The sequence below is a fragment of the Hyphobacterium vulgare genome (assembly GCF_042643335.1).
GTDB classification, from domain to species: Bacteria; Pseudomonadota; Alphaproteobacteria; order Caulobacterales; family Maricaulaceae; genus Hyphobacterium; species Hyphobacterium vulgare.
This window is the reverse complement of sequence record NZ_JBHRSV010000016.1, coordinates 181,895-236,336: the sequence shown is the minus strand read 5'-3', so window position 1 is coordinate 236,336 and position 54,442 is coordinate 181,895. Positions and strand designations below refer to the sequence as shown.

55 protein-coding genes and 1 tRNA gene (2 of these 56 cut by a window edge) are annotated in these 54,442 nt (G+C 66.4%); 27 read left to right on the top strand and 29 right to left on the bottom strand.

The annotated features are described in order from the left end of the window. On the bottom strand, positions 1-251 hold the beginning of the coding sequence (locus tag ACFOOR_RS09330) for a DUF3108 domain-containing protein (RefSeq protein WP_343164620.1). It extends 559 nt beyond the left edge of the window; the window shows 251 of its 810 coding nt (coding positions 1-251); the start codon lies at positions 249-251; its stop codon lies beyond the left edge, outside the window. A gap of 12 nt (positions 252-263) precedes the next feature. Continuing rightward, positions 264-3,530: an amidohydrolase family protein gene (locus tag ACFOOR_RS09325; protein WP_343164619.1), complete on the bottom strand. Its 3,267-nt coding sequence runs from the start codon at positions 3,528-3,530 to the stop codon at positions 264-266. Between the two features lie 113 nt (positions 3,531-3,643). Here ACFOOR_RS09325 and ACFOOR_RS09320 point away from each other — a divergent pair, with 113 nt between their 5' ends. From ACFOOR_RS09320 to bfr, 4 genes are all read left to right on the top strand, one after another. Further along, positions 3,644-3,850 (top strand): hypothetical protein, encoded by a 207-nt coding sequence (locus ACFOOR_RS09320; RefSeq protein WP_343164618.1) that lies wholly within the window; start codon positions 3,644-3,646, stop codon positions 3,848-3,850. A gap of 80 nt (positions 3,851-3,930) precedes the next feature. Beyond that, positions 3,931-4,539, top strand: a complete 609-nt coding sequence (locus ACFOOR_RS09315; protein WP_343164617.1) for a DUF6445 family protein — start codon at positions 3,931-3,933, stop codon at positions 4,537-4,539. An 87-nt stretch (positions 4,540-4,626) separates the two neighbouring features. Further along, a complete protein-coding gene (locus ACFOOR_RS09310) occupies positions 4,627-4,821 on the top strand; it encodes a (2Fe-2S)-binding protein (protein WP_343164616.1) in 195 nt (64 codons plus the stop codon). Between the two features lie 96 nt (positions 4,822-4,917). Continuing rightward, the gene (gene bfr / locus ACFOOR_RS09305; protein WP_343164615.1) at positions 4,918-5,397 is read left to right on the top strand and encodes a bacterioferritin; all 480 of its coding nucleotides are present in this window, start codon (positions 4,918-4,920) and stop codon (positions 5,395-5,397) included. A gap of 21 nt (positions 5,398-5,418) precedes the next feature. Here bfr and ACFOOR_RS09300 read toward each other — a convergent pair whose 3' ends face one another. Further along, complete coding sequence (locus tag ACFOOR_RS09300) at positions 5,419-7,905, bottom strand: cytochrome-c peroxidase (RefSeq protein WP_343164614.1); 2,487 nt, start codon at positions 7,903-7,905, stop codon at positions 5,419-5,421. A gap of 224 nt (positions 7,906-8,129) precedes the next feature. Here ACFOOR_RS09300 and ACFOOR_RS09295 point away from each other — a divergent pair, with 224 nt between their 5' ends. Further along, positions 8,130-8,618 (top strand): DJ-1/PfpI family protein, encoded by a 489-nt coding sequence (locus ACFOOR_RS09295; protein WP_343164613.1) that lies wholly within the window; start codon positions 8,130-8,132, stop codon positions 8,616-8,618. An 82-nt stretch (positions 8,619-8,700) separates the two neighbouring features. Beyond that, positions 8,701-9,828, top strand: a complete 1,128-nt coding sequence (locus tag ACFOOR_RS09290; protein ID WP_343164612.1) for a DUF2891 domain-containing protein — start codon at positions 8,701-8,703, stop codon at positions 9,826-9,828. Here the strand turns inward: ACFOOR_RS09290 and ACFOOR_RS09285 are convergent. Beyond that, positions 9,798-10,694 carry a TolB family protein gene (locus tag ACFOOR_RS09285; protein WP_343164611.1) on the bottom strand — a complete coding sequence of 299 codons (897 nt, stop codon included), beginning with the start codon at positions 10,692-10,694 and terminating at the stop codon, positions 9,798-9,800. The genes ACFOOR_RS09290 and ACFOOR_RS09285 overlap by 31 nt on opposite strands. Positions 10,695-10,777: 83 nt before the next feature. Between ACFOOR_RS09285 and ACFOOR_RS09280 the strand changes: the two genes are divergently transcribed. Together ACFOOR_RS09280 and ACFOOR_RS09275 are read left to right on the top strand one after the other, a co-directional pair. Next, positions 10,778-11,653 carry an AraC family transcriptional regulator gene (locus ACFOOR_RS09280; RefSeq protein ID WP_343164610.1) on the top strand — a complete coding sequence of 292 codons (876 nt, stop codon included), beginning with the start codon at positions 10,778-10,780 and terminating at the stop codon, positions 11,651-11,653. A gap of 80 nt (positions 11,654-11,733) precedes the next feature. Next, positions 11,734-12,297 (top strand): DUF5655 domain-containing protein, encoded by a 564-nt coding sequence (locus ACFOOR_RS09275; RefSeq protein ID WP_343164609.1) that lies wholly within the window; start codon positions 11,734-11,736, stop codon positions 12,295-12,297. Between the two features lie 378 nt (positions 12,298-12,675). Here the strand turns inward: ACFOOR_RS09275 and ACFOOR_RS09270 are convergent, their stop codons facing one another. After that, complete coding sequence (locus ACFOOR_RS09270) at positions 12,676-13,362, bottom strand: SDR family oxidoreductase (protein WP_343164608.1); 687 nt, start codon at positions 13,360-13,362, stop codon at positions 12,676-12,678. A 145-nt stretch (positions 13,363-13,507) separates the two neighbouring features. Here ACFOOR_RS09270 and ACFOOR_RS09265 point away from each other — a divergent pair, with 145 nt between their 5' ends. Then, positions 13,508-18,397 (top strand): NAD-glutamate dehydrogenase, encoded by a 4,890-nt coding sequence (locus ACFOOR_RS09265; protein ID WP_343164607.1) that lies wholly within the window; start codon positions 13,508-13,510, stop codon positions 18,395-18,397. A gap of 4 nt (positions 18,398-18,401) precedes the next feature. Here the strand turns inward: ACFOOR_RS09265 and ACFOOR_RS09260 are convergent, their stop codons facing one another. From ACFOOR_RS09260 to ACFOOR_RS09235, 6 genes are all read right to left on the bottom strand, one after another. Continuing rightward, positions 18,402-19,253, bottom strand: a complete 852-nt coding sequence (locus ACFOOR_RS09260) for a dienelactone hydrolase family protein (RefSeq protein WP_343164606.1) — start codon at positions 19,251-19,253, stop codon at positions 18,402-18,404. After that, positions 19,250-20,107 carry a dienelactone hydrolase family protein gene (locus ACFOOR_RS09255; RefSeq protein ID WP_343164605.1) on the bottom strand — a complete coding sequence of 286 codons (858 nt, stop codon included), beginning with the start codon at positions 20,105-20,107 and terminating at the stop codon, positions 19,250-19,252. The genes ACFOOR_RS09260 and ACFOOR_RS09255 overlap by 4 nt, the downstream gene beginning before the upstream one ends. Before the next feature lie 5 nt (positions 20,108-20,112). Further along, on the bottom strand, positions 20,113-21,708 hold the full coding sequence (gene purH, locus ACFOOR_RS09250; protein ID WP_343164604.1) for a bifunctional phosphoribosylaminoimidazolecarboxamide formyltransferase/IMP cyclohydrolase: 1,596 nt from the start codon (positions 21,706-21,708) through the stop codon (positions 20,113-20,115). A 79-nt stretch (positions 21,709-21,787) separates the two neighbouring features. Continuing rightward, positions 21,788-23,542 (bottom strand): heparinase II/III family protein, encoded by a 1,755-nt coding sequence (locus ACFOOR_RS09245; protein WP_343164603.1) that lies wholly within the window; start codon positions 23,540-23,542, stop codon positions 21,788-21,790. Between the two features lie 6 nt (positions 23,543-23,548). Then, the gene (gene rpe / locus ACFOOR_RS09240; protein WP_343164602.1) at positions 23,549-24,211 is read right to left on the bottom strand and encodes a ribulose-phosphate 3-epimerase; all 663 of its coding nucleotides are present in this window, start codon (positions 24,209-24,211) and stop codon (positions 23,549-23,551) included. Between the two features lie 61 nt (positions 24,212-24,272). Continuing rightward, positions 24,273-25,574, bottom strand: a complete 1,302-nt coding sequence (locus ACFOOR_RS09235) for an RsmB/NOP family class I SAM-dependent RNA methyltransferase (RefSeq protein ID WP_343164601.1) — start codon at positions 25,572-25,574, stop codon at positions 24,273-24,275. A gap of 83 nt (positions 25,575-25,657) precedes the next feature. On the opposite strand from ACFOOR_RS09235, the gene ACFOOR_RS09230 reads away from it, so the two are divergent. Next, entirely contained in the window at positions 25,658-25,855 is a 198-nt protein-coding gene (locus ACFOOR_RS09230; RefSeq protein WP_343164600.1) for a DUF1674 domain-containing protein, read from the top strand. Between the two features lie 83 nt (positions 25,856-25,938). Then, positions 25,939-27,009 carry a hypothetical protein gene (locus ACFOOR_RS09225; protein WP_343164599.1) on the top strand — a complete coding sequence of 357 codons (1,071 nt, stop codon included), beginning with the start codon at positions 25,939-25,941 and terminating at the stop codon, positions 27,007-27,009. Positions 27,010-27,098: 89 nt separating this feature from the next. Here ACFOOR_RS09225 and pyrF read toward each other — a convergent pair whose 3' ends face one another. From pyrF to ACFOOR_RS09210, 3 genes are all read right to left on the bottom strand, one after another. Then, the gene (gene pyrF, locus ACFOOR_RS09220; RefSeq protein ID WP_343164598.1) at positions 27,099-27,794 is read right to left on the bottom strand and encodes an orotidine-5'-phosphate decarboxylase; all 696 of its coding nucleotides are present in this window, start codon (positions 27,792-27,794) and stop codon (positions 27,099-27,101) included. Positions 27,795-27,806: 12 nt separating this feature from the next. Continuing rightward, entirely contained in the window at positions 27,807-28,433 is a 627-nt protein-coding gene (locus ACFOOR_RS09215; RefSeq protein ID WP_343164597.1) for a LysE family translocator, read from the bottom strand. Positions 28,434-28,508: 75 nt separating this feature from the next. Continuing rightward, positions 28,509-29,198, bottom strand: a complete 690-nt coding sequence (locus tag ACFOOR_RS09210) for a YggS family pyridoxal phosphate-dependent enzyme (protein ID WP_343164596.1) — start codon at positions 29,196-29,198, stop codon at positions 28,509-28,511. Between ACFOOR_RS09210 and ACFOOR_RS09205 the strand changes: the two genes are divergently transcribed. Then, positions 29,197-29,808 (top strand): thiamine phosphate synthase, encoded by a 612-nt coding sequence (locus ACFOOR_RS09205; RefSeq protein ID WP_343164595.1) that lies wholly within the window; start codon positions 29,197-29,199, stop codon positions 29,806-29,808. The genes ACFOOR_RS09210 and ACFOOR_RS09205 overlap by 2 nt on opposite strands. 59 nt (positions 29,809-29,867) lie before the next feature. Here ACFOOR_RS09205 and ACFOOR_RS09200 read toward each other — a convergent pair whose 3' ends face one another. Both ACFOOR_RS09200 and ACFOOR_RS09195 read right to left on the bottom strand, forming a co-directional pair. Further along, positions 29,868-30,299 carry an NtrZ family periplasmic regulatory protein gene (locus ACFOOR_RS09200; RefSeq protein ID WP_343164594.1) on the bottom strand — a complete coding sequence of 144 codons (432 nt, stop codon included), beginning with the start codon at positions 30,297-30,299 and terminating at the stop codon, positions 29,868-29,870. Between the two features lie 123 nt (positions 30,300-30,422). Then, complete coding sequence (locus ACFOOR_RS09195) at positions 30,423-31,658, bottom strand: porin (protein WP_343164593.1); 1,236 nt, start codon at positions 31,656-31,658, stop codon at positions 30,423-30,425. A 269-nt stretch (positions 31,659-31,927) separates the two neighbouring features. Here ACFOOR_RS09195 and ACFOOR_RS09190 point away from each other — a divergent pair, with 269 nt between their 5' ends. The 4 genes from ACFOOR_RS09190 to holA are packed head-to-tail and all read left to right on the top strand — an operon-like array spanning position 31,928 to position 36,601. Further along, positions 31,928-32,419, top strand: a complete 492-nt coding sequence (locus ACFOOR_RS09190) for a DUF3576 domain-containing protein (RefSeq protein WP_343164592.1) — start codon at positions 31,928-31,930, stop codon at positions 32,417-32,419. 50 nt (positions 32,420-32,469) lie between these two features. After that, entirely contained in the window at positions 32,470-35,067 is a 2,598-nt protein-coding gene (leuS, locus tag ACFOOR_RS09185; protein WP_343164591.1) for a leucine--tRNA ligase, read from the top strand. 4 nt (positions 35,068-35,071) lie between these two features. Beyond that, a complete protein-coding gene (gene lptE / locus ACFOOR_RS09180) occupies positions 35,072-35,566 on the top strand; it encodes an LPS assembly lipoprotein LptE (RefSeq protein ID WP_343164590.1) in 495 nt (164 codons plus the stop codon). Beyond that, complete coding sequence (holA, locus tag ACFOOR_RS09175; RefSeq protein WP_343164589.1) at positions 35,567-36,601, top strand: DNA polymerase III subunit delta; 1,035 nt, start codon at positions 35,567-35,569, stop codon at positions 36,599-36,601. Here holA and ACFOOR_RS09170 read toward each other — a convergent pair. Beyond that, the gene (locus tag ACFOOR_RS09170; protein WP_343164588.1) at positions 36,598-37,377 is read right to left on the bottom strand and encodes an SDR family NAD(P)-dependent oxidoreductase; all 780 of its coding nucleotides are present in this window, start codon (positions 37,375-37,377) and stop codon (positions 36,598-36,600) included. The genes holA and ACFOOR_RS09170 overlap by 4 nt on opposite strands. Further along, complete coding sequence (locus tag ACFOOR_RS09165; protein ID WP_343164587.1) at positions 37,374-37,652, bottom strand: 4a-hydroxytetrahydrobiopterin dehydratase; 279 nt, start codon at positions 37,650-37,652, stop codon at positions 37,374-37,376. Before ACFOOR_RS09165 ends, ACFOOR_RS09170 begins: the two co-directional genes overlap by 4 nt. 128 nt (positions 37,653-37,780) lie before the next feature. Between ACFOOR_RS09165 and ACFOOR_RS09160 the strand changes: the two genes are divergently transcribed. Further along, a complete protein-coding gene (locus ACFOOR_RS09160) occupies positions 37,781-38,053 on the top strand; it encodes a histidine kinase (protein WP_343164586.1) in 273 nt (90 codons plus the stop codon). 7 nt (positions 38,054-38,060) lie between these two features. Here the strand turns inward: ACFOOR_RS09160 and bioB are convergent, their stop codons facing one another. Next, positions 38,061-39,038 carry a biotin synthase BioB gene (bioB, locus tag ACFOOR_RS09155; RefSeq protein WP_343164585.1) on the bottom strand — a complete coding sequence of 326 codons (978 nt, stop codon included), beginning with the start codon at positions 39,036-39,038 and terminating at the stop codon, positions 38,061-38,063. On the opposite strand from bioB, the gene ACFOOR_RS09150 reads away from it, so the two are divergent. Then, the gene (locus tag ACFOOR_RS09150) at positions 39,037-39,429 is read left to right on the top strand and encodes a teicoplanin resistance protein VanZ (protein ID WP_343164584.1); all 393 of its coding nucleotides are present in this window, start codon (positions 39,037-39,039) and stop codon (positions 39,427-39,429) included. The genes bioB and ACFOOR_RS09150 overlap by 2 nt on opposite strands. Then, positions 39,426-40,244: a heme-dependent oxidative N-demethylase subunit alpha family protein gene (locus tag ACFOOR_RS09145; RefSeq protein ID WP_343164583.1), complete on the top strand. Its 819-nt coding sequence runs from the start codon at positions 39,426-39,428 to the stop codon at positions 40,242-40,244. The genes ACFOOR_RS09150 and ACFOOR_RS09145 overlap by 4 nt, the downstream gene beginning before the upstream one ends. A 47-nt stretch (positions 40,245-40,291) precedes the next feature. Here the strand turns inward: ACFOOR_RS09145 and ACFOOR_RS09140 are convergent, their stop codons facing one another. After that, positions 40,292-41,827, bottom strand: a complete 1,536-nt coding sequence (locus tag ACFOOR_RS09140) for an alanine/glycine:cation symporter family protein (RefSeq protein WP_343164582.1) — start codon at positions 41,825-41,827, stop codon at positions 40,292-40,294. A gap of 164 nt (positions 41,828-41,991) precedes the next feature. On the opposite strand from ACFOOR_RS09140, the gene ACFOOR_RS09135 reads away from it, so the two are divergent. After that, positions 41,992-43,293, top strand: coding sequence for a S41 family peptidase (locus ACFOOR_RS09135; protein ID WP_343164581.1), 1,302 nt, complete (start codon positions 41,992-41,994; stop codon positions 43,291-43,293). A 2-nt stretch (positions 43,294-43,295) separates the two neighbouring features. On the opposite strand, the gene ACFOOR_RS09130 is transcribed toward ACFOOR_RS09135, so the two are convergent. Further along, a complete protein-coding gene (locus ACFOOR_RS09130) occupies positions 43,296-43,853 on the bottom strand; it encodes a hypothetical protein (protein ID WP_343164580.1) in 558 nt (185 codons plus the stop codon). Positions 43,854-43,970: 117 nt separating this feature from the next. Between ACFOOR_RS09130 and ACFOOR_RS09125 the strand changes: the two genes are divergently transcribed. Then, on the top strand, positions 43,971-44,195 hold the full coding sequence (locus ACFOOR_RS09125) for a hypothetical protein (protein WP_343164579.1): 225 nt from the start codon (positions 43,971-43,973) through the stop codon (positions 44,193-44,195). Between the two features lie 75 nt (positions 44,196-44,270). On the opposite strand, the gene ACFOOR_RS09120 is transcribed toward ACFOOR_RS09125, so the two are convergent. Beyond that, on the bottom strand, positions 44,271-44,462 hold the full coding sequence (locus ACFOOR_RS09120) for a hypothetical protein (RefSeq protein WP_343164578.1): 192 nt from the start codon (positions 44,460-44,462) through the stop codon (positions 44,271-44,273). A 119-nt stretch (positions 44,463-44,581) separates the two neighbouring features. Here ACFOOR_RS09120 and ACFOOR_RS09115 point away from each other — a divergent pair, with 119 nt between their 5' ends. Next, a complete protein-coding gene (locus ACFOOR_RS09115) occupies positions 44,582-45,148 on the top strand; it encodes a superoxide dismutase family protein (RefSeq protein ID WP_343164577.1) in 567 nt (188 codons plus the stop codon). A 1-nt stretch (position 45,149) separates the two neighbouring features. Here the strand turns inward: ACFOOR_RS09115 and rhuM are convergent, their stop codons facing one another. Together rhuM and ACFOOR_RS09105 are read right to left on the bottom strand one after the other, a co-directional pair. Continuing rightward, on the bottom strand, positions 45,150-46,187 hold the full coding sequence (gene rhuM, locus ACFOOR_RS09110) for a RhuM family protein (protein WP_343164576.1): 1,038 nt from the start codon (positions 46,185-46,187) through the stop codon (positions 45,150-45,152). Positions 46,188-46,244: 57 nt separating this feature from the next. Next, positions 46,245-46,321: transfer RNA gene (locus tag ACFOOR_RS09105), tRNA-Arg, on the bottom strand. Positions 46,322-46,407: 86 nt separating this feature from the next. Here ACFOOR_RS09105 and ACFOOR_RS09100 point away from each other — a divergent pair. Further along, positions 46,408-48,399: a potassium/proton antiporter gene (locus ACFOOR_RS09100; RefSeq protein WP_343164575.1), complete on the top strand. Its 1,992-nt coding sequence runs from the start codon at positions 46,408-46,410 to the stop codon at positions 48,397-48,399. A 62-nt stretch (positions 48,400-48,461) separates the two neighbouring features. On the opposite strand, the gene ACFOOR_RS09095 is transcribed toward ACFOOR_RS09100, so the two are convergent. The 4 genes from ACFOOR_RS09095 to ACFOOR_RS09080 form a co-directional block, all read right to left on the bottom strand. After that, positions 48,462-48,836, bottom strand: a complete 375-nt coding sequence (locus tag ACFOOR_RS09095) for a hypothetical protein (RefSeq protein ID WP_343164574.1) — start codon at positions 48,834-48,836, stop codon at positions 48,462-48,464. A gap of 64 nt (positions 48,837-48,900) precedes the next feature. Then, positions 48,901-49,416: a hypothetical protein gene (locus ACFOOR_RS09090; RefSeq protein ID WP_343164573.1), complete on the bottom strand. Its 516-nt coding sequence runs from the start codon at positions 49,414-49,416 to the stop codon at positions 48,901-48,903. Then, positions 49,416-49,652, bottom strand: a complete 237-nt coding sequence (locus tag ACFOOR_RS09085) for a helix-turn-helix transcriptional regulator (RefSeq protein WP_343164572.1) — start codon at positions 49,650-49,652, stop codon at positions 49,416-49,418. Before ACFOOR_RS09085 ends, ACFOOR_RS09090 begins: the two co-directional genes overlap by 1 nt. Before the next feature lie 84 nt (positions 49,653-49,736). After that, the gene (locus ACFOOR_RS09080; protein ID WP_343164571.1) at positions 49,737-50,693 is read right to left on the bottom strand and encodes an ABC transporter ATP-binding protein; all 957 of its coding nucleotides are present in this window, start codon (positions 50,691-50,693) and stop codon (positions 49,737-49,739) included. A gap of 85 nt (positions 50,694-50,778) precedes the next feature. Between ACFOOR_RS09080 and ACFOOR_RS09075 the strand changes: the two genes are divergently transcribed. From ACFOOR_RS09075 to ACFOOR_RS09065, 3 genes are read left to right on the top strand one after another with little or no spacing between them, the layout of a single operon-like run. Then, positions 50,779-50,985, top strand: coding sequence for a zinc-finger domain-containing protein (locus ACFOOR_RS09075; RefSeq protein WP_343164570.1), 207 nt, complete (start codon positions 50,779-50,781; stop codon positions 50,983-50,985). A 15-nt stretch (positions 50,986-51,000) separates the two neighbouring features. After that, on the top strand, positions 51,001-52,539 hold the full coding sequence (locus ACFOOR_RS09070) for an SLC13 family permease (RefSeq protein WP_343164569.1): 1,539 nt from the start codon (positions 51,001-51,003) through the stop codon (positions 52,537-52,539). 4 nt (positions 52,540-52,543) lie between these two features. Beyond that, the gene (locus ACFOOR_RS09065) at positions 52,544-52,933 is read left to right on the top strand and encodes a hypothetical protein (protein WP_343164568.1); all 390 of its coding nucleotides are present in this window, start codon (positions 52,544-52,546) and stop codon (positions 52,931-52,933) included. Here ACFOOR_RS09065 and ACFOOR_RS09060 read toward each other — a convergent pair. Further along, positions 52,880-54,070: a hypothetical protein gene (locus ACFOOR_RS09060; protein ID WP_343164567.1), complete on the bottom strand. Its 1,191-nt coding sequence runs from the start codon at positions 54,068-54,070 to the stop codon at positions 52,880-52,882. The two genes, ACFOOR_RS09065 and ACFOOR_RS09060, sit on opposite strands and share 54 nt — an antisense overlap. Positions 54,071-54,230: 160 nt before the next feature. Here ACFOOR_RS09060 and polA point away from each other — a divergent pair, with 160 nt between their 5' ends. After that, positions 54,231-54,442: the beginning of a DNA polymerase I gene (gene polA / locus ACFOOR_RS09055; RefSeq protein ID WP_343164566.1), read on the top strand. The gene runs 2,575 nt beyond the window's last position; the window shows 212 of its 2,787 coding nt (coding positions 1-212); the start codon lies at positions 54,231-54,233; the stop codon falls past the right edge of the window.

Sequence of the window (54,442 nt, the reverse complement as noted above, 5' to 3'; positions counted from 1 at the left end):
ATCTCGAAATCGGTGAAGAGCGCGGCGAGGCCGGCCGCCTCGACATGGGCATCGGCGGCGTAGCGGCCGCCCGCGACCTCGGCGGTCACGTCGATCCTCCCGACCTGGAAGACCAGCACCGAGGTCGAATAGGTCGCGGTGAGGCGCAGGGTTTCGCCGTGCGGAACCGGGGCGCCGTCGCCGCCCGCGCCCGGCGTCCAGCACAGCGCGGTGAGCGCGGCGATCGGGACGAGGGCGGGGCGGACAATCATGACGGCGTCAGACTACTCCCAGAAATAGGGCGAACGTTCGGCATCGCCCGTGACGACTTCATCCATCGTGACGGGATCATACATCCGGCCATTGAGCATGATGTATTCGATGTCGTCGGTGTTCTGGATGTCGTCGAGCGGATTGGCGGTCAGCACGACGAGGTCGGCCAGCATGCCCGGTTCCAGGCGACCGATATCGGTGAAGCCGAGGAATTCCGCCGGCGTCACGGTCGCGGCCTGCAGCGCCTCGAGCGGTGTCCAGCCGCCCCGGACGAAGGACCACATCTCCCAGTGCGCGGCGAGGCCTTCGCGCTGGCCATGCGCCCCGATCGACACCATCACGCCGGCATCGGCGAGCTGACGCGCGACGGCGGCGGCATCGTCATCGACGAAATCCTCCTCCGGTGCAGTGGTGCGGCGCACGGTCGCCGATTGCAGGACGCGCGGCGGCACGTGCTGCGACAGGATGGGGTGACGCCAGACATCGGTCGCCTGAGTCCAGTAGGGATCGGCCGCGAGGCCGCCATAGGTCACCACGAGCGTCGGCGTGCTGGCCACATGGGTCTGCGACCACATCTGGATGACGTCGTCATAGATGCGGGCGGTCGGGATGTTGTGCTCGATCGACGTATTGCCGTCGGCCACCATCGCCATGTCCATGTGGTAGTTCGACCCGCCTTCCGCGACGACGGCGAGCCCCGCCTCGATCGCGGCAGCGACGACCTGCTGGCGCTGGTCACGGCGCGGCTGGTTGTAGTTCTTGATCGAGTGCGCGCCCTGCGCCTGCAGGCGGAAGACGTGTTCGCGGGCATCGTCGATGTCGTCGATCTGGGCATAGACCGAAGCGGCGCGGGCGCCGTAGACGATCTCGCCGGTCGAATAGAGGCGCGGGGCGAGATAGAGGCCGGCACGCTGAAGCTCGCTCGCCGCGAAGATCTGGCTCGCCGCGTTCGACGGGTCGTGGATCGTGGTCACGCCGAAGGCGAGATGGGCGATCGCCGACCAGTTCTGTTGCGGGATCAGATCATCCGTGCCCTGCGGGCCGTGAGCGTGGGCGTCGATATAGCCCGGCACGATGGTACGTCCGGCGACATCGACGGTCTGCGCGCCGGCCGGGATTTCGACCGCGTCCGCGGCGCCGACGGCGGCGATGCGGTTGTTCTCGATCACGATCGTGCCGTTCTCGATCACGCCGCCATCGTCATCCGACATGGTGATGATGCGCGCGCCGGTCAGGGCGACGACGCCCGAGGGAATGTCCGCATTCACCGTCATCGACAGCGACACGCCGGTCTCCGGCGGGGTGAATTCGAACGCGTCCTCGCCTTCGCGGCGGGGCCGGGTGGGGAACATGTCGCGCGTATTGGCGGAATAGAGCACCGGCCCCATCGTCCAGTTCAGGCGCGAGCCGTCCTGCGACCAGTGATAATAGGTCGCGCCATTGCCGCTGACCTCGGTGACCGGTACGGCATTGCCGCCCGGAGCCGCCGAGAGGTTCTGCGGACCCGGCGCCATCGGCATGACATAGACGTCGTAGTTCTGGCGGAAGGCCATGTGGCGGCCGTCGGGTGCCACTTCGAACCGTGTCGCCATCTCGCCGCTGGCATGGGTGCGTTCCTCGCCGCCGTCGAGATTGACGCTGACGAGGCTTTGCGAGCCGCCGCCGCCGCGGGTCACGAAGATGCGGTCGTTGGACGCGCCGAAATGCGGCGAGGAGCCGTCGTCGGTCACATGGTGCATCTCGCCGCCGCCAACCGGGATGGTGAAGATGCCATGGGATTGCGACCAGTCCGGGCTGGTCAGATAGCCGCCTTCGCCCTTTTCGAAGACCAGCGTGCGGCCATCGGGCGAGAAGCGCGGACGGGCATAGTGACCCGGCTCCGAGGTCACGGCCCGCTCGTTGCGGCCATTGGCCGAGATCGTGCGGATCGAGCCGAGGCCTTCATCCGTCCAAGCGACGAAGGCAAGCGTGCGGCCATCCGGCGACCAGGAGGGGAAGAGCTCGCGGCGATCGTCATTCGAGCGCGTCAGGCGCTGCGGCGTGCCGCCCGCGGCATTCATCGTGTAGAGGCGGCCGAGCGACTCGAAGACCACCTGCGACCCGTCCGGAGACACGACGGCGAAACGCGGCATGCGGGTCTCGAACGTCGCGGGAGCGACTTCGACCTGCGGCCGGGGCGGGTCGATCACGGTGCGGGTGTCGCTGACTTCGAACGCGATGGTCTGAACCTCGCCGCTGGTGACGTTCACGCGGTGAATCTCGCCGGCCGACCAGAAGACGATGGCGGAGGAATCCGGCATCCAGTCCATGTTCGGATACATGCCGGTCACGCCCCAGGTCTCCATATTGTCGGGGTCGAGGCCGGAATAAATGCGGCGCTCCTGACCGGAGTTCAGATCGCGGATCCAGAGCCCGCCCTGAAGGCGGTCGCCCTCGCCGTCGGCCACGCGTTCGCGGCGCACGAAGGCGATATGGCGGCCGTCCGGCGACGGGGCCGGGCGGATCGCGCCGCCCGCCCCGGACACGACCGTGTCGGTCTCGCCGGTTTCAAGGTCGTAGCGCAGGATGTTGAACAGGTCGGTGTTGGAATCCTGGGCGTAGATGAAGGTGTTACCCGGGGTCACATTCATCGTGTAGTAGACGTAGCGGCCGTCCGGGGAGAAGACCGGTTCGCCGAGTTCCTTCTGGAATTGTTCACTCGGCCGTTCGACCAGGCGCACGCCCGATCCGCCCGAGACGTGATACATCCAGATCTCGCCGGTACCGGCTGACCGCGAGGTCGTGAAGTGCTTGCGGGCCGCGATGTATTGCCCGTCGGGAGACCAGGCCGGGTTGTTCAGGAGGCGGAAATTCTCGTTGGACACCTGCAGCCGGTCCGACCCGTCGACATTCATCGTCCAGATATTGTCGCCGCCGCCGCGGTCGGAAATGAAGGCGATGCGCGAACCGTCCGGTGAAAAGCGCGGCTGGATTTCCCACGGCAGGCCGGAGGAGATCGCGGTCGCGCGGCCGCCCATGATCGGCATGGTGTAGATGTCGCCCAGCATGTCGAAGGCAATCGTCTGCCCGTCGGGGCTGACATCGAGGCTCATCCATGTCCCTTGCGTGACATTGATCGTCACTTCGCGGGTCGGCAAGGGCGGGTTGGCCACGTCCCAGCCGGTATCAGCCGCCTCGGCTTCCGCCTCCGGTGCGGCGGCTTCGGTGTCGGCGTCCTGCGCCCATGCGGCGGCGTGAACCAGCGCCGCCAGCGAGACGGCGGTCAGATAGCGTTTCATGGAAATCCTCCCCGGAATTCGGCTTTTCGGGCGCGAGGCTAGGGCGCGGCCTTGACTGAATCACATGAACATCCTGTAATGAGTCCAGTCGGAACCGCTGGGGAGGGGTAACGATGAAGGTGATTTTGGGCGGCCTGGCCGTCATCGCGATTGCGGCAGATGCCGGACTCTGTCCTGACCATGTCCGCGACAGGGCCGCGAATTCCATCGAGATTTCGGATCAGACCCGCGCCGAGTTCGCGCGACAGATGGACCTGTTCCTTGAATCGATGCGGCCCGAGACGGCCGACTATGGCCGAAACGAACCGGCGCGCAGATAACAAAGATGTAAACTGACCCGAGGGGTCTCTCCGGTTTAGCTTCGCCCGCCTTGCCGCGGCTGCGAAGGTTTCCGGATTTCATGTTCCAGTCCCTGATCGTTCTCGATGACGTGCTGCCGAATGCCCGGCAGCTGCGCGAAACGGCACTCGGGATGGACTATCCCGAGCCCGGACCGGACGAACATTATCCGGGCCGGAACTCTGCCCGGCCGCTGCGGCTTCCCGAGCTGGAATCCCGCATCGAGTTGCTGGTCGGAGAACGGCTTGCGCCCGCCACGCCCGATCACGGCAAGTTCCGCATCACGCTGGGCTCGGACTCCTCGGACACCGACATCCATGTCGATGAATGCCACTGGTCAGGCATCTATTACCTGTCGCGCCCGGAGGACTGCCAGGGCGGTACCGACTTCTTCCGGCACAAGGGGACGGGATCCGATCACGCGCCCTACAGCCAGAAACACCTTTCGGACTGGGGGTTCGCCTCCTACCGGGAATTCGTCGAGCGCGTCTCGAAGCCGCATTCGAGGGACCGCAGCCAGTGGGAACACCTGATGCGGGTGCCGATGAAGTTCAACCGGCTTATCCTGTTCCGGCCCTGGCTGTGGCACACGGCCGGCCCCGCCTTCGGCGACCGGCCCGAGAATGCACGGCTGATCTATCTCATGTTCCTCAACAGCGCCGCGCGCTGACCGGACCCGCGGTCCTGCGAACGTGTTTGACAATCATTCGCATATGTGGCCCAATCCGCTGGTGATCGGAAGGGGTCAAGCACGCCCATGTATGTGTGCATCTGCAACGCTCTGAAACACGGCCAACTGTCCGCCGCGGCGGCAGATCCTTCGGTCGAATCGGTGCCGCACCTGTTCAAGTCGTGTGGCGCGCGCCCGAAATGCGGCCGTTGCATTGATGACATGGCCGATCTGATGAGCGCTGTTCGCCAGCCCGAATCCGCCGCACTCGCCGCCGAATAATTTCCGCACCTGCGACGCATTTGCCCGCTTACCGGTTGGCCCCACCCCGGAACGCGCTAGTTTGCGCGTCAACGAAAACCGCGACAGGAGACCGGCATGAAGGGCGATGCGACCGTCATCGAACATCTCAACAAGGCGCTGAAACTCGAACTGGCGACGGTGAACCAGTATTTCCTGCACGCCCGCATGTTCAAGGACTGGGGCTTCGCGCGGCTGGCCAAGATCGAATACGAGGAATCGATCGACGAGATGAAACATGCCGATGCGCTGATCGAGCGGATCCTGTTTCTCGAGGGCCTGCCCAACGTACAGGATCTTGGCCGCATCTATATCGGCGAGACGGTCAAGGAATGTCTCGAATGCGATCTTCGCGCCGAGCGCAATGCCCACCCGACCTATATCGCCGCGATCGAGTATTGCGAGAGCGCGAAGGACTATGTCTCGCGCCAGCTGCTCGACGGGATCCTGAAGTCCGAGGAAGAACATATCGATTTCCTCGAGACCCAGCTCGGCCTGATCGAACGCCTCGGAGAAGAGCGCTACATGCAGCTGCAGGTGCACGGGGACGACGACTAGCCGCCCCCGGCCACCCTGCGTTCAGTTCGCGAACGGGTCGGAGAAACGCGGATCGGTCAGGAAATCCTGATCGGTCAGCGTGTGCAGGAAAGCTTCGAGCGCCGCCTTCTCCTCATCGGTCAGGTTGAGCCGCTGCGGGTTCGGCCCCTGGCGCATCCGGTTGTCGAGTCCGGGAGTGTTCTGAACCCCCGAATTGTAGAACTCGACCACCTCCGCCAGCGTCGTGAAGCGGCCGTCATGCATGAATTCGGTCCGAACCCCGACATTGCGCAGTGACGGTGCCTTGAACGCGCCATTGCCGGCCCCGGCATCGGCATCATTCGTCGCGTCGAGGCCGATATTGTGGATGTCATCGCTGATATGGGCGAGCGTCGTATGGCACGCGCCGCAATTCAGTGCCTGGATGTCCGACCCCGGCACCGGCATGAAGAGCTGCAGGCCGAGATATTCCTGCTCCGTCAGCTGTGCCTGAAAGGCCGCCGACCCGACCGGACCGGCATCAAGTGCCTGATCGAAGCGGGAATTGTGGCTGGTCATCGAGCGGACGAATTGCGCCATCGCCAGCGCCATGCGTTCGCTCGTCACACCCGCATCGCCGAACGCATCGGTGAAAAGGCCGGCATAGAAGTCTTCCGCCGCGACCCGCGCCACCGCCTGATCGAGCGGCAGGCCCATTTCCACCTCGTTCGGGATCGGGACCAGCACCTGGTCTTCCAGCGTGTCGGCGCGCTCGTCCCAGAAGAAGTGCCCGCGGTCGTAATAGCGGGCATTGGTCAGGCCCGGCGAATGCCGGCCGGTCAGTCCGCCTTCGAAGCCGGTCGAGAACTGGCCGTCATCGGAAAATCCCAGCGCCTGGACATGGCAGGACGCACAGGACACGGCGTTGTTGAGCGACAGCCGCCGGTCGTAAAAGAGCACCCGGCCGAGCGTCGCGCCGGCATTGGTGATGCGGTTGCCGATCGGCGTGTTGTCCGCCGCTGCGACCGGGCCGTTGCGGTAGTAGTTCGGAAGGTTCACGTCTGCATCGGCATAGAGGAAGGACACCTCCGGCAGGATCGGTTCGGTCAGCAGCGTGCGGATCGCGACCGTGGTCGAGCCGCGCACCGCGCCGCCCTCACTGAACAATACCCGGATCCGGTTGGTGGCCGGAGCGAAAGAGATTGGCGTGTCGCCTGCTGCAAAGACCGCGAAGCTGGGCGTTGCGCCGGCGATGATGTCGAGCGTCAGGTCCGGTGCCGGAGCGGCCAGACAGGCCCCGGTTCCGGGATCGGTCTGGCAGATGCGGACGGTGACGGGGATGTCCGATGTCGGGGCTGCGGACACGGTGATCGTGCCGGCTGCGCCGACATTCGCAGTCGCCACCGCGAAGGGGCCGCTGCGCTGGCGATCGTGGATGTCGACCACGCCGGGCAGGGAATTCAGCCCGACTGACGCGCCGGTCTCCGCAATCGCGATGATGTCCGGCACGGCATTCGCCGAGGCCGAGAACCACAGCGTGTTCACGCCCGAATTCACGACGGCGGAGGCCCGGTTCGTACAGGTGAATTCCAGCGGCAGGTCGCCACCGGGTTCGAACGTCGCCGAAGGGGTGAAGGAGAAGATGTAGGACTGCGCGCCATTCGCCGGGATGTTGACCGGCGTGTCTGGCGTCCCGGCAGGCTGATTGAGCGCGTCGGTAATCTGATAACTGAAACTGCCCGCGGGCGATGCGCCGGTGAGTGCCAGTCCGCAGGACGTGGCCTCGCCCGCTCCGGCATTGATGACGGTCGCGAACGCGGTCGCCGGATCGCCGACCCGCACCGCGCGGCTCGACGGCAGGACGGCTGCGACGATCACGTCCGCGGCGATCGTGTCGAGGCCTGCGAAGGCGATGCCGGGCGTCGAGGAGGCGCCAGTGCCAGCGCCGCGCAACGCGACAAGCTCGACCGACACAGGCCTGCCTTCGCTGGCCAGGGTCGCATTGACGGCCTCGGCGAGGTCTTGCGCGCGTAGCCGGGACGCGAGACCGTGGCGGCGCACGAAGCTGTCACCCAGCCGGGCCTGAACGGCGATCATGCCGCGGGCGTCCGGCGGCAGGGCGGCGAGGGTGCGTGACACGACCAGGCGTTCCTCTTCGGCCAGGTCGGCGGCAGCGAGGCTGCCGGGCGGCAGGAACTGGCCCTGGCCGCTTCCGTCAGGCCGCCAGCGTTCCATACCCGCCGCCGTGAAGTAGCCGGCCCCGCCGAGCGTCAGGCGGACTTGTTCGCCGGTACCATCGACCGTGCCGGTGATGGCGATGTCGCCCAGCGGCCGCGCCGCGATCGTGACGACGCGGATGCGCAGGCCGGCCGCGCCGTCCGGCAGGCGGATGACACTGCCCGGCTCGATGCGGGTGGCGGCATCCATCGGTATCGCGGCCTCCGCCGCGGCGAGATCCAGTATGGGAGAAGTCTGGCCGTCCGACGGCGAAGCTGCCACCAGAAAAAGGGCCGTCGTCAGCGCGAAGGCGCCGTTGAATGTCCGGGTCACGTTTCGCCCTTCCGTCCCGTTCCACAACAAGCGCGCCGTCCCCGACTTCTGCAACGCGGGAGATCGTCCCGATCCGTCGCGGACGGCGCAATTTTGTTGCGAACGGCCGTCAAGGGTTGCGGACCCCCCGTCCGGCTTCCTATATCCAGACCCGTACCCAACCAGACATATCAGTAGCGCGCGTGGGCCGGCGCCTTGCCTCGCCACGTGCAGAAGGAGGTTTCGTGAACCGTTTTTCCCGCCGCAGACACCAGCTTAAGGGCCGCGTTGCCGCCATCGCCAGCGACCGCCTCAATGCCGAAGACCTCATGAGTGCCACCCGTCCGCTCGAACGCGCGGGCTTCGGAGTGGCGGTCGTGAGCGGGGGAGACACGATGCTCACGGCCAAGTCCGACCGGTCCGACGATGTCCAGCTGCTGGCCGCCTCGACCATTGGCGACATGGATTTCGACCGCTATTGCGCGCTGATCCTGCCGGGCGGCGTTGATGTCATTTCCGAGTCCGCGCGCCTCGTTGCTGACCGCTTCCTTGAAGCCGGTAAGCCGATCATCGCGATGTCGGACGGGGTGAAGCTGCTAGCCGCCGCAGCGAATTCCCCCGACGCCGCCGATGCTCCGGCGGCCATTTCGATGCGGGGGCAATTGTTCGCAGCCCGCGGCGAGACTGCCGTGGAGGATGCGAGCGAGTTGTTCGCCGAAGGCCTCGCTGCCTGACTCACATGACAGAATGACTCGACAGGCGGCCCCGGATTTCCGGGGCCGTTTTCTTTTGCAGCCAGGGCGCTAGGCTGGGCGCATGAAAACGCTGTTTCGCCTTGTGCTTCCCGCCCTGTGTCTCATGCTGACGGCCATGCCGACCGCCCGCGCCGACACACCCGACCCCGAGCTCGCCAACCGCTTTGCGCGCCTCGCGCTCGATTGCGTGCAGCGGGAATATCCCAACAAGATCGCGCATGTGCTGCAGTCCGCCGAGGATGCGCGGCCGCCGAGCGAACTCACTCCGGTCTTCTACGGCTGTTATGACTGGCACTCGGCCGTGCACGGGCATTGGCTGCTGGTGCGCCTGCTGCGGCTGATGCCCGAATCCGGTTTCGCCGCCGAGGCCGAGGCCGCCCTGACCGCGAACTTCACCGCCGAGCGCGTCGCCGGCGAAGTCGAGTATTTCGCCGGAGACGGCCGGGCGAGCTTCGAACGCCCCTACGGTCTTGCCTGGTTCCTGCAGCTGATGACCGAGCTCCGGGAGTGGGACGATCCGCGCGCCGCGCACTGGGCCGAAACCCTCGCCCCGCTCGAAACGGTCGTGGCCGACCGCTACCGGACATGGCTGCCCAATCTCGCCTATCCGATCCGGATCGGCACGCACAACCAGTCGGCCTTCGGCCTCGCCCTGGCGCTCGACTGGGTGCGCACGGCGGGCGATGCGGAGCTTGAGCAACTGATCGTCTCGAAGACGCTCGAATTCCATCTCGAGGACATCAATTGCCCGCTCAACTACGAACCTTCGGGCGAGGATTTCCTGTCGCCTTGCCTCTACGAAGCCGATCTGATGCGCCGGGTCCTGCCGGCCCCGGTCTTCTCCGGCTGGCTCGGCGATTTCCTGCCCGGCATTCCGGCCGACGGGTCGGGCGACTGGCTTGAGCCCGGGGTCGTGCTCGATCCGACCGACGGCAAGCTGGTCCATCTCGACGGGGTCAACCTGTCCCGCGCCTGGAATCTTGAAGCCATCGCCGCCGCCCTTCCCGAGGGCGATGCGCGTATTGCTTCGCTGCTTGCCGCCGCCGCGATCCACCGCGAAGCCGGTCTCTCCGCCGTATCGGCGGAACACTATGAGGGCGGGCACTGGCTGGGCAGTTTCGCGACCTATCTGGTGACCAGGCGCGGGCTCGAAGCGCCTCAGCCTTCCGGCGGCGTCACAGGTCCGTAATTATCGCCTTCCGGTCCAAGAAGTTCGGTCACGCTACCCGATTCCGGATCGAACCGGAGCAGAGCCCGGTCTCCGCCTCCGATGCTCCGGGCGAACAGGACATGACCATCCGGCGTCCAACTCGGATAGCTGTCTTCCGCGCCGCCTTCGGGCTGGGGAATGCAAATATCCATTCCGGCGGGCAGTGACATCAGGCAGACCCGCCAATGGTCCTCAGAATAGTGCATCCAGGCGAGCCGGGACCCGTCGGGAGAAAAACGCGCGGGACCTTCGCCCCCGAAACCCTGTTCGTCGTCATTGCCCGGATCGCGGGTCAACCTCGTGAACGCCCGGCTTTCCAGATCGAACATCCACAGATCGAAGGCTCCGCCGCGATTTGAATGGAACACAATCTGCCGACCATCCGGCGACCAGTCAGCCTGCGTGTTCTTGAATGCGTCCTCGGTCAGACGGTCTGTTATGGCTCCGGTCCGGTCGACGATGACAAGATCGTGTTGCCGGTCCTCGCGCCAAAGCGCGGTGACAAAGCGCTGCCCGTCAGGTGAGCGGCCCATATAGGTGTCCGCTATTCCGGTATTTCCGAGACGGGAAATTTCGCCCGTTTCGGGATCGACCATTTCCATATGATAGCAGGCACGGCCGCAGTCGGCGCCATCGTTCGTCAGGATTAGAAGCTCGCCGGGATAGGCGGCATAAACCCACTCCGTCGATCCGGACCGGTTTGTCAGGTTTTCGACCTGACCTTCGGGCGAGAGACGGTAAACCTCCCAGTCACCGGAACGCGGGCTAGTGAAGTAAATATCTCCGGAGATCGCAGGGCCGGACAGGAAGAGAGCCAGACCGGCAGCCAACAAAACGCGGTGCATGTCGAAAAACTCCGTTAGGTTGTCGGCGTGGACCCTGCCTGTTCACTGGCAGTCGATATTGGAAAAAAGGACACGGTGTCACAATGCCGGACCGGCCCGGAATCCGCACTTATCATTTCAATTCGCCCTTTGGAGGCTGGCGTGTCTCGGTGATGGACGCGCCGCCCGATCTCGCACCCGCCGTCGCCGAATTCTGGGATACGTCGGGGCGTTTCGCCTTCGCGCGCGAGCAATTGCTGCCGCGTGGCTCGATCTTCCTGGTCTTCAATCTGGGAACGGCACAGCGGCGGCACGATTGCGGCCGGGACATAACACGCTTGCCGCGCGCCTATCTCTGGGGACTTCAGGACGGACCGGTCTGGACCGTACCAGATGGCGGGACGGGCCCGTTCGACGGAGCGTCCGTCGGCGCGCGGCTTTACGCCGGCGGAGCCGCCGCCCTGTTTGGTCTGCCGGGCAGCGAGTTGCGCGGCCGTGCCCTCGCTCTGGACGATATCCTGCCGGCCGCGCGGGTTGATCGCCTTCTGGACCGCGTCGCCCGCAACACGAGCCCGGCCGGACGGATCGGTATTGTCACGGCTTTCCTTCGGGGGCTGGGCGCGCTGCGCAGCGACGCAGTGATCGACTGGACCGTCGCGATGATCCGTGAAGGACGCGGCGGCCTGCCGGTGAGTCATATCGCCGATGCGGCCGGATTGTCGCGGCGGGTACTGAGCCGGCGCTTTCACGAGCGAACCGGCATGGGCCCGAAGCGCTATGGCCGCCTGGTGAAATTCTTTTCAGCGGTCGAGATGATCAAGCCGGCGCGGACAGTCGATTGGGCCGGCGTTGCCGCGGATGCCGGGTATTACGATCAGGCCCACATGATCCGCGACTTTCGCGAATTCGCCGGATGCACGCCTGCCCACTTCCTTCGCCAGCGGGCGGCGGACGGGGAGACGATCGTCGAATTGCGCTGATCGAAGGGTTCTTTTTTACAATCGCTGCGGCCGCGTGTCGGGCAAGGTCGGGACCTGTCCTTGAAGGAAGGGGAATTCACATGGCAACGCCCGAGGAAATGGCCGTAACGATGGAGGCCAATCTCGCCGAGAAGACCGGCAAGCCGCTCGGCGACTGGCTGGCGATCGTCAAGGCAAGCGGCGCGGCGAAGCATGGCGATATCGTCAAGCTGCTGAAGAGCGACCACGGCATGACACACGGCTATGCCAACCTCGTCGCGCATCGCGCGCTCGCTTCATCGGCCGACATGGCCGATGCAGCCGACCTCGTCGCGGCGCAGTATTCGGGCAAGAAAGCCGAACTGAAGCCGCTCTACGATCGGCTGATTGCGATCGTTTCCGGCTTCGGCGGCGATGTCGAGCTCGCGCCGAAAAAGGCCTATGTCAGCGTGCGGCGCAAGAAGCAGTTCGCGATTGTCCAGCCTTCGACCGCGACGCGGCTGGATGTCGGGATCAATCTCGGCGATGCGGCCCCGGCCGGCCGGCTTGAAGCCTCCGGCAGTTTCAACGCCATGGTGTCGCACCGGGTCCGGGTCGAACGCGCGGAAGACCTCGAAGGCGACCTCGAAACCTGGCTGAGGGCGGCCTATGACCGCGCCGGCTGAGCCGGAATTATGCGCAATTCTGCATAACTGAATTCACGGTGATGTGACGGGCCGGGGACTTTCAATAGTTCCCGGCGATCCCATATGCGCATTCCGCTTCCCGGGGCGATTGCCGGCCGGAAAGTCAGAAGACGAGAGAAAACAATGAAATCGGTTGTGTCACTTGGTGTCGTCCTGCTGGTCCTCGCCGCTTCTGCAGCGGCATGGTCTTCCGTTTCAGGCCACACTCTCTATATCGCTTGAACTGACGCTTATCTTCTAACAGGAAGCGCCACGGAATCAGGCCTCAATGTGCGTCCCCCCAGCCTGCCATTGGAGGTCTGACAGGCACCGCCGGACTCCCCCCTGTCCCTGTCCGGCGGTGCCGCCCTTCCTGCCCTACCAGGGCAATAGCTCTCCCGACTGATGCCAGAAGCTTCCCGACGTCTCGAGCGATAGCGCGTCGATCAGCTTCTGCTGGCCGGTAACGGCCTCGTCCGTCGACAGCGGGGCCGATGATCCGCCCATATCGGTCTGCACCCAGCCGGGATGCATGATGGCCACGGAGATGCCGCGGTCCTTCAGGTCGATCGACAGGGACTTTCCGATCGCATTGAGCGCCGCCTTCGACGGGCGGTAGACATAGCCGCTGCCCGAATCATTGTCGGCGATCGAGCCCATCCGGCTCGATTGCAGCACGATCTTCTTCTCATGCGACTGCGCGACGAGATCGGCGAAGGCCTGCGCCAGGAGCAGGGGGGCCAGGGCATTGACCCTCAGCGCATTCATCCAGTCGTCGGGCGAGACCTGGCCGAAGGCCTGCCTGCCGCGCTCCGCACCCATCACGCCGGCGTTGGCGAAAAGGACATCGACCGGCTGGCCGACCGCGTCGGCGAGGTCGGCCGGCGCGGCCGGATCGGCGGCGTCGTAACGGTGAATGAAGAGATCGCCGCCCAGCGCGTTCAGCGCGTCCGCCGCTTCAGGGTCGCGGCAGGCGGCGTGCACCGTCCAGCCGCGTTCCAGATAGCGGTGCGTGTGCGCCAGGCCGAGTCCGCGATTGGCTCCGGTGATGACGATGACGGGCATCGGAATTTCCTCCTTGCAAGCCGGTTCGGAATGGGAAACTAGCGGGCTGAGCAAATGTGTCTAATCCGCCGACCGCACGGCTTGCGCGCGGCGTCAGGCGGGCTAGGCTCGCAGCAAATCAGACCCGCAGGCAAAGGGGCACTCAATGACTGCTGTCGTGGGCGTGGCGCACGCCTTCACCAGGGCCGCCTTCAGCAAGGCCGCCAAGGCCCGATGGACATCCGTCTTCAGTGCCGACGCCTATACCGGCCGGGTCCGATCCTATCTCGACCAGATTTACGAGGACGCGCTGGCGGAGGATCTCGAAGGCATCTCCGCCGCCGATCTGTCGGCGCAGGTCGCTGAATTCTACCGCTGGGGCCAGACCCGCAAGCCGGGCGAAATCATCGTCCGCGTGCGCGCCTCGGATGAAGGCGGGCAGCCCGACATCGCGCGCGACATCGTCGAAATCTGCGGTCCGGACCGTCCCTTCCTGGTCGATTCGGTGATGGGGGAGATCGGCGCCCAGGGCCTCGACGTGCTGGCGATGTTCCACCCGATCCTCGACCCCGTGCGCAAGGGCGGCCGCCCGGAATCGCTGATTCAGGTGCATATCGAGGCATTGGACGCCGAGCGCCGCAGGGAATTGCAGTCCGACCTGACCGACACGCTTCGCGATGTCGAACTGGCCACGGACGACTGGGCCGACATGCGCGCGTCGATGGATATGGCGATCGCTCATGTCGAGAACGCCAACACGCCGGCCACATTCGAGGAAAAGGCCGAAACGCTGGAATTCCTGCGCTGGCTGCGGGATGATCATTTCGCCTTCCTGGGCTGCCGTGTCTACGAATTCCAGATGGACAAGGACGGCCGGATCGCTGACCGCCAGCCGAACATCCAGGCCAATTCCGGGCGCGGCATTCTGCGCGACCCCGATCGCCAGGTGCTGCGCCAGGGATCGGAGCCGGCGCTGCTGACCCCGGCAATCGAAAGCTTTCTGAACGAGCCTTCGCCGATCATCGTCGCCAAGGCGAACATCAAGTCGCGCGTCCATCGCCGCGTCTACATGGATTATATCGGGGTGAAACGGTATCGCGAGGACGGCACGGTATTCGGCGAGGCCCGTTTCGTCGGCCTGTTCACCGCCGACGCCTATGACCGCATGGCGCGCGATGTGCCGCTGATCCGGCGCAAGGTGCGCCGCGTCCTGGAGCGCGCCGACCGCGTGCCGGGCACGCACAGCGAAAAGAAGCTGCGCAACATCGTGGAGAATTATCCGCGCGACGAGCTGTTCCAGACCGAGGAGGACGATCTCCTGCAGCTCAGCCTCGGCATTCTCCACCTCTATGACCGGCCGCGGACCAAGCTGTTCATCCGGCGCGACCGGTTCGACCGCTTCGTGTCGGTCCTGCTCTTCGTGCCGCGCGACCGCTACAATTCGAAAGTTCGCGAACTCGCCGGCGAGCTGATCCGCAAGGCGTTCGGCGGCCGCCTGTCGGCCTATTACCCGCAATTCGGTGACGGCCCGCTGGCCCGCGTTCACTTCATCATCGGTCTCGATCCCTTCGATCATCCCGAACCGGACGCCATGGAGCTGGAACGCGCGGTCGCGAACCTGGCGCGCACCTGGGACGACGATTTCGAATCGTTCGCCCGCCGCCGCCTGACCGAGGCGCTGCGCGACCGGATCGGCGCGTATGAGGGCGCATTCTCGGCCGGCTATCGCGAACGGTTCACGCCGGACGAGGCGATCGAGGACCTGATCAAGATCGAAAGTCTGGGCGCGGCAGCGCCGCTTGCCGCGCGCGTCTATCGCAGTTCACGCGATGGCGAGCACGGCCTCAGGCTGAAACTCTACCGCGCCGGAGAGGCCGTGCCGCTCACCGACATCATGCCGGTGCTGGAGAATATGGGCCTCGTCGTGCTGCAGGAGTCCGGCTACGAAGTCGAGCGCGACCATGGCGAGGCGCCGATCGCCTTCGTCCATGACTTCGAGATGCGCTTTCATGGCGGCTCGGGCCGCAGCTGGGACGAGTTCGCCCCGGCCTTCGAGGACGCCCTGCTCGCCATTCTGGCAAACCGGGCGGAGAATGACGGCTTCAACAAGCTCATTCTCCAGCTCGGCGTGTCCTGGCGCGAGGCGGCCTTCCTGCGGACCTGTGCACGCTACCGCCAGCAGACCGGTCTCGACCCGTCGCAGGCGATCCAGGAAGAGGCGCTCGCCGCCAACCCGGATATCGCCCAGGGCCTGCTCGACCTGGCGCGGATCAAGTTCGACCCTTCGACCGGCCAGGACCGGGAGAACCGACGCGGCGCGGCCGAAGCCAAGGCCGAAGACCTCCGCGGCAGGCTGGAAGCGGTGGCCAGCCTCGATCATGACCGGGTGCTGCGCCGGCTCCTGCGGCTGATCGAATCCACGCTGCGCACGAATTATTACCAGACCGGCGCGGACGGGCTGCCCAAGGCGCATATCGCGATCAAGATCGCCAGCCGCGAAGTCGAGGAATTGCCGCTGCCGAAGCCCTATCGCGAAATCTTCGTGTGGGCGCCGAATGTCGAAGGCGTGCATATCCGCTTCGGTCCGGTGGCGCGCGGCGGTCTGAGATGGTCGGACCGGCGCGACGATTTCCGGACGGAGGTGCTGGGCCTGGTGAAGGCGCAGCAGGTGAAGAATGCCGTCATCGTGCCTGTCGGCTCGAAAGGCGGCTTCTATCCCAAGCAATTGCCCAGATCGGGGTCGCGTGAAGAGTGGCTGGCGGAAGGCCAGAATGCCTACCGCACCTTCATCCGCGGCCTGCTCGACATCACCGACAACATCGTCGACGACACGGTTGCACCGCCGGAGGACACGATCCGCTGGGACGACGACGATCCCTATCTCGTGGTCGCTGCCGACAAGGGAACGGCGACCTTCTCCGATATCGCCAACGGCGTGGCGACGCAGGAATACGATTTCTGGCTGGGCGATGCCTTCGCATCCGGCGGCTCGGCGGGATACGACCACAAGAAGATGGGCATTACCGCGCGCGGTGCGTGGGAGTCGGTGAAGCGCCATTTCCGCGAGCTCGGCAAGGACATCCAGAACGAAGCCTTCTCGGTCATCGGCGTCGGCGACATGTCCGGCGACGTGTTCGGCAATGGCATGCTGTTGTCCAAGAAGATCTCGCTGGTGGCGGCGTTCGACCACCGGGATATCTTCATCGACCCGAATCCGGCCGATCTCGAGGCCTGCTGGGCCGAACGTCAGCGCCTGTTCGACCTGCCGCGTTCGAGCTGGCAGGACTATGACAAGTCACTGATTTCCAAGGGCGGCGGCGTGTTCCCGCGGGCTTCCAAAGTGATCGCGCTGACCCCGGAAATCCGCACCCTGACCGGGATCGAGGCCGACAAGGCCAGCCCGACCGAACTGATCAGCGCGCTTCTGAAGGCAGAAGCCGAACTCCTGTGGTTCGGGGGAATCGGCACCTATGTGAAGGCAGCCGCCGAGCAGCACTGGGAAGTGGGCGACAAGGCGAATGACGCGCTGCGCGTCAATGCGTCCGACGTCGGCGCGAAAGTCGTCGGCGAAGGCGCCAATCTCGGCTTCACCCAGGCCGCCCGGATCGAGTTCGCGCGCCATGGCGGGCGGGTGAATGCCGATTTCGTGGACAATTCCGCCGGCGTCGACACGTCGGACCACGAGGTCAATATCAAGATCCTGCTCAACCCGCTGATGCGGACCGGCGATCTCAGCCGCGAAAAACGCAACACGCTGCTCGGCAAGATGACGGATTCCGTCGCCGCGCACGTGCTGAAACACAATTACGACCAGACGCTGGCGCTCACCATGGCCGAGAGCGAGGCGATTGCCGACATCGACGCCCATGAACGCCTGATGTCACGGATGGAAGCGCTCGGACGGCTCGACCGCCGGGTCGAAGGACTGCCCACAAGTGCGCAGATCGCCAATCTCAAGGAACAGGGTCAGGGCCTGACGCGGCCCGAGCTTGCCATCCTGATCTCCTACGCCAAGATTTCGCTGTTCGACCAGCTCGTCGCGTCCGACGTGCCGGACGATCCGCATTTCGAGGCGACGCTGAAAGGCTATTTCCCGGAGGACCTCGACCGGTATGAGGACCGGATGCAGGCCCACCGGCTGCGGCGCGAAATCATCGCCACGGTCGTGGCCAACGACATGATCAATCTCGGCGGCCCGACCTTCGTGCACCGCGCGAAGGAATCCACCGGAGCTTCGACCGCAGCGATTGCCCGCGCCTTCGAGGCCGGCCGGCAGATCTTCCGCTTCGCCGAGCTGACCGAACGGATCAATGCGCTGGACAACAAGGCTCCGGCCGAAGTCCAGATTGCCCTGCACCGGGAAATCATCCGCCTGCTTCGCCGTCAGACCTACTGGCTGGCGCGTCGCGGCCGCGGCCGGGAGGCCGATGCACCGGTCTCGATCGATGACGTGATCGCGGCCTACCGCCCCGGTGTCGACGCGCTGCGCGGCCGGGCCGGCGACATCGTGTCCGAGTTCGAACGCAAGCGGGTCCGGCTGCGGGCCAAGGGCTTCGTTTCAGCAGGCGCGCCGAAGGATCTGGCCCACGACATTGCCAGCCTGCGCCCCCTCACCTCGTCGTCCGACGTGGTCGATCTCGCGCTTCGCAAGGACTGGCCGCTGGAATCGGCAGCCTGGGTCTATCACGCGGCGGGTGCGCGGTTCACCTTCGACCGGCTGCGCTCGATGGGCGGCGAAGTGTCGTCCGACCTGCACTGGGACCGCCTTGCGGTGCGCCGCCTGATCGAGGACCTCTATGCCAGCCAGTATACGGTTGCGGCCTCGGCGATGCGTCATGCCCGCGAATCCGGCGGGGCGCTGGCCAAGGGGATCGAAGAGCCCGGCGGCGACTGGGCGCAGGACGTGATCGAGGCGTGGAGCGTGGCCAATGCCGAGGAGGCGGGCCGGGTCGACGCCGCGATCGAGGAGCTGGACACGACCGGCAGCTGGACGCTGTCGAAACTCGCCATTGCCTCGACCCAGCTCAGGGAAATGGCACAGAACGCCGAGCCGTGAGGCGTCAGGCGATGAGCCGGCGTTTCAGGAAGTCCGTGAAGGCCGCCTCGGCGGCCTTCACCTTTTCCGGGTGGAAGACGAGGCCCGAACCCGGCAGGTGATTGTCCTCGTCGAAGCCGTGCGTCACGCCGCTCCAGACCTGCCAGTCGATCTCGGCCCCCGCGGCGCGCTGGCGCTCGAAGACCGCGACGGACTGGGTTTCGTCGCACACCATGTCGCCCTCGACCAGAATGGCTTCGACCGGGACGCCCCGGGCCCAGTTGCGGATCCGCGAGCGGGCGGGAAAGCCCGAATAGGGGTAGAAGACGAGCGCCGCGCGCACGCCGCGCAAGGCCCGGTGCGGCAGGTGAAAGAGATTGGTCGGGGCCTTGCCGTCGGCCACCAGGGTCAGAAGGTCGAGCAGCGTCCAGGCCCCGTGGCTCCAGCCGGCGATGGCGATGCGGCGCGAATCCACGCGCGGGTCGCGGCGGGCGATCTCCAGAGCCGCCAACACATCGCCTGCCCGTTCCGGCGCGCGCAACCGTGCTCCTGTGCAGACCGTCTTCACTGCCGCCTCATAGTCGATACCGCGCAAGGCGAGAGAATCCGGGGCGATGGCGATGACGTTGTTCGCCGCGGCGAGGCGGCCATAGCGTTCGGTCAGGCCGCGCGGTCCGCCGCAACCATGCAGCAGGATGATCGCGGGGAAGGGCCCGGCCCCCTCCGGCCGGTAGATCTCGGTGTGCCGGCGCAGGCGTGCGGCCAGCGCAACCAGCCTGTATTGCGGGTGATCCGAGAGCAGGCCGCGCGCACGAACCAGCAGAAGGATCGCGGCCATCGCCCCGATCAGTGCGATCAGAACGAGGGCGGCGATCATTCGCCTTCGCCGCGCATCGCCGCGACGACCCGGGCACGGGCGCGCTCGGCGGCCTCGGCGTCATGGCGCATGCGCGGATCGAGGGCGGGCGGGTTGGGTTCGTCGAAAGCGTGGGTCAGCCCGTCCCAGGTCTCGATCCTGACCGGCTGACCCTCGGCGATGGCGGCGGCGGACAGTTCGCGGCAGGGCGTCTTGCGGGCGACAAGGTCGTTGCCGGCAAGGATGATGGACAGCGGGCGCCGGGTATCGAGGCCTTCCCGGTCAGTCCGTGAGGGCCAGCCGCACCAGGGGTAGAAGATGATGGCGCGTTCGACGCCGGGAAGCGACGCGGCCGCGCCGTCGAGGGCGGGAATGGCCGCTTCCTGAGCCTCGAATCCGAGCGCATCGAGAATCGTCCAGCCGCCATGGCTCCAGCCGACCAGTGTCAGGCGATCGCCGTCGATGCGCGGATCGGCGCGGGCAAGCTCGACCGCGGCGAAGACATCGGCGGCGCGCTCCTGGCCCCACAGACGGAAACCGCCGCAGACCTGGGTCATGGCGCCGACGCGGCCGATGCCGCGGGCGCCATTGCTGTCGACGATGACCGCGGCATAGCCGGCCGCGTTCAACGCAGCGGCATAGTCCGCCTGCACCTGGCGCACGCCGCCGCAACCGTGAAACAGCAGCGCCGCCGGCACGGGAGCGTCCGCGCCCTCCGGCATGCGGATTTCAGCATGGCGGGCGAGAAAGTCCGCTTGCGCTTCGAGCGGGCGTTGGGCGATCCCGGCGGCGGTGGCATTGGACATGACACCTGCAAGCAGGATGACGGCGAGGAAGACTGCCGTGCCCAGACCGGTGGCGAGCGGGCCGCGCATCCGAATCAGTGGCGGAAGTGGCGCATGCCGGTGAAGACCATGGCGATCCCGGCCTTGTTCGCGGCTGCGATCACCTCATCATCCCGCACCGAACCGCCTGGCTGGATCACCGCCGTGGCCCCGGCCGCGACCGCAGCCTCGAGGCCGTCGGCGAATGGGAAGAAGGCATCGGACGCGCAGACCGAACCCAGCGTCATCGGCGCGTCCCAGCCGTTTTCCTTCGCCGTGTCCTCGGCCTTGCGCACCGCAAGCCGGGCGGCCTCGACGCGGCTGGTCTGGCCCATGCCGATGCCGGCGGACATGCCGCCCTTCGCGTAGACGATGGCGTTGGACTTGGTGTGTTTCACGACCTTCCAGGCGAAGAGCAGGTCGGCGAGTTCGGCTTCGGTCGGTTCGCGTTCGGTCACGGTCCTGAGATCGCCCAGCCCGACCATGCCGCGATCGCGTTCCTGAACCAGAAGCCCGCCGGCGACACTCTTGGCGGTCCAGCTGGCCTGGTCCGGCGTGGGCATGGAGCCGGTCAGCAGAACACGGAGGTTCGCCTTGCCGGACAGGACGTCGAGCGCAGCCTCGCTCGCCGAAGGCGCGATCACGACTTCAAGAAAGATCTTGGTCAGGGCGTTGGCCGTTTCCGCGTCGATCTCGCAGTTGAACGCCACGATGCCGCCAAAGGCCGAAACAGGGTCGGCGGAAAAGGCGCGTTCATAGGCGTCGAGTGCATCCTTGCCGGTGGCGACGCCGCAGGGATTGGCGTGTTTCACGATCACGACGGCCGGACCGGCCGCGGCATCGAACTCGCTCGCCAGTTCGAAGGCGGCATCGGCGTCGGCGAGATTGTTGTAGCTCAGCGCCTTGCCCTGGATCTGCTTCGCGGTGGCCACGCCCGGGCGGGTTTCGCCGCCGGCATAGAAGGCCGCGGCCTGGTGCGGGTTCTCGCCATAGCGCAACGCCTCGATCCGCTTGCCGCCGAACACCCGGTAGGCCGGCGCGGTCTCGCCGATCTCGTTGGCGAACCAGGTCGACACCGCCGCGTCATAGGCCGCGGTGCGGGCATAGGTCTTGGCCGCCAGCCTGCGGCGCAGATCCAGCGTCGTCGCGCCGGAATTGGACTCCATCTCGGCGAGCACGGCGTCGGCGTCGTCATTGTCGGTGCAGACCGCGACGAAGGGATGGTTCTTCGCCGCCGCGCGCAACATGGCCGGGCCGCCGATATCGATATTCTCGATGCATTCGTCGAACGGCGCGTCTTCGGCAACCGTGCGCTCGAAAGGATAGAGATTGACGAAGAGCAGGTCGATTTCAGGGATGCCGTGCGCGGCCATGGACTCGCGGTCGCCGGCGTGATCGCGGCGTCCGAGCAGGCCGCCGTGGACGCGCGGATGCAGCGTCTTCAGCCGTCCATCCATCATCTCGGGAAATTCGGTGACGTCCGAGACATCGCGCGCGGCGATGCCGGCGGCCTTGAGCGTGTTCAGCGTGCCGCCGGTGGAGAGAATCTCGACGCCGGCGGCCTCGAGCTTGCGGGCGCGGTCTTCAAGACCGGACTTGTCGGACAGCGAGATGAGGGCGCGCCGGACGGGAACGAGATCAATCTGGGTCATGGGGCTCGAATTCACAGAAACGGGAGTTATCGGGAGTATCACCAATGCGGGCGAGCGGCCAAGCGTTCCGCCCGCTTGCTCAGCCGGACTTGCCGGCCGCATTGCCGACCCGGCCGAGCCGCTGGAAGGCCCAGCGCACACGATTGGGCGGACGTTCACCGGCACCATAGGGTTCGGCTTCGCCGGAAATCACCAGCTGGGACGTGCGTTTGGGCGGGGCCGATCCGCCCAGCCAGACCGAGCGCTCGATGCGGACAGGCCCGCCATCGGTGCGGAAGCGCCATCCGTCTCCGGTCGGCAGGACCAGCAGGGCGCTCATCGCGTCGCGCGACAGCGAAGCCCGGACGCCGGGATGCAGGTGGAAGCGAATCGCGAAGCGGATGAGCGCCTCGGGGTCATCGGGCGGTCCGTCCTCGACCGGTCGGGAGAGGGCGTCCTCGCCGCGCAGATCGCCGCCATCGGCGGCCAGGAAGATGCGGCGGCGGTGCATCAGGCCGAAAGCCGCGCGGTAGCCGTCATGACTGGCTTCCAGCCACAGGCCGATCTCCTCCTCGGTGCGGCGCGCCGTGACCTGGCCGGGACCGGACAGGAAGCGCGGTCCAAGAATCCGCTGACCGCGTCCTGGCGGCAGGAGGCGGCAGGAGGAAGTTTCTTCCAGCGTCAGCGTCGAATGTGCAGCCGTCGCGCGAACCACCTGGCGCCAGCTGCGGGGCTGGTCGCCGGACCAGCCGCAATTGACGATCAGGCGCCCGCCCGGTGCGGAGAATTCCATCGCGAGTGCGCTGGCATGGGCGCTCGTGCCCAGCGCGCCGCCCGCAGGCTTGCCGGCGTCGAGGATGACCGTCGCGCCGCCGGCCTCGGAGCGCTGGTAACCGGAATGCGGCGCATAGCCGAAGCTGCGCTGGCCGGTCTTCGATCGTGTCAGGGCAATCTCGATTGCCTTGCGATCGCCCGCCCCGCCGCCATGAAAGCAGGCGAGCCCGCCATCATGCATGCGGAAGAAACGCGTGACCGGGGCGATGCGGTCGATGGCCCGGCGAACCGGTTCGGGCAATGTCTGGTTGGCCGCTTCCGCCGCTGCGTCGAGCGTGACCAGATCGATCATGGTGTCGGCGGCCGCCTGCGGCGCCCGGCTGACATGGCCCCCGTCGGCGAAGATCTGGCGTTCGATTTCCCGGATCAGCATGGCGAGGCCCGCCGCCCCGGCGGGGCCGCGATCGCCGAGACAGATTCCCCCGAGGGAGAGTGCCCAGGCCGCTTTCAGGCGCGGGCGTCCATCGCTGGCCATCCCTGCGGTACGCCTGAGATGGCGCAACTGACGGTCGAGCGAGGCAAGACGCTTGCGGCCGGCTTCGCCCGCGAACAGGATGTCGCCGGCCTCGAGCCACTGCGCGATCCGTTCGGGCAGAACGTCCGGCGACCAGGAAAAGCTGTTCCAGCCGCCCAGGGTCCCGATCCAGCTGTCGACCAGCTGGCAGGCTCGGTCCGGCGCGTCGGCGTCGGCGCAGGACAGAAGATCGCGCAGCCAGTGAAAGCCGTGCAGCTGGGCCGCGAATTCGCGCGATGGCAGGGGGCGGGCCCACGGAGACGGGGTCTCGTCGTCTACCGTCAACGTGTCGCCGCAAAACACGAAGCGACCATCGAGAATGGCCGAACCGCGAGCCGTGTCCGGTGTGCGCAGGCGCGGCGGCCGGGTCTCGATGCGCGGCGCGGATTTTCCCGGGACGAGTGCCGCGCGCAGCGGCGGAATCGCATGAAGCGTGTCGGAAAGCTCGCGCCGCATGGACAGCGAAACCGCGTCCGCGACGTCCCGGAACCCGATGCGCCGGACCATGCCGGATCAACCGCCGCGCAGGGCGGCGATATTGCCGGCATAAGCCTCCGGGCCGCCCTTGAAGACGGCGGTGCCGGCGACGAGCGCATGCGCGCCGGCGTCGCGGCATTGCCGGGACGTGTCCGGATTCACGCCGCCATCCACCTCGACAAGCGTGCCGAGACCCATGGCGTCGATCCGCGTGCGCAGGGCGGAAATCTTCCTCAACTGGCTGTCGATGAAACTCTGACCGCCGAATCCCGGATTGACGCTCATCACAAGGATGACATCGAGCTCTTCGAGAACGTAGTCGAGCACGGCTTCCGGCGTTGACGGATTCAGCGCGGCTCCGGCTTTCGCGCCCGTGGCGCGGATCGCCTGAACCGTCCGGTGAAAGTGCGGGCCGGCTTCGGGGTGAGCGGTGATGATGTCGGCACCGGCGTCGCGGAAGGCCTCGATATAGGGGTCCACCGGCGTGATCATCAGGTGCACGTCGAACGGCTTCCTGGTGTGCGGGCGAAGCGCCTTGATGACCGACGGGCCGATGGTGAGATTGGGAACGTAATGCCCGTCCATCACGTCGATATGGATCCAGTCGGCGCCGGCCGCGTCAATCGCGCGGACTTCCTCGCCCAGACGGGCGAAGTCGGCGGAAAGGATCGACGGGGCGATCAGCGCGCTTTTAGCCATGGCCAAGGGGCATAACAGCGTGGATCAGACGGGGCAAGCGGCGGGCGTATCCCCGCCTGCATCACGCTTTCCGGCGGGTCAGCCGGGCAATGAAAAACCCGTCGATTCCATTGCGGTTGGCCCACATGTCGGGGGTCAGGCGAATGCTGCCGTCCTTCCGGACGGCTTCGCGCAGACCGGGCAATTCCTCCGGCTTTACCGGGTCGAGCTTCAAGCCTGGCAGGGCTGCGAGAATCCGCCTCAGCCAGAACTCGCCCTCCTCGGGCTGCAGCGAGCAGGTGCAGACCACCATGCGCCCGCCGGGCTTCAGATTGGCGAAGGCGGCCTTGACCAGATCGTCCTGGATGGCCGCCAGCGATGTCACGTCTTCGGGCGACTTCGCATAGGCGACATCAGGACGGCGCCTGAGTGTTCCGGTCGACGAGCAGGGCGCGTCGACGAGGATGGCATCGAAGGGCTGCGGAGCTTTCCACGTGCGCCCGTCGGCGGCAACGCATTCGGCCTTCAACCCGGTTCGGGCGAGATTCTCCTCGACCCGCTTCAACCGTTTCGGCGAGGCATCAAGCGCCGTCACGATCGCGCCCGTTGCCGCGAGTTGCAGCGTTTTACCGCCCGGGGCCGCGCAGAGATCGAGCACACGCTCGCCCGTCTTAGCGCCTAGCAGGAGTGCCGGCAGGGCCGCACCGGCATCCTGCGCCCACCAGGCCCCTTCGGCATAGCCAGGCAGGGTGGTGATGTCGCCGATTCCGGCCTTGCGCAGCGTGCCGGTCGACAGGACTTTCGCCTCGAGCGTTTCGGCCCATTTTTCCGCATCTGCCGCGACCCTGACGGTCAGGTCGAGCGGCGGATCACGGGTCACGGCCTCGGCGATCGCGGCGGTGCGCTGTATGCCATAGGCCTTCGTCCAGCTTTCCATGAGCCAGCGCGGCAGATTTTCGGTCACGGGAATGCGGTCGGCCGCGGTGCGGCCGGCTGCGGCCACTTTCCGGAGGACGGCATTGACCATGCCGGCCAGGCGTTCGGTCGCCTTGTTCTCCTTGGCGATCGCCACGGACGAGGATACGGCGGCATGGGCCGGGGTGCCGAGCCAGAGCATCTGGGCAGCGCCGACAAGCAGGATGGTCCGCCCCAGCGCGGCATTGTTGGGCAGCGGGCGATTGAGAAAGCGGGCAATCAGCGCCTCGGTCTGGCCGGCGCGGCGCAGCGGCGTCGCGGCCAGTTGGCGCGCAAAAGCGCGGTCGCGCGCCTCCATCACGCGCATTTCGGGCGTGTTGTTCAGCGCGGCATCGAGCGCGCTCCGGCCGGCCATAACGGCATGGACGGCGGCGATCGCCGCGCGCCGGGCTTCCAGTCCTTCACTCATGCCAGTGTTTCTCTCATGGCGGCGGCGTTAGCATGCGCGTGCGCCCTTGGACAGAGAGGCACGCACGGCCTATCTCTTTGCGCATGACGCACACGCCCGAGAATGCCGCCCCCGGAAAGACGCTGAGCCCCGCCGCGATCCGCGCGCTGGAGGAAGCCGAGACACGCCGCAAGGCCGAAACGGAAGCCGCCGATCGGGTCTCCGAGGAGGGCGGGCCGAAGGGGCCGGAACCGACCCGCTATGGCGACTGGGAACGCAAGGGCGTCGCGGTGGATTTCTAACCGCGCCGGAATTAACCCTATCGCCTTCGCCCGCAAAGGGAATCCGCTTCGCGACGGGTTAACGCGCTGTTAACGTCTGGACCATGCGCCAGATCCTCGCCTGTCTCATTGCCCTGATCGCCCTCGCCGCGCCGGCCGCGGCTCAGCCGGGCTATCTCGCCGGCGGACCGGACGGGGATCGTCCGGACTATCGCGGCGGCGGCGGCGACGCCCCGCCCGGAACGATCGAGATCTGGGATGGCGAAAGCTGGCGGCCCTACGCCTATTGCCAGAGCAATCCATGTGGCGGCTACAATGCTGACCGCTATCGCCGCGACGAGCGCCGCAGCACGAATGTGCAGACCTATGCGCATCTCGAAGGCCGCGACTACACCTATGCCGATTGTCCGGCGGGAACCGAGCCAAGCGTTGGCGATGACGGCGAACGCATCTGCCTGCGCCGGTCGGGGCGCGTGACCACGCGAGACGACCTGCCGCGGCACGCACCGCGCTATGAAGAGCGCGGCGGCTATCGCGAGACCTATGACGAACGGCGCTACAGCTATCGCGACGAGGCAAGCTATCGCCATCGCGAGACCTATCGCCCGCCCGCCTCGCCGTGCGAGACCCGCCAGCGGGACTGGAGCGGCTGCTATCAGAGCCGGGAATGGACCGACTATCGGCGGACCGAGTCCCGCGGCGACATCGATCTGCGCGTCTATCCGCGCGAATGGTACGGCCAGGATGGCCGCTACTGGCGCGAGGTCCCCGGATCAGGCGGCCGCTCGGGCTGCGCCTGCGAGGGTTACTCGCGCGACCGGCACTATTCGGAGTGCGGCCACTACGATCACACCACGCATTACGATGGCGGGTACGGCTATTACGACGACGGTCTGGCCTGGTCGTATTTCGGGGCGAGGTCCGGGGCGTATTACGGCACGGCCGGCGGCGGCGGGTACCACCGCGAACTCGTCCTGCCGAGCGCCGGAGCGCGCGCCCGCGCCTTTGCCGGCGCGGGAGCGGGCGCCGGGGCCAGTGCAAACGCCAATGTCAGCGTGAACACGCGGGTGAATACCGGCGTGCATGTCCGCGTGGGTGGCGGCGGAGGCTGGCGCGGCGGCCATGGTGGCGGCGGCTGCCGCTCAGGCTGCGGCCATGGTGGTGGTCACCACTAGTCTGAGGTCTGATGGGGTCCCCATGAGCATGGGGGGCTGAAGCCCGCACCAGGGTTCGGATTCCCGCCTTCGCGGGAATCCCATGGCAGTTAATTGCCCAATGCTTCGGCGATTTCCGCATTGATGGCGTTTGCCGCGGCGACCGGATCGGGCGCTTCCGCGACCGGCCGCCCGACCACGACATAGTCCGCACCCATCCGCATCGCTTCGCCCGGCGTGGCGACGCGTTTCTGGTCGCCTGCGTCTGCGCCGGCGGGCCGTACACCGGGCGTGGCCAGCAAGAAGCCGCGGCCGAACCGCTTGCGGATTTCCACGGCCTCCAGAGGGCTGGCGATGATGCCGTCCATGCCAGCTTCGAGCGCCTGCTCGACGCGCCGGAAGACGAGGTCGCGCGCCGTATAGGCGTAGCCCATCTCGGTCAGCATCGCGTCGTCATAGGCGGTAAGGACCGTCACAGCCATCAGGTTGAGATCCGGGTCGCCGGCCTTGCCCTGCACCGCAGCGCTCATGATGTCGGGTTCGGCGTGGATGGTCAGCATGTCCCCGCCGGCGTCAGCGATCGAGCGCGTCGCCCGCTCGACCGTCTTCGGGATGTCGTGAAGCTTCCAGTCGAGAAAGGTCTTCTTGCCCTTCGCCCTGAGGCGGGCGGAGAGGTCCATCGCGCCGAGGGGAAAGAGCTGGAGGCCCAGCTTGAACCAGGAAACCGCGCCATCAAGGCGCGCGGCGAGCGCTTCGGCATCCGCGAGACGCGGGACGTCGAGGGCAACGATCAATCGGCTGTCCATGAGACGGGCCGTTTACCCCGCATCGCGGGCGATGAGCAAGCGCAAACCGAGTCCGCCGAATGCCGTGGCGGCCACGGCATTGAGTGCGCGCCGCCAGGCCGCCGACCGCTCAAGCCGGGACCGGGCGGCACCGGCCGCCAGAACCACCGTCAGGAGGACCAGATCTCCGATCACGAAGAAGATCCCCGCCAGCGTCAGCATCTGGATCCAGACCGGGCCGATCTCCGCATTGGTGAATTGCGGCAGGAAAGCCATGTAGAAGAGGCCGACCTTCGGGTTGAGCAGATTAGTCAGGAAACCGCGGCGGAAGGCGGGCCACATGCCCTTCGCCGCACGGCCCTCGGGCAAGGCATCCAGCTTGCGGATTGTCTGGATGGCGAGCCAGACGAGATAGGCCCCGCCAACCCAGCGCACGACGGTCAGGGCGTGTTCCGTTGCCGCCAGCATGGCGGAGAGACCGAGGACGGTGGCGAGCGTCCAGCTCGCGGCGCCGAGATTGATCCCGGCCACGGCCATCAGGCCCGCGCGCCAGCCCTTCGAGGCGGTGGTCGCCAGCGTGAAGGCCATGTCGGGGCCGGGCGCGATCGCGAGCGCGAAGGCACCCGCGAAAAAGAGCGGCAGGAGTCCGAGGTCGAGCATTTCTGCAGGAGCGCATGCGCGGCGGATTCGGGCAATCCGGATCTTGCGCGACGCGAGATCACATTGCGGAGAGGTTCAGCCGCGTTCACCGAACAGGGCGGTTCCGACCCGGACCGAGGTCGCGCCGAAGCGGATGGCGGTTTCGAAATCGCCGCTCATGCCCATGGACAGCTTTTCAACCCCGCAGGCCCGGGCGAGATCCGCCAGCAGCGCGAAATGCGGGCCGGCCGGCTCGCCGACCGGCGGAATGCACATCAGGCCGTCGATGGCGAAGCCGTATTCGCGGCGCATGCGCGCAATGAATCCCGCCGTCTCCTGCGGGGGGATGCCGGATTTCTGGTCTTCCTCGCCGGTATTGACCTGGATGAAGAGGCGCGGGGTGCGGCCCTGCTTGCCGATTTCCTTGCGCAGCGCCCTGGCGAGGCTGTCACGGTCGAGCGTCTCGATCACGTCGAACAGGGCAACCGCATCGCCGGCCTTGTTCGATTGCAGCGGGCCGACAAGGCGCAATTCGAGATCAGGATAGTTTGCGCGGCGCCCGGACCAGCGCGCCTGCGCTTCCTGCACGCGGTTCTCGCCGAATATGCGCTGACCGGCCGCGAGCATGGCGTCGACGCGGTCGTCCGGCTGGACTTTCGAGACGGCGACCAGCGCGATATCGCTCGCGCTGCGCCGGGCGGTTTGCGCGGCGGCGGCGATGCGCTGCAGGATGGCGGTGCGGCGCTCCGCGATTTCGGCGGCAATATCGGGGACAAGATCGGTCATGACGGGCGGGTGGTATGACGCAGGCCGGGCGCTGGCAAGGGCCGCGGCGCGCGTGGCGCGGCGCACGCCCGGCCCGTTGCCTCCATTGATCGTGCTGACCGATCCGCGCCGTTATCCCGATATCGAGGCGTTTGCCGAATCGGTCCCGTCCCGTTCCGTGCTGGTCCACCGGCATTTCGGCCGCCCGGAGGCCGCACGCGAGGCGCATGCGCTGCGCCGCATCGCCGACCGGAAGGGACTGATCCTCCTGATCGCGGCTGACCCGGCGCTGGCGCTGCAGTGCGGTGCGGACGGCGTACACTGGCCGGAGCGCCTAGCCGGGCAGGTTCGCCTGCGCCATCCGGCGGGGATGTGGCTGACCCTGTCCGCCCATTCGCGCGCGGCGGCGGAACGCGCAGCACGGCTGGGTGCGGACGCGGTGCTGCTGTCGCCGGTCTTCCCGACGCTGAGCCCCGGGGCGGGCAGATCGCTCGGCCTCTGGACGGCCGGTGCGATCGCCCGGTCGGTCGCCGCTCCGGTCTACGCGCTCGGCGGGATCACGCCGGAACGGGCGAGACGGCTGACGAATCTGGGATTTTCGGGGATTGCCGCCGTCTCGGCGGCGCAGTGAAATCCGGGCAATAAAAAACCCGGCACGCAGGCCGGGCACAGGACGGGAAATGCCCGCCGCTAGAAGCGCAGGGCGGATTCGAACTTGACCTCGGGCGCGCGCTCATTGTCGGCCAGCGTGCCGGTCAGCAGGTCTTCCTGCGCCGTGAACCGGACCGCGCCACCGAAGCGGAAGCGTTCGCCAACATTGACGAAGGCCCCGGCCGAGAAGCTGTCGAGGTCGTAGCGTTCGTTCGGATCGTTATCGAGTCCCAGGGTAAAGCCCCAGCGCTCGGTCGCGTTGAATTCGAACTGCGTATCGGGATTGTCGAAGGCCACGCTCGGCACGTTGTCGGACGTGGCGAAGGTGAAGGCCTCATACCAGGGCTGGACCGCCGCGGACCCGGTTTCGCTGGTCTGTTCCTGGAAGGCAAAGGCCGACGGCGCCGTCACGCAAAGCGTTGCGGCGGCGAAAACACTTGCCAAACCAATGTGGTAGACCCGATTGGTCACGGTATTGATCCCTTCCAGCTGGTCAATATAGCGAGTTGAACGGATGAATCGAAGCCCTTTTCAGAGATAGAACGACTCTCGCCGGAAAGTGTTGCGCAGAATCCATGCTCCCCGTCGCGGGGATCAGTAGCGCAGCCCCGTCTCGAACAACAGGCTGACATCGTCGCGCCCGCCTGCCTGTCGCTGTCCGGGGCCGCCTGGCAAGGCGAATCCGGTCTCTTCCCGTCGCAGGGCCGCACCGATGAGGCCGTGGTCCCCGACGAGCCGCGAGACGCCGATCTGAAACGCGCGCTGGGATTCGTGGATCCGGCTGTCGTCGGACAGGCCGGCCTCGACGGCGATGCGCCAGGGACCGAAATCCCGGGCGAGGCCCGCGGACAGCGCGGAATAGCTTTCCGCGTCGAGCGCCGAAGCGCCGAACAGCCAGTCGCCGCGTTCGACACGCATGCCTGCCTGCACCGCGGTGTAGCCATTCGGTGCTGCCGGGTCCGAAGGATCGGCGGTCAACAGCGAGACTGCCGCTTCGATGCGGGTGTCTCGTGAAAAGGTGTGATCGAAGGAGACGGCGATCTCGGCGGCATTGTCGAGCCGGTTGCCCGCCAGCGCCGTCACGGGCGTGCCCGTTACGGACACGGCCTGCCGGCCCCGGACGCAGACATCGACACCGCAGCCCCGGGTCTCGGCGGCGAAAGAGGCCGAAAGACGCAAGCCGACGATGCGCTGGCTCTGCACCGCGATGCGCGGCCCGAAGCCCGAGGCGTCATTGACGGTCCGGATCGCCGCATGGCCGCCCGGGTCGAGCGCGCCGGCATCGAGGGCGAGACTGCGCATGGCGGTGACGGCGGGAATCGCTTCCATCGCCGCCGCGCCCGGCGTCAGGCCGGCCCGGAACTCGCCCCAGCCGCCGCGCACGAAAAGATGCGCGCTTTCGACCGCCGTCCGGCCCGGTTCATCCGGCCGGGGTGCCGATACGTATCGACCGGTCGCGAGTGAACGCTGGAGGATCGTGCCCGCGACCGGGCAATCGGCGGCGGCATCGGTGCAGTCGCCCACGCTGTCAGCAAATCCCGATCGGCCATGGTCGCGCTGGGCACGCAGGCGAAAGCGTGCGCCCCATCTCAGTCCCGTGTCGGTGATCGCCTCGGCATCGAGGAAGGCGTCGAGATCGGCGAGAAGGCCGTCATTGATCGCGTCAGTATCGCCCGCACCTGCGGCAAGGGTCAGGTCGAGACCGGTCTCGATCTCGAACGGACCCCATTGTGTGTCCTGAAGCGTGACAGCCGCAGCGGGCGATGGCGTGGCCGCGAGGACTGTCGAGAGCAGGAAGGCGGAGTATAAAACTGCCGTCGTCCGCTTCATGGTCGCTCGCGGCCTCACCGGTCGGCCCCGTCCCCCCGGACGTTCCGGCACGAAAACACGCCAGCACACCCCCTCCGGTCAAGCGGCGGTGCCATGAAATGCGGCAGGAAGATGGCCGCTGTGTCGTTCCCGCCACAGATGCAGTTGGCCGCGTCGAACACATCGCGGCGCTGGCACTGAACCGATTGCATGTTATAGAGCGGTCCCGTCTTGCGGCGCCGCCGCGTTCCATGCTCTGGTTTCGCGCCGTTTCAAGGAGCCTTTTCACGATGCCTGTCCGTCAGCCGATCCTGTGGGCGATTCTCGCCTCGATTCTCGTCCTTTCGCCGGCCTGTTCCTCGCTTGGCGGAGGCGGTGACAATGCCGAGTCGGAGGGCCGTGGCGGGCTTCGCATCCCGAGTTTTGGCGGCGGCGGCAGCGATGAAGTCGCCGGCATTGGCGTCAATTCCTATCTGTGGCGCGCCAGCCTCGACACGATCAACTTCATGCCGCTGCAGGAAGTCGATCCGTTCGGCGGTGTCATCATCACGGACTGGTACGCCAATCCGGAGTTCACGACCGAGCGTTTCAAGGTCACGGTCTATATCCTCGACACGCGGCTTCGCGCCGACGCGCTATCCGTGCGCGTCTTCCGCCAGGAGCAGCAGGAGAACGGCAGCTGGATCGATGCCGCCGTGAGTCCTGAAACCGCCGTTGAAATCGAGAACGCGATCCTGACCCGTGCCCGCCAGCTGCGGATTTCCAATCTGGAAACCGAATAGTCCGGCGCCGGATCTCCGGTCGCGCCCGACCCGTTGAGGGCGCCCTTGCCATGACCCGATACAATCCCCGCGAGGCCGAGCCGAAATGGCAGGCCGCCTGGGCCGAAGCCGGCGCCGATGCGGCCGCCGACCCGACCACGTCGGATCGCGAAAAATACTACGTGCTGGAGATGTTCCCCTATCCGTCGGGGCGCATCCATGTCGGCCATTCGCGCAACTACACGATGGGTGACGTTGTTGCCCGCTACAAGCGCGCCAAGGGCTTTGACGTGCTTCACCCGATGGGCTGGGACGCGTTCGGCCTGCCGGCAGAAAATGCGGCGCGCGAGCGCGGCGTGCACCCGCGCGACTGGACGCTCGAGAATATCCGCGTGATGCGCGGCCAGCTGAAGCGGCTCGGCCTGGCGATCGACTGGTCACGCGAGATCGCGACCTGCGAGCCGGACTATTACAAACACCAGCAAGCCATCTTCCTGAAGCTCTACGAGCGCGGCCTGGTGCACCGGAAGAAGGCGAAGGTGAACTGGGACCCGGTCGACCAGACCGTGCTGGCCAACGAACAGGTCGTTGACGGTCGCGGCTGGCGGTCCGGCGCGATCGTGGTGCAGCGCGAGCTGGACCAGTGGTTCTTCAAGATCACCGATTATGCCGACGAATTGCTCGAAGGCATCGAAACGCTCGATCGCTGGCCGGAAAAAGTCCGGCTGATGCAGAAGAACTGGATCGGCAAGTCGCGCGGCGCGCGAATTCTCTTTCCCTTCGCCGAGAAGGAAGATGCGCGCCGGTTCGGCTGCGAGGGGATCGAGGTCTTCACCACGCGTCCGGACACGCTGTTCGGCGCCAGCTTCCTCGCGCTGGCCCCCGATCATGCGGTGACCAATGCGCTGGGCGTGGAAGATCCCTCGATCGAGTCCTTCCAGGACTATTGCCGCCGTACCGGCGTCAGCGAGGAAGAGATCGAGAAGGCGCCGAAGCGCGGGCTCGATCTCGGCGTGAAGGTCCGCCATCCGTTCGACGCGTCCTGGGAATTGCCCGTCTGGACCGCGAATTTCGTCCTGTCAACATACGGGACAGGGGCGATTTTCGGCTCTCCGGCCGGGGATCAGCGCGACCTCGATTTCGCCCGGAAATACGATCTGCCGGTCACGCCGGTCGTGCTGCCGCCCCACGCCGATCCGAAGGTGCATGTCATCACCGACGTGGCCTATACCGGTGAGGGAACGCTCTACAATTCGCGCTTCCTCGACGGGCTGACCACCGCCGAGGGGATCGAGCGCGCGATCGCGAAGCTGGAAGAAGCGGGCCTGGGCGAAGGTGCGACCACCTACCGCCTGCGCGACTGGCTGGTGTCGCGGCAGCGTTACTGGGGCTGTCCGATTCCGATCATCCATTGCGACAATTGCGGCGCGGTACCGGTGCAGGAAGAATTGCTGCCGGTGCGGCTGCCCGACGATGTGCGGTTCGACAAGCCGGGCAATCCGCTCGACCGGCATGACGGCTGGCGCCATGTCGATTGCCCGGAATGCGGCGCGCCGGCGCGGCGAGAGACCGACACGCTCGACACCTTCGTGTGTTCGTCCTGGTATTTCCTGCGCTTCACCTCGCCCTGGCGCACCGACATTGCCTTCGATCCCGACGTGGCGAAGGCGTGGATGCCCGTCGACCAGTATGTCGGCGGGATCGAGCACGCCATCCTGCACCTGCTGTATGCGCGGTTCTTCACACGGGCGCTGCGCGATGCCGGCCTGATCGATCTGCCGTCCGGTGAACCGTTTGCCGGCCTGTTCACCCAGGGCATGGTCACGCACCGGACCTACCGCTCCGATGATGGCCGCTGGCTCGGGCCGGGCGAGGTCGAGGAGCGCGATGGCCAGACGGTCGAGATCCAGACCGGCAAGTCAGTGTCGGTCGGCGCGCTCGAAAAGATGTCGAAGTCGAAGAAGAATGTCGTCGATCTCGACGCCTTCATCGAGGATTTCGGTGCCGATGCGGCGCGCTGGTTCGTGCTGTCGGATTCCCCGCCGGAACGCGATGTGGAATACACAGCCGAGGGCGTGGACGGGGTCTGGCGCTTCATCCAGCGGGTCTGGGCGCTGTGCGACGCGCATCCGCAAGGTGCGCCCGCTCCGACGGCAGACGTCCCGGCCTGCGAGGGCGCGGACCTCGAACTGCGCCGCACGGTCCACCGCGCGGTCAAGGATGTGTCCGAGGCGATCGAGGGCTTCCGCTTCAACTCGGCGGTCGCGAGCATTCACGAACTGGTCAACGAGATTCGCCGCCACAAGGGCGAGGACGATGCCGCCCTCGCCGTGCGCGGCGAGGCACTCGGGCTGATGGCCCGGCTGCTCTCGCCCTTCATGCCGCATCTCGCGGAATCCTGCTGGGAACGGATCGGCGGCGAAGGCCTTGTGGCCACGCAGGGCTGGCCCGACTATGATCCCTCGCTCGTCACGGCCGATACCGTTACCCTGCCGGTGCAGGTCAATGGCAAACGCCGCGGCGAGATCGTCGTCCCGCGCGGTGCGCAGGCAGGCGATGTCGAGGCTGCCGCGCTCGCGGAAGCCGGCGTGGCGCGGTCCCTGGACGGGCTCACGGTGCGCAAGGTGATCGTGGTGCCGGACCGGATCGTCAACATTGTCGCGGGGTAGACGCATGCATCGCAGGATCTTTCTCGCCGCCGCCCTGGCGGCCAGTGCGATCGCCCTGACCGGCTGCGGTTTCCAGCCGCTCTATGGCGGGCCCTCCGGCGTGCGGCTCGACGGCATTGCGCTCGTTCAGGAGGGCGATCAGCGCATCGATTACCTGCTGCGCGACGAACTGCGCAATTCCTTTCCGGACGATGCCGGCCGCTACCGTCTGGTGCTTGAGCCGGCGGATGTGCGAAGGACCGGATCCGGCATCGGGGCCGACGGCATCGCCACGCGTTACGACCTGTTGCTGACAGTGTCCTACCGCATTTACGAGGACGGCAATCCGCAACACGTGTTTGACGGGTCCGCCTCGGGTGCGGGCACCTACAATATTCCGATCCAGCCCTATGCCGCGATTACCAGCCAACGTGAGGGCGAAGAACTGGCCGCCCGTTCGGCAGCGAGCCGCATCACGCTTCAGGTCGCCCGCTTCCTGCGGACCCGCGAAGGCAACTAGATGAAGGCGAGCGCCCGCGAAGCCGCCGGCGCGATAGCCCGCCCGGGCGATTTCCGGGCCTGGCTGATCTACGGTCCCGACCGGGGCCTGGTCCGAGAACGCGCCGCCGAACTGGCAAGGAAACTCCTCCCCGAAGGTGATGATTTCGCGCTCACGCGGCTGACCGAGGACGACATCAAGTCCGATCCCGCGAGCCTGGCCGATGCCATGGCCGCGATGTCGCTGATGGGCGGGGCGCGCCTCGTGGAACTGCGCCTGTCCTCGGGCAGCGCCTCGGCCGCCACCTATCTGAAAGATCTCGAAAAAGGCGAATACCAAGCCGAAGCGCGGCTGATCATCGAGGCGGGCGATCTGAAGGGCGGCGACGCGCTGCGCAAGACGGTCGAAGCCAGCGGTATTGCGCTGGCGGTGCCCTGCTATGCCGACAGCGCGGCCGACACGGCGAGCCTGGTCAACGAAGCGCTGGCCGCCGAGGGGTTGTCGCTCGAACCCGAAGCGCGGGCGCTGTTCGTCCCGCAGCTGGAGGGCGACCGGGGCATTGCCCGATCCGAGATCGAGAAGCTGCTGCTTTACAAGGGATTGCGCGGCCAACGGCCCGAGGGCGACGATCTCGTCACCGCCGAGGACATCCGCGCCATTGCCGCCGCTGGTGGAGACGACGCGATGGACCGGCTGGTCGAGCCCGCCCTGGCAGGCGATGTCGGCGCCGCCGATCGGGCCTATGCGCGGCTGCTGGCGGCCGGGGACAATCCGGTCGGCATATTGCGGGCGATCCAGCGGCGACTCGACCTGATCGGGGAAGCGCATGCCGGGGGCGGTCCCGCGGCGGCCCAACGGTTCGGCGCACCGCGTTTCGGACCGGCTCAGGCGATTTTCGGCCGCCAGGTCGAGATCTGGCGCACGGCGGGTTTCGAGGCGGCGCGGGAAGCGGCGCTCGATACCGAACGCGCGGTCAAGTCGACCGGCAGCCCGGCGGAAAGCCTCGTCGGCGACCTGATCCTGAAACTGGCGATGCGCGCGGCGCGGCGGCGCTAGGGCTTTTCCTGCAGACCCGAGACGGCCTTCATCAGAAGGGTTTTCGGCGTCAGTTTCGCGATCGCGATCGTGATCTTGTTCGATACGCCGGTCACGACGACGCGTTTCTTCCTCTCGAACCCGTCCATGCCGATGCGGGCGACATCTTTCGGCGTCATCATTCGCGACGCCTTCAGAAGCTTCGAGCCCTCCATGTCGGCCTTTTCCTGGAATCCCGACCAGGTCGGGCCCGGACAAACCGCCGTGACGGTCACACCCTTCGGCTTCATTTCCACATGCAGGGCTTCCGAGAGGGACAGGACGAAGGCCTTCGTCGCGTAATAGGTCGCCATGCCCGGACCCGGCAGGAAGGCGGCGGTCGACGCGATATTGATGATGCCGCCGTGCCCGCGCGCAACCAGACCTGGCGTGACCGCATGCGAGAGCGCGGTCAGCGCCCGGACATTCAGATTGATCATGTCCGTCAGTTTTCCGGGGTCAGCCCGGTCGAAGGGTTCGAGATCACCAAAACCGGCATTATTCACCAGGAGATCGACGGTCAGCCCCGCCCCGTGGACGGCGTCGATCAGCGTCTTGGGTCCATCCGCCGCGCCGAGATCGGCGGGGAAGACATGCGCCCCGGCACCCTGCCCGCGCAATTCTTCGGCGAGGGATTGGAGCTTGTCTGCGGAGCGCGCCGCGAGAACGAGATCGTAGCCGCGCCCGGCAAGTTCGCGGGCGAAGGCCTCACCGATCCCCCCGGATGCGCCGGTGACGAGGGCCAGCGGCCGGGTCATGCGATCCCGTCCATGAAGGTGGCGAGCGCGACGTCCTTCTCGGTGACGCCGGAGGCGTCATGTGTGGCCAGTGTGACATCTACCTTGTTGTAGACATTGAACCATTCGGGATGGTGGTCCATCTGGTCGGCCTTCAGCGCGACGCGGGACATGAAGCCCCAGGCGGCGTTGAAATCGGCGAATTCATAGACTTTGCGGATGGCGTCACGGCCATCGACGGCGCTCCAGCCGGAGAGTCTGGCCAAGGCCTCGTTGGCCCCGATGCGGTCGGTCATGATTATCGCTCCCTTTACCCTGTTTGACGAAAAGCTGGCGGCTTCCCCCCGCCGGGGCAAGGCATCAGCGCAATTTTAACCGGTCCGGATGCAGGCTCCGCTCTCCTTAAATGGGAAAGGAGGGCGTCATGACACGCTTTCTCGTCTCCGACAGCAATCCGGACGGGCGCAAGCTCGAGGACATCCTGCTCGACCTGCGTTCGGATGTTCTGAAGCGCTGCACCAAGATCGCCGAGGACCACCGGCCCGAGGCACTGCACGTGCTGGCGAACAATGTGAAGGTGCTCGAACACCTCACGGCCGCCATCGAACTGGCGCAGGATTCAACCACGCTACTCGACCGCGCCTTCGGCCCGTCGGAAGCCCGCCATGGCGGCCCGCCGCGGATCGGCGTGGCTTAGGGCAAACTCACTCCGCTGCGGTCAGGCCCAGCGCGTCGAACATGCCGGTATCGGCCGACAGGTCCGGATTGGGCGTGGTCAGCAATTCCTCACCGACGAAGATCGATCCGGCACCCGCAAGGAAGCAGAGCGCCTGAAGCTCGCGGCTCATGCCTTCGCGCCCGGCCGACAGGCGCACGGTCGATTTCGGCATCATGATCCGCGCCGCCGCGATGGCGCGCACGAAGTCGAGCCCGTCCAGCGGTTCGGCATGCGCCAGCGGCGTGCCGCCCACCGGGACGAGGTGATTGACCGGCACGCTTTCGGGATGCGGGTCGAGATTGGCGAGTTCCATCAGGAGACCGATGCGGTCGTCCTCGCGCTCGCCCATGCCGATAATCCCGCCGCAGCAGACCGAAATGCCCGCATCGCGGACCTTGGCCAGCGTGTCGAGCCGGTCGTCATAGGTCCGCGTGGTGATTACCGAGCCGTAGTATTCGCGGCTGGTATCGAGATTGTGGTTGTAATAGTCGAGCCCGGCCGCTTTCAGCGTTTCGGCCTGACCCTCCTTCAGCATGCCCAGCGTGACGCAAGTCTCCAGACCCAGCCCCTTCACGCCTTCGATCATCTCGCAGACCGCCTGCTCGTCGCGCGGTTTGAGGTCGCGCCAGGCCGCACCCATGCAGAAGCGCGTCGCGCCGCCCGCCTTGGCCCGGCTGGCCGCCTCGATCACGTCATCGAGGGGCATCAGCCTGGACGCTTTCAGCCCGGTGTCGTGAAAGGCGGACTGGCTGCAATAGCCGCAGTCCTCGGCGCAGCCGCCGGTCTTGATCGACAGCAGCTGGGATTTCTGCACCGCATTGGCATTGTGGTGCCGGCGATGCACGCTTTGCGCGGCGAAGATCAGGTCGTTAAACGGAGCGCGGTAAAGGGCGGCGGCCTCCTCGCGGGTCCAATTGGTGCGCGGGGTGGAAAGCCGGTCGATGTCGGAAAGGTCCAGAGGCATGTCGAATCCCGTTGAGGTTGACCGGCAAACTAGGCAGGGTGTCTGGCCGCGGCAAGCAATCCGCGCCGCGTTCTGGATCGCGCTGATCGCGATCACCGCGCTGGCCCTGACGCCCGGGCCGGCGATGCCGCCGGTTCTGCTCGGGGCCGACAAGCTGAAGCATATCGCCGCCTTTGCGACGCTGGCGGGGCTCGTACGTCTGGGATGGCCGGGCCTGGCCCTGTGGCTCGGCGCGGCGGTGCTGATGGCGCATGGGGCCTTCATCGAGATCGTGCAGGGCTCGCCCATCCTGCAACGGGAGATGTCGCTGGCCGATCTGGCCGCCGATGCGATCGGGATTGCGCTCGGATTCGCCGCGATCTCGATCTTTCACCGGGTCCGCCGCGCATGACCAGACCGCCCTACAAACCCTTCCATGACGGCCCGCCGCGCTTTCAGGTGGCGCTGCGGCAGATCGAGCCGGAACGCTGGCTCTCGCCCGACCCGGACGCCCACTGGCTGCCGGAGAAGAACCGCCGGCTCGATACCGATCCCGAGCGCTATTACCGCGCCAAGCCCGAAGCCGCGCCGGCCGAGGACGAGACGCTGCGCCGGGTCGCCGGGGCGACTGGCCGGAACGCGCCGGACCGGAGCGAGCCGGACCTGATCCGTGCCGGACGGCTGGTCAGCGACGACCTCGTCGTGATGGAGGACAGGGGCGAGGGCTGGACCGCAACCGCCCTGCTCCTGACGCAGCCGACCTTCTTCTCGCTGGAAGACAGTTTCGGGAAGGAGCTGTTCGCGCTGCACACCCCGGTTCCCGGCGGCGTGCCGGGACTGGCCACGAAGATCGCGAAAGTGTTCGACCGCATGCCCGCAGGCGGCGTGTTCGAACGCTTCAACTGGACGGTCCAGATCGGCGACGAACGCTGGTGGCCGCATGGCTCGGCAATGCGCGAACAGTTGAAGGCACTGCCGCTCGAGGACGCCGTCAATCACCTCTATCTGCGGGTCGAGCGCCAGACGCTGGTACGGCTTGAAGAGACCGGCGCGGCGCTGTTCTGCATCCGCATCTGCCTTGACCCGATTGCAACGGCCCTGGCCGACCCGGAAGACCGGGAGGCGTTCGCCAGGAACTGGCGCGCGGCATCGGACGATGCGCTGGCCTACAAGCGCTGGGGCCAGTTCGGCGGCCATGTCGAAGCGGCCCTCAAGGCCCTCGCATAGAAAAAGCCCCGGCGTTTCCGCCGGGGCTTTTCCTGTTCAGGACCGCCTTAGCTGTTCGGCGGCGTATAGTTCGGATCCTCCGGATCGGAGGGATCAGGCTGGCCTTCCACCGGGGGTTCCGTGCCCCAGTGATCGCCGGCCCAGTTCGGCGGCAGTTCGCCGGTCTTGTCGAAGCGGCGGGTCATCGCGATGACAACGCCCGACAGCAGCAGCAGTGCCACGACGTTCGGCAGCAGCATCGAGGCGTTGGCAATGTCGCCAAAGCGCCATAGCCCGTCGACATTGATGATCAGCGTGCCGATGAAGGCGACGGCCACCCAGAGGAAGCGGAAGGGCCGCGCCGCCCAATCGCCGACCAGATAGGTCACCGATTGTTCGGCGTAATAGGACCAGCCGATGATGGTGGTGAAGGCGAACAGGCCCTGGGCCGCCAGGATGACCCATGCACCGCCGAGCATGCCGGTAGAGAAGGCCGCCGTGGTGATGGCCGAAGCTTCGAGCTCGGTCGACATCCAGGCATAGGGCACGGTCGTGCCGTTTGACGGATAGGCCCCCTCGACGACGAGAATGACCAGCGCCGTCATGGTGCAGATGATCATCGTATCGATGAAGACGCCGAGCATGGCGAATTCGCCCTGCTTGATCGGGTTCTTGGTCTGCGCCGCCGCGTGGGCGATCGGGGCCGAGCCCTGACCCGCCTCGTTGGAGAACAGGCCGCGTGCCACGCCGGCGCGGATCGCAGCGAGCACGCCGTAGCCCGCCAGGCCGCCAGCGGCCTGTTGCAGGCCGAAGGCATGGCCGAAAATCTGTCCGAACGCGCCCGGAATGTGGTCGGCATGGGTCACGAGCACGTAGAGCGCGGCAAGGATGTAGGCGCCCGCCATCAGCGGAACGAGATTGCCGGCAACCTTGCCGATCGACTTGATGCCGCCAATGATGACGAGGAAGACCAGCGCCGCGAGGAAGGCCCCGACCGCCCAGTTCGGCAGCGTGATGCCCAGCGTGGTCGCGGCCTCGACGGCCGATTGAGTGACCGAATTGGCCTGCAACGCGCCGCCGGTCACAACTGCCGACAGCAGCGTTCCGAGACAGAAGAGGATGGCGAGCCAGCCCCAGCCCTTACCGAGGCCGTTCTTGATGTAATACATCGGACCGCCATGGAAATGGCCGTCGGGATGCTTCTCGCGGTAGCGCACGGCAAGGCTCGATTCGGCAAAGGCCGCGGCCATGCCGACGATCGCGGTAATCCACATCCAGAAGATCGCGCCCGGCCCACCAAGCGCGATGGCGGTCGCCACGCCGGCGAGATTGCCGGTGCCGACCTGACCCGACAACGCCGTCGAAAGCGCGTTCCAGGGCGTGATCTCGCCCTCCCCGGATCCCTTTCGGCCGGCGCCGAACAGCTCGCCGAAAGCGGGGAAGAGCCGCTTGAGCGGCCGGAATCCCAGCATCAGCATGAAGTAAAGACCCGTGCCCAGAAGGGCGATGGTGATGATGCCGACCGGCAGGATGCGCTGGTCGCCCCAGGTGCCGCCCCACAGAAAGTCACTGAAGGTGGTGGCCGCTTCGAAAAATCCGTCCATGTCTCTCCCCGAGTTTCCCTCGTTTGCGCGCAGCCTAGAAGGCCTGACTCGCGACGCAACGGGTTTTTGCGCCCGCCTTTCCGGCTGCTGACCGCGAATTAAGGTCCGAATCGGATCATCCGGGTCTAGTCTCGTCCCCGACATTTCCTTCTGGAGGGACCGTGATGCGATCCATTCTGTTCGGGGCGGCCGCCCTGCTTCTTCTTGCCGACGGCGCTGTGCGCGCGCAAGACAGCGAAACGCTAAGCGCAAGCCTGCGCAGCGAGATCGTCACGGCCGCTGCCGATGCGGTGGCGGAGAATTTCTATGATTCCGATCGCGGCGCACAGATCGCCGCAGACCTGCGTAACCAGCTGGAATCGGGCGGGTTTGACACTTCCGGTACGGCAGCGGAGCTCGCCGGCGCGCTGACCCAGGCGTTGCGACCGCAGGACAATCACTTTGCCGTGCGCATGGCCCCTCCGCGACCGCAACCGGGCGGCGGCGAGGACGAAGGCGGCGGCGAAGCCGCCTGGCTCGCCGCGATGGCGCGGAGCAATTACGGTTTCCAGGAAGTGTCCATCCTGCCGGGCAATATCGGCTATATCGACATGCGCAGCTTCGCCCCGGCACAGGTCGGCGGTGACACCGCGCTGGCGGCGCTGAATTTCGTGGAAAACACCGATGCGGTGATTTTCGACATGCGCCAGAACACCGGCGGCGCACCGTCCATGGTGCAATTCATCATCAGCCATTTCCTCGACCCGCGCGAAGAGACGGTGATCAACACCTTCGTGTCGAGCGCGCGGGAGTATCCGTCCGAACTCGTGGCGCTGGCCTGGCTGCCGGGCGAATCACGCCCTGAAGTGCCGCTTTACGTGCTGACCAGCGGGCGCACCGGCTCGGCGGGCGAGGCCTTCCCCTATCATCTCCAGGCGATGGAACGCGCGACGATTGTTGGCGAAACCACCTATGGCGCGGGCAATCCGGGCGGCTTTCACCCCTTGCCGGGCGGGCTGGAAATCTTCGTGTCCGATGGCTCGGCGCGCAATCCGATCACCGGCACGAATTGGGAAGGCACGGGCGTGATCCCGGATGTCGATGTGCCCGCCGACGAGGCGCTCGATGCCGCCCTGCTGCTGGCCTATGACCGCATCATCGAAACCCTCGACGACCCGGCGCAGCGCCGGGGTCTCGAATGGGCCGGAGAAGCGATCGAGGCCCGCCGCAATCCGGTGAGCCTGGATGGCGCGCTCGCCTATGAAGGCGTTTACGGTCCGCGGCGGGTCTATTTCGAGGACGGGGCGCTATTCTACCAGCGCCAGGGCGGGCCGGCCCTGCGGATGCTGCCGCTCGGCAATGACCGTTTCATGCTCGAAGGGCTCGACGATCTCCGCGTGGTGTTCAGCCGCGACGGCGATGCCGTGACGGGCATGACGCTCCAGTCGCTCGACCGGCCTGACAGCGCGTCACCGCGCACCGAATAGGATCATTCCGGAACGATTTCGATCGCAAACACGCCCCAGACCCAGTCGTCGTCATTCTGACCGGCCAGCGTGGCATCGTCGTCGCGCGGCCAGACCAGCATGGCAGGTCCGTAATCCCCAATCGTCAAGGGCGCACCGTCACGCGTCAGCGCAAGGATGACGCCTCGGCTGCGCAGATCCGCGACAGGAATGAAGCGCTGATAGCCGTCGAAAGCCGAGACAATGGCGCGTTCGCCGTTCGCCCCGGCCGCGCCGAGAACGGCGCTTAGACGTGGACCGGTGAAGGTGTGCGCGGCACCGCCGAGGGGATAGCGCACGACGATCTCATTCTGTTCCAGCGCCAGAAGCTCGGCGCGCGTGAAGCTTCGGGCCTCGTCGAACGCCATGTCGTAACGCGCGAACAGGGGTTCGCGGTCCGCCTCCATGGCGCCCCGATTGGTGTCCGTCACATCGCCATGGACGGTGAGCATCACCGGGTCGGGGCCGGACGCGAGGGAATCGCCGGCCGAACAGGCGGCCAAGAATCCGGCGAGCAGCGTGATCAGGATCGTACGGAGCATGATGGACCTCGCTTCCAGCCAACGCCCATCCTAGCCCGGCCCGTCATTCCGGGGAACGCCCGGCATCCCGCAAGCGTTCAGGCGTTTGGAGCCGCGCCGCGACACAGGACATCCGACATGAAACAGACCGTCAACCGACAGGAAATCCAGCAATTGCTGACCGATCCGGGTTATTCTGCAGACGACCGGGACGAAAGGCTGAAGCAGGCCCTGACGGTGTTGTCGAGCGAGGAGGCAGACGCCGGAAACCCCGATGGGGAACGCTCAAAACTGATTGCGGATATCCGGCGGGAAATCGACCGGCAGGCCATCGATCCCGGCGAGCGGTCCGGAGACCGCTGACGTCAGAACGCTGCCTCGAACGCAAGCGGGCCACCCCGGAAGGGCGGCCCGCTGTCTTTCGGGAGAAAAGTGCGGTCAGGCCAGGTAGCTGACCGCCTGGTTGGCAACAACGGCGACCGCGATCGCGACGAAGGCCGTCAGCGCCGCGCGGTGAATCCAGCGCTGGGTGCGGCTGCGGTCTTCGCGCGGCACCGGAAATTTGCGTGTGGGGTGCATCGGTTCGTGCGCGGTCATCGGGGGCGAGTGGGTTTGTTTCATGTCGGTCATGGTCATCGTCCTTTTTCTTTTGGGGGAGGTGAGCGGCCGGACGGGCCGGACGCCCGGTATGGAACGTGGGACGGGGGGAGTGGGTTTCAAGACCAGAACAGCCGAAACGGGAGGTTTCCATGCCCCGCCCTGCAGTCCTCGTCCTCGCTGCGGTCGCCGCCCTTCCCGCGGCCGCGCTCGCCCACGCCGCCCGGGCCGATGATCCCGTTGCGATGCGGGTCCAGGTCGAGCACCCCGTGGCCAGCGCGCAGCTGTTGCGCGCGGACGGCTCGCCCGCCGGCGAGGCGATTTTCACCGAAACGCCCAATGGCGTACTGATCGAGGCGGAGCTGACCGGTCTGCCCGCAGGCGAGCACGGCTTTCACATCCACGAGACCGGATCCTGCAGCCCGGACTTCACCGCCGCCGGTGGCCACATGGCCGCCGGGACGGACGAGGCAGTACACGGCTTCGAACGCGCGGCAGGGCCGCATCCGGGTGACATGCCCAACATCCACGTGCCGGAGAGTGGCGCGCTCCACATCGAGGTGCTCAACGCCCGTATCAGCTTCGACGGCGACAACGCCCTGTTCGACGCCGACGGCTCGGCCCTGATCCTCCATTCCGGCGCCGACGATTACGAGACCCAGCCCTCCGGCGCGGCGGGTGAGCGCATCGCGTGCGGGGTGATCGAAAGGGAGGTGTAGGCTAGCCCGTGCGGGTCTTGCCGCGAGGCAAGGCCTTCGCCTCCTTGGCCAATTCCTGGATTGCCGCGTCGGCTTCTGCATGGCGTTCCAGCTTGCGTTGCCGGTTGAACGCTACGTACGCCCCTTCCGCGATGCGATCGGCTTCGGAACGCTGTATGCGGCCTCCGCCCTCGAGAACGGCACGGCCAAGCTGTTTCAATTGTTGATCGAGCAGAGTTTCGGCATCCGCCATCACCACGATCCGGCCGAGGTCGAGCTGGTCCTCGAAAATGTCCAGGAGGATGGTGGTCAGCCGGTTGAGTTCGCGGATTTCGGACTCGCCGAGATAGTTCTTGGATACTGTCACATCAGCCTTGCGGATATTGTCCTTCGGCCAGGTCTGCAGTCCCATATTCGGCGCGTCGGGATCGGCGCGCTCCGCAATCAGTTCGGACGGCGTCTTCGACGTGACGGCGAAAACCAGTTTTGCCTGTGTATGCTGATAGAATGTCAGGGCCGCTTTCGATGACGGCTCGTAATCCTGACACATGGCGCAGATGCGCTTCAGCTCCCGGTAGACATTCGCCTCGTCCGACCGAATGTCGCGGATGATCTCGCGCAGTTCGGCGACGCGGTCGGTTTCCCCAGGACGTTTCAGCCTCTGCGCGTCGACGACGAAACCCTGTTTCGCGAACTGAACGAGGATGCCGGTCGCCCAGCGGCGGAAGACGGTCGCCTGAGCCGAAGACACGCGGTAGCCGACCGAAATCACCATATCGAGGCTGTAAAGCGTTGTCGGTTTTGAGGAATTGGCAATGTGCATTTTTTGCACATTGCTATCCTCGTCGAGTTCACCCTCGGCCAGAATATTGTTGATGTGTTTGGTGACGACGCTTCGCTCACGCCCAAACAGCTGCGCGATCTGGGCCTGTGTCATCCACAGGGTTTCGCCTTGATAGCGGATGTCGAGCCGGAATCCGTCCTTGCCGCCATAGACGAGAAACCGGTCGCCGGTTTCCTCGTCCTCGATCAGGCGCACAGGCTTGTCTTCGCGCGGCATTCGTCACTCCGAATCCAGATCCGGAACATTCTAGCAACATCGTCGATGATTGGGAAATGGCGCACCCAAGAGGATTCGAACCTCTGACCTTTGCCTTCGGAGGGCAACGCTCTATCCAGCTGAGCTATGGGTGCGTTGATGCTTCCCATACAGGGCTTGCGCGCCGCGTTCAATGCGCCCATTCCCGTGATGCGCACTTCAGCCATGCTTGGGCGACCGAATGGACGCTGCCCATCTCCTGCTTCTCGTGGCCGCCGGCCTTGTTCTCCTCGCCATTGGCGGGGCGGCGCTGCTGCGTCTGGCGGGCGCGCCGCTCCTCCTCCTGTTTCTCGGGATCGGCATGCTGGCCGGCGAGGAGGGGCCGGGCCGGATCATGTTCAACGATTACGGGGTCGCCTATGCGGTCGGCTCGCTGGCGCTGGCGCTGATCCTGTTCGATGGCGGGCTGGGGACGAGCCTGAGGCGCCTCAAGGGCGTGCTGCGCCCGTCACTGTCGCTGGCCACGGCGGGTGTTCTGATCACCGCGGCGGTGACAGGCATTGGCGCGCACTACCTGTTCGGGCTGACCTGGGTGGAAAGCCTGCTGATGGGCGCGATCGTGTCGTCGACCGACGCCGCAGCGGTGCTGATGCTGATCGCGGGGCGCGAACTGAAGGCGCGGCCGCGCGTCGCCACCACGCTGGAAGCCGAATCCGGGTTCAACGACCCGATGGCGGTGATCCTCGTCACCGCGCTGGTCGCCTGGCTGGGCGCGGGCGAGGCGCCGAACCCGGTTTGGTTCGGCATCGGCATTGTCTGGTCGCTCATCGCGGGCGGTCTGATCGGCTGGTTTGGCGGGCGCGGCATCGCTGTTCTCGAGCGGCGCATGGGTCTGCCGCTCGGCCTCTATCCGATCTTCGCGGCCGCTGCGGCGGTCTTCCTGTTCGCCTTCGCCCAGTCGATCGGCGCGTCGGGCTTCCTCGCGGCGTATCTCGCCGGTGTGGCCCTTCGCTCCGCGCCGAAACGGCGGGCAGCCGACGCGACGGCGCGTTTTTCCGACGGCATGGCCTGGCTGTCGCAGATCGGCCTCTTCCTGATGCTCGGCCTGCTGATCACGCCGAGCCATGCGCTGGCCGTGGCGGTACCGGCGCTGGGCGTGGCGTTGGTGCTGATCCTGGTGGCGCGGCCGCTGGCGGTGCTGATCTGCCTGTTGCCGGAGAAATTCCGGCCCAATGAGCGCGTCTTCATCGCCTGGATGGGCCTCAGAGGCGCGGTGCCGATCTTCCTCGGCGGCTTCCCGGTTCTGGCCGGTGTGGAGAATGCCAATCTCTATTTCTCGACCGCCTTTGCGGTCGTGGTGGCCTCGCTTGTGATCCAGGGCTGGACCGCCGGTCCGGTGACCCGTCTTGCCCGGGTCGCGCCGCCGATCGAGGGCCGTCCGCGCTGGCGCGATTATGGTGCGATCGGCGCGGTGACGGCGGGCTTTGCCGGCGTGTCCGTCCTGGCCTCGGTCGCGGCGGGGCTGATCGACCGCAACGGGCCGGTCTTTACCGCTCCGACCGTGGCGGAATTGCGCGAGCTGGTCGCCCCGCCAACCTCGCCGTCTTCGGGCGGAGTGCGGCTGGGTACGCTGCCGGACGACTGGATGGCACTCGACATGGAGGAGCGGCGGCGGCTGTTCGCGCGCATCGTGGCGAGCGTCATCGCAGCAGAAAATGAGCGCGTGCAGCGCGACCGGGAGGCGCTGCATCGTTTCGCGCGGATGGAGGCCGCAGGCGACCGGCTCGACCTGTCGCAGCAGGCCGAACGCGACCGGCTGGCGCGTAAGTTTGGCGGCACGTACGGCGATCTGGACGATCTGCTCGCGCGTGCGGACATCATCCCGCCCTCGTTGGCGATTTCACAGGCGGTGCTGGCCACCGGCTGGGGCGGCAGCGCGGCGGCGCGCGAACGCAACGTGTTGTTCGGCCGCTTCCCGGGCGATGGCGGGTTCGACAGCCTGGCGGCCTCGGCGGAGGACTATGTCCGCTATCTCAATTCGCATCCGGCCTTCGAGAATTTCCGGGCCGAGCGCGCGGCGCTGCGCGCGGCCGAAGCGCCGATTACCGGCCCGGCGCTGGTCGAGGAGATCAGCCCCTACGCTGACGATCCGGCCTATGTCGACCAGGTGCGCGCGGTGATGACGGGCCCGGACGATCTCGAGCGGTTCGATCCGGTGGCTGAGGGGGAATAGATCACCCCGCCCCAACCCTCCACTGAGCCGGGAGGGTCAAGGTGGGGTGCCAACTTGTCAGGTCAGTGCAGCCCGGACGGGTCGTCGTCGGCGTCCGCATCGCCATCGCCGTCATGCTGGCCGCGGCGGCCGGAGCCGAAATCGTCGCCATCGGTGTCCTCGCGGCGGCGGCGGTCGGCGGCCGATGCGCCGAGCAGGCCGAGGCCCAGCCCGGACCCGTCGTCCGGCAGGCCGTTCTCGCGGCGGCGCGACCGGCCCGGCACAGACAGCCAGCGATAGATCAGAAGGCTCGCAATCCCGGAAACCGCAACGAGGATGAGAGCGGTGATCCATCCGCCCTGACCCTGCGGCTGGAAGAAGAGGGTGAAGACATAGGCCAGGAAGGCAAAGAGGCCGACCGCCACAAGCGCGGAAAAGAAGCGTCTGATCGCCAGCATGTGCGGCCCTCCCTGTTTCGGCCCTGTTCGAGACTGGCCGCGATAAGGGGCGAAAAAGCGGCGGTCAGGCCTCGTCGGCCGGCGGCGGGGCGGGGAGCGTCCAGCTGAGCCATGCGGTCGGCAGGACAAAGGCGTAGAGCAGGACGCCCCAGAACACGCCGTTCCAGTGGTCATAACCCTGCGGCACCCAGAGATCGGCGCGGCCCGAGGCGTTCACGTCCGAGGCGATGCCGAGATAGACGACGCCGATGAGGACGAGCGCTGTGAAGACATTGTAGGCGAAGCCGCGCGCCCTGAGCCGCAAGGCCAGTTCGAATTCGTCGAGCCGGCCCTGCTCCTCGCCGGCGATGCGCTGCTGGCGCGAGGCCGCGAAGGTGGCGACCGCGAGCAGCGCCACGACGATCAGGGCCAGGCCGGCGATATCGCCCCACACGGCGGCGGGCGAGCCGGACTCCGGCGACAGCACCATGAGGAGCGCGCCGGCCGGATAGGCTGCCAGCGCGGTGGTGGTGGCCAGGCGCAACATGGCCGGGCTGCGTTCGGCGATGCGGCCGGACCGGCCGCGATAAAAGAAGCTCATCACTCCTGCTCCGCTCTGATGGCCTCGGACAGAGGCCGGAAGGGGGTGAGGGAGAAGATCATCTCGACCGGCAGGTCGAAGAAGTCGGAGAGCTTCAAAGCCAGTTCGAGACTGGGGTTGAAGTCGCCGCGCTCGAGATAGCCGATCGTCTGGTAGTTCACGCCCACCGCATCGGCCAGCGCCTTGCGCGACAGGCCGCGCTCGGCTCTCAGGACGGGCAGGCGGTTGTGAACCATGTCTCACTCCCTCGACGAGTTGTCATACATATACAACATTTCGTCGCAGGAATGTGGGATTGCTGCGGGACGAATCCCGCGCCGCTACGCCGCGTCGCCCCGGTGATAGGTCAGGGCGAGGAAGACGTCCTCGAGGTCCGGTTCCTCGGTTCTGAGATCGCCGATCCGGGCACCGGAGGCGTGGAAGGCCTCGATGATCTTGGCGACCGAGACCTGGCCGAACTTGTAGCTGATGGCGATCTCGCCGGTGTCGCGGATCTTCGCATCATATCCCGACAGGGTTTCGGGAACGGCGGTCAAGGGCTCGGCCGGGACAATCACCAGTGACTTGGTGTCGAGGCGTTTGAGCAGTTCCTCCGTCGGTTCGCAGGCGACGACCTCGCCTTCATTGATGATGGCGATCTCGTCGCACAGCTCCTGCGCTTCTTCGAGATAGTGCGTCGTCAGCACGATGGTTGTGCCGTTCGCGTGCAGTTCGCGGACATAGTCCCAAAGCTGGCGGCGGAGCTCGATATCGACGCCGGCGGTCGGCTCGTCGAGCACCAGGACGGGCGGGGTATGGACCAGCGCCTTGGCCACAAGAAGGCGGCGCTTCATGCCGCCGGAGAGCTGGCGGACATAGGCGTGCTTCTTGTCCTCGAGCCCGACGGCGCGAAGGATGTCCATCGTCCGGCGCTCGCGCTTCGGCACGCCATAGAAGCCGGCCATCAATTCCAGCGTCTCGAAGGGCGTGAAGAAGACATCCATGTTGATTTCCTGCGGCACGACGCCGATCGCGGCGCGGGCATTGCGCCCGTCCGTGTCGATGTCGCGGCCCCAGATACGGGCCTTGCCCGCCGTCTTTTTCGTCAACCCGGCGAAGATGTTGATGAAGGTCGACTTGCCCGCGCCATTGGGGCCGAGAAGGCCGAAAATGCTGCCGCGGCGGATTTTCAGGTCGACGCCCTTCAGCGCCTCCTTGGGCGGGCGCTTCTTCGATCCGCCATAAGTCTTCCTGAGGCCTTCCGCTTCGAGGGCGAATTCGGGCAGGGTCTCGGACATGGGGCGGGGCCTCGCGATTGACGGGTCAAAGCGTGCGTCATACCTATGCCCGGCACCGGTTGAAGTCCATGCAGGGAGACGGGACATGGCGAGCACAGTGACGGCTAATGCGCTTCCCGCGCCTGAAACCATCGTGATCGACGGTCACCGCACGTCCTGCGATGGCGGTGGCGGCGCGCTCGGCCATCCGAAAGTCTGGCTCGAGATCGACCACGACAAGGGCTTCGTCGAATGCGGCTATTGCGACCGGCGTTTCGTCGAGCGTGGCGGTCCCGCCGATACCGGGAAGTAGAGCGGCACCGGACCGGTGGCGCGCAGCCCGAAACCCGGCCTGAATTCGAAAACGATCGGCCTCTTTACCGGGCTGGCGCTCGCCGGCTTCATTCAGCTCATCCCCGTTCCCGACGGTCTCACGCGCGAAGCCTGGCTGCTCGCTTCGCTCGCGGCGCTGATGGCGGCGTGGTGGGCCACGGAAGCCATCCCGATCGCCGCGACCGCGCTCATTCCCATGGCGCTGTTCCCGCTGCTGGGCATCGCCAGCGCAGGCGCCGCGGCCGCGCCCTATGCTTCGACGACGGTTATGCTCCTCCTTGGCGGCTTCATCGTGGCAATGACGATCGAGCGCTGGAATCTGCATTCGCGCATCGCGCTCAATGTCGTGTCGGCCTTCGGCGGCAAGCCGTCGATGATGATCGCCGGCTTCATGGCGGCGTCGGCGCTGCTGTCGATGTGGATTTCCAATACCGCGACGACGCTGATGATGATCCCGATCGCGCTGAAGGTCGCCGAGGAGATCCAACGCGAGGGCGCGGGGTCGAAACTCTTCGCCCCGGCGCTGGCGCTGGGCGTGGCCTATGCCGCCTCGATCGGCGGGGTGGCGACGCCGGTCGGCACGCCGACCAATCTGATCGCGCTGGAATTCATGGCGCGCGAATTCGGCACGCCGCGGATGAGCTTTCCCGAATGGATGGCGATGGGCGTGCCCGCCGCCCTCCTCGTCATCCCGCTCGGCTGGTTCGTGCTGACGAAATGGGCCTTCCGGGTGAAGGGGGAGGGCAATCCCGCAGCCCGCGACGTGGTGCGCGAGGAGCTGCGCGGGCTGGGACCGATCACCGCGCCGGAGGCCCGCGCGGCGATGCTGTTCGGCGTGGTGGCGATCCTGTGGATGGGCCGGGTGCTGCCGCCGGAGCTGATTGCCTGGACGGGTCTGTGGTCCGGCGGCGACTGGGGCTGGAACCCGCTCCTCGCGTGGATTTCCGAACAGGCCGGGCTCGGCATCACGCTCGTGCTCAACGACATGCAGATCGCCGTGATGGGCGCGCTCGCCGCCTTCCTGATCCCGGCGGGCGGGCATGCGAAGGGCCAGGCGCTGATCGACTGGGAGACGGCGGCGCGCCTGCCGTGGAATGTCATCATCCTGTTCGGCGGCGGCATTTCGCTGGCCGCGGCGCTGTCCTCGACCGGGCTGGCCGACTGGCTCGGCAGCACGATGAGTTTCGCCGCCGCCTGGCACCCGGCCCTCCTCGTCTTCGCGCTCGTCCTGTTCGTGCTCTTCCTGACCGAGCTGACCTCCAATGTCGCGACCATCTCGGCCTTCCTGCCCGTCATGGCGGCGCTGGCGGCCGGGGCGGGGGTGCCGCCCGAGCAGCTGATCGTGCCGGTGGCGATCGCGGCGAGCTGCGCCTTCATGCTGCCGGTCGCGACCGCGCCCAACGCCATCGTCTACGCCTCCGGCGCGGTGACGCAGGGGCAGATGATCAAGGCCGGCGTTCGGCTGAACCTCCTCGCCGCGCTGGCCATCACTGCTGTCGGCGCGCTGATCGGCCCGATCCTGTTCGGCGGCTAGGGCGATGCTCGCCGAAATCGCCCGCTACGGGGTCATCACCTTCGGGCTTTTCCTCATCCTAGCCGGCGTCTGGATGGCCTTCCGCCCGGCCGCCTGCCGCGCTATCCTGTCAAAGATGGGGTCCACCCCGCTCATCCATTATGGCGAGCATGCCATCCGGGCGCTGGGCGGCCTCTGCCTGATCGGCGCAGCTTCGGCCTCGAAGGCGCCGCTGATCCTGACCGTGGCCGGGGGGTTCATCGTGATCAGCTCGATCGTCATCGCCCTAGCACCGAGACGCTGGCATGCCGCCTATGCCGTCTGGTGGGCCGATCGCCTGCCGCTGATGGCCTTCCGCGCGCTATCCCCGGTCAGCCTGATTGGCGGCGCCGCCCTGATCTGGAGCGTCGCCTGACGCGAAACAGGCGAGGGGTTGGGGGAGGGGTTCATCCATATTCATGAAATCGTAGCCGAAATCGGTATCGGTACAGCCGCGCTCAGCCATGCGTTCGATCTCCGCGCACGCCTCGTCCGCACCGTCTCGATTGCCGAGTAGCATAAGCCGGCAACGTCGCACCTGGACGCGCCAAATGTCGAACGTGATTCCGTTCTCTGGCTCGTAACAGAAGCTGTCGACCTCTTCGGTATCGAGCACCGCCAGTCGTGCACCAATGGCAGCGCTGGCCTCCTCGCACCGCGCGAGATGGGATAGCGCTCGGAGGTCGTTCTCTTGGTAGGACTGAGTTCCGATAGCGGCGTCTGCAGCCTCGTAATCCGCCAGCGCCGCTTCGGCCAATGCCGGGTCACCACTGTCTTCGAAACGGGCGAGTGCCAGATTGGCCCGCGCGTCCAGGACGGCCGCCTCCAGATGGGGCTCGCTCGCCATCCCCTCGGCGCGGGCGATGTACGTGTCAGCCTGTTCGAAGTCAGCGGCCTCCCGGGCCATACCGGCGCTCTGGAGCAACCAGTTGACCCGGTTCTCCGCCGACTCTTCGGATTCATACTCAAAACCGCGTTCGGTAAGCGCGTAAACGCGGTCCATATCGCCAGCCAGTTGTGCGTTCAGCCGTGCGAAATGAAAGTCAACGCCGGTGTAGGGCTCACCCGGCCAGGCAAAGCGCTCGTCTTCGGTCAGGCTTTCAAACATGCGAGAGGCATGTTCGTACTCCCCCGCATACTGACGCAGGAAGGCGCGTTCCCGCTGCAGTCGGCGCTCGAACACCGCGGACCGGAAGGTCGAGATACTGGCCGGGGTCAAGCCGAACCGCGCCTGCGAGACTCTTTGCTCGGCGACGTCGGGGCGGTAGATCTCGTAACTGACGCCGTACATACGGGCGCGCGTCACGAACTGATTGAACATCATGCTTCCGACTACGGCCGACGGAGAGATCCATTCATGGATTTCGTCTTCCGGGCCGCATGTTGCCGTCGAATCGATCGCCCAGCACCTTGGCGCGGGCGTCGTCTCCGGAATCACCGGCGCGAAATAGAGCCCGGCCAGCGTAAGCAGCAGCCAGCGACCCCATTTCAGGCGTTTGCGCTTTTCCTCCATGTGCCTCTCCCCTCACACGCTTGAAGTGTATCAGGGATCTGGCCTGCGTCGTGGAAAATCGGGTTCATGCACCGCCGAGGTCAGCCGCGGCGATTGCCCCCACGCCTCCCCCCGCCTAGCTTGCGTCGAACCGCAAAGACGAATTCCCGAAGGACCGAACATGGCCGTGCAGCGCAAGCTCGACAGCGATTCGCATCTCTATCTGATCGACGGGTCGGGCTATATCTTCCGCGCCTATCACGCCCTGCCCCCACTGACCCGGTCGGACGGGACGCCGGTCGGGGCGGTGCAGGGCTTCTGCAATATGCTGTGGAAGCTGCTGGAAGACCTCAAAGGCGAGGACCAGCCGAGCCATCTGGCCGTGATCTTCGA

Bases quoted from the DNA above. Each gene is read 5' to 3' on its own strand.
- ACFOOR_RS09310 (WP_343164616.1), top strand. From the start codon at position 4,627: ATGTATGTGTGCATCTGCAACGCTCTGAAACACGGCCAACTGTCCGCC.
- ACFOOR_RS09085 (WP_343164572.1), bottom strand. From the start codon at position 49,652: ATGGTTCACAACCGCCTGCCCGTCCTGAGAGCCGAGCGCGGCCTGTCG.
- rhuM (WP_343164576.1), bottom strand. From the start codon at position 46,187: ATGCCGCGCGAAGACAAGCCTGTGCGCCTGATCGAGGACGAGGAAACC.
- bfr (WP_343164615.1), top strand. From the start codon at position 4,918: ATGAAGGGCGATGCGACCGTCATCGAACATCTCAACAAGGCGCTGAAA.
- ACFOOR_RS09120 (WP_343164578.1), bottom strand. From the start codon at position 44,462: ATGACCGACATGAAACAAACCCACTCGCCCCCGATGACCGCGCACGAA.
- ACFOOR_RS09065 (WP_343164568.1), top strand. From the start codon at position 52,544: ATGCTCGCCGAAATCGCCCGCTACGGGGTCATCACCTTCGGGCTTTTC.
- ACFOOR_RS09140 (WP_343164582.1), bottom strand. From the start codon at position 41,827: ATGGACGGATTTTTCGAAGCGGCCACCACCTTCAGTGACTTTCTGTGG.
- lptE (WP_343164590.1), top strand. From the start codon at position 35,072: ATGCATCGCAGGATCTTTCTCGCCGCCGCCCTGGCGGCCAGTGCGATC.
- rpe (WP_343164602.1), bottom strand. From the start codon at position 24,211: ATGGCTAAAAGCGCGCTGATCGCCCCGTCGATCCTTTCCGCCGACTTC.
- ACFOOR_RS09130 (WP_343164580.1), bottom strand. From the start codon at position 43,853: ATGCTCCGTACGATCCTGATCACGCTGCTCGCCGGATTCTTGGCCGCC.
- ACFOOR_RS09190 (WP_343164592.1), top strand. From the start codon at position 31,928: ATGCCTGTCCGTCAGCCGATCCTGTGGGCGATTCTCGCCTCGATTCTC.
- ACFOOR_RS09210 (WP_343164596.1), bottom strand. From the start codon at position 29,198: ATGACCGATCTTGTCCCCGATATTGCCGCCGAAATCGCGGAGCGCCGC.
- ACFOOR_RS09285 (WP_343164611.1), bottom strand. From the start codon at position 10,694: ATGCACCGCGTTTTGTTGGCTGCCGGTCTGGCTCTCTTCCTGTCCGGC.
- leuS (WP_343164591.1), top strand. From the start codon at position 32,470: ATGACCCGATACAATCCCCGCGAGGCCGAGCCGAAATGGCAGGCCGCC.
- ACFOOR_RS09255 (WP_343164605.1), bottom strand. From the start codon at position 20,107: ATGCGCGGCCCGCTCGCCACCGGTCTGGGCACGGCAGTCTTCCTCGCC.
- ACFOOR_RS09075 (WP_343164570.1), top strand. From the start codon at position 50,779: ATGGCGAGCACAGTGACGGCTAATGCGCTTCCCGCGCCTGAAACCATC.
- ACFOOR_RS09230 (WP_343164600.1), top strand. From the start codon at position 25,658: ATGACGCACACGCCCGAGAATGCCGCCCCCGGAAAGACGCTGAGCCCC.
- ACFOOR_RS09270 (WP_343164608.1), bottom strand. From the start codon at position 13,362: ATGCCCGTCATCGTCATCACCGGAGCCAATCGCGGACTCGGCCTGGCG.
- ACFOOR_RS09060 (WP_343164567.1), bottom strand. From the start codon at position 54,070: ATGGAGGAAAAGCGCAAACGCCTGAAATGGGGTCGCTGGCTGCTGCTT.
- ACFOOR_RS09095 (WP_343164574.1), bottom strand. From the start codon at position 48,836: ATGCTGGCGATCAGACGCTTCTTTTCCGCGCTTGTGGCGGTCGGCCTC.
- ACFOOR_RS09135 (WP_343164581.1), top strand. From the start codon at position 41,992: ATGCGATCCATTCTGTTCGGGGCGGCCGCCCTGCTTCTTCTTGCCGAC.
- ACFOOR_RS09225 (WP_343164599.1), top strand. From the start codon at position 25,939: ATGCGCCAGATCCTCGCCTGTCTCATTGCCCTGATCGCCCTCGCCGCG.
- ACFOOR_RS09245 (WP_343164603.1), bottom strand. From the start codon at position 23,542: ATGGTCCGGCGCATCGGGTTCCGGGACGTCGCGGACGCGGTTTCGCTG.
- ACFOOR_RS09165 (WP_343164587.1), bottom strand. From the start codon at position 37,652: ATGACCGACCGCATCGGGGCCAACGAGGCCTTGGCCAGACTCTCCGGC.
- ACFOOR_RS09280 (WP_343164610.1), top strand. From the start codon at position 10,778: ATGCCGGACCGGCCCGGAATCCGCACTTATCATTTCAATTCGCCCTTT.
- bioB (WP_343164585.1), bottom strand. From the start codon at position 39,038: ATGCCTCTGGACCTTTCCGACATCGACCGGCTTTCCACCCCGCGCACC.
- ACFOOR_RS09315 (WP_343164617.1), top strand. From the start codon at position 3,931: ATGTTCCAGTCCCTGATCGTTCTCGATGACGTGCTGCCGAATGCCCGG.
- ACFOOR_RS09160 (WP_343164586.1), top strand. From the start codon at position 37,781: ATGACACGCTTTCTCGTCTCCGACAGCAATCCGGACGGGCGCAAGCTC.
- ACFOOR_RS09205 (WP_343164595.1), top strand. From the start codon at position 29,197: ATGACGGGCGGGTGGTATGACGCAGGCCGGGCGCTGGCAAGGGCCGCG.
- ACFOOR_RS09215 (WP_343164597.1), bottom strand. From the start codon at position 28,433: ATGCTCGACCTCGGACTCCTGCCGCTCTTTTTCGCGGGTGCCTTCGCG.
- ACFOOR_RS09150 (WP_343164584.1), top strand. From the start codon at position 39,037: ATGTCGAATCCCGTTGAGGTTGACCGGCAAACTAGGCAGGGTGTCTGG.
- ACFOOR_RS09125 (WP_343164579.1), top strand. From the start codon at position 43,971: ATGAAACAGACCGTCAACCGACAGGAAATCCAGCAATTGCTGACCGAT.
- ACFOOR_RS09235 (WP_343164601.1), bottom strand. From the start codon at position 25,574: ATGAGTGAAGGACTGGAAGCCCGGCGCGCGGCGATCGCCGCCGTCCAT.
- ACFOOR_RS09145 (WP_343164583.1), top strand. From the start codon at position 39,426: ATGACCAGACCGCCCTACAAACCCTTCCATGACGGCCCGCCGCGCTTT.
- ACFOOR_RS09195 (WP_343164593.1), bottom strand. From the start codon at position 31,658: ATGAAGCGGACGACGGCAGTTTTATACTCCGCCTTCCTGCTCTCGACA.
- holA (WP_343164589.1), top strand. From the start codon at position 35,567: ATGAAGGCGAGCGCCCGCGAAGCCGCCGGCGCGATAGCCCGCCCGGGC.
- ACFOOR_RS09170 (WP_343164588.1), bottom strand. From the start codon at position 37,377: ATGACCCGGCCGCTGGCCCTCGTCACCGGCGCATCCGGGGGGATCGGT.
- pyrF (WP_343164598.1), bottom strand. From the start codon at position 27,794: ATGGACAGCCGATTGATCGTTGCCCTCGACGTCCCGCGTCTCGCGGAT.
- ACFOOR_RS09260 (WP_343164606.1), bottom strand. From the start codon at position 19,253: ATGATCGCCGCCCTCGTTCTGATCGCACTGATCGGGGCGATGGCCGCG.
- ACFOOR_RS09265 (WP_343164607.1), top strand. From the start codon at position 13,508: ATGACTGCTGTCGTGGGCGTGGCGCACGCCTTCACCAGGGCCGCCTTC.
- ACFOOR_RS09325 (WP_343164619.1), bottom strand. From the start codon at position 3,530: ATGAAACGCTATCTGACCGCCGTCTCGCTGGCGGCGCTGGTTCACGCC.
- purH (WP_343164604.1), bottom strand. From the start codon at position 21,708: ATGACCCAGATTGATCTCGTTCCCGTCCGGCGCGCCCTCATCTCGCTG.
- ACFOOR_RS09290 (WP_343164612.1), top strand. From the start codon at position 8,701: ATGAAAACGCTGTTTCGCCTTGTGCTTCCCGCCCTGTGTCTCATGCTG.
- ACFOOR_RS09080 (WP_343164571.1), bottom strand. From the start codon at position 50,693: ATGTCCGAGACCCTGCCCGAATTCGCCCTCGAAGCGGAAGGCCTCAGG.
- ACFOOR_RS09275 (WP_343164609.1), top strand. From the start codon at position 11,734: ATGGCAACGCCCGAGGAAATGGCCGTAACGATGGAGGCCAATCTCGCC.
- ACFOOR_RS09320 (WP_343164618.1), top strand. From the start codon at position 3,644: ATGAAGGTGATTTTGGGCGGCCTGGCCGTCATCGCGATTGCGGCAGAT.
- ACFOOR_RS09115 (WP_343164577.1), top strand. From the start codon at position 44,582: ATGCCCCGCCCTGCAGTCCTCGTCCTCGCTGCGGTCGCCGCCCTTCCC.
- ACFOOR_RS09100 (WP_343164575.1), top strand. From the start codon at position 46,408: ATGGACGCTGCCCATCTCCTGCTTCTCGTGGCCGCCGGCCTTGTTCTC.
- ACFOOR_RS09090 (WP_343164573.1), bottom strand. From the start codon at position 49,416: ATGAGCTTCTTTTATCGCGGCCGGTCCGGCCGCATCGCCGAACGCAGC.